Source organism: Marinomonas polaris DSM 16579, assembly GCF_900129155.1.
Taxonomy (GTDB): domain Bacteria; phylum Pseudomonadota; class Gammaproteobacteria; order Pseudomonadales; family Marinomonadaceae; genus Marinomonas; species Marinomonas polaris.
Genome location: NZ_FQVF01000011.1, coordinates 57672 through 115342 on the forward strand (window position 1 = coordinate 57672; position 57671 = coordinate 115342).

Sequence of the window (57671 nt, forward strand, 5' to 3'; positions counted from 1 at the left end):
TAGCGAAGTAATCATTGGCAGTCCCAACTTCATACTATAGATAGGAACCCGTAATGAAACGTCCAAAAACAAAAACATCACTAATAACCTTAGCTGGCGCAACCTCGATACTCGCTTTTAGCAGTACATCCGTTCAGGCAAGTGGCGAGGTTAATATTTACTCTGCTCGCAGCGAAGCACTTATCGCACCTTTGTTAGATATCTATTCAAAAGAAAACAATGTCAAAGTAAACCTAATTACCGGTAGCGCGGATGCCCTATTGAGCCGCCTACAATCAGAAGGTGACGCTAGCCCAGCCGATGTATTCATTACTGTTGATGCAGGACGTTTATACCGAGCAAAAGAAGCAGGCGTGCTTCAGCCGTTTGAAACTGACAATCTAAACAAAGTCGTGCCTGAGCACCTAAAAGACCGCGAAGGTTACTGGTACGGCCTTTCTCAACGTGCTCGTGTTATCCTTTATAATCCAGAGACTGTATCCGCTGCCGATCTATCAACTTACGAAGATCTAGCTGACCCTAAATGGAAAGGCAAAATTTGCATCCGCTCTTCTAACAACATATACAACCAATCTTTGGTTGCTTCGATGATAGATGCAAACGGTGAAAAGCAAACTCTTGAGTGGATTAAAGGTTTAGTAGCCAACTTTGCTCGTCCACCAGCGGGTGGCGACACTGACCAGCTAAAAGCCGCAGCAGCGGGAGTTTGTGACATCGCCGTGGCGAATACTTATTACTTTGGGCGTTTAGGTTTAAGCGATAAAGCAGATGAGCGTGCAGTTTTTGATAAATTAAAAATGTTCTGGCCTAACCAAGCTGACAACGAACGTGGCGCTCATGTGAATGTCAGCGGTATTGGCATCACCGCATCCGCGAAAAACAAAGAAAACGCGCAACGGCTCATTGACTTCTTAACCAATAAGCAAAGCCAAGAATGGTACGCCAACGTGAACAACGAATACGCAGTGATCGAAGGCGTGGCGCCACCTAAAAGCTTAGCAACGTTTGGTGAGTTCAAAGCCGATAAAGTGTCTTTGAGTGTATTAGGTGAAAACAACCGTCAAGCGGTTAAATTAATGGACCAAGGTGGTTGGAAGTAAATTAAGCTTTCCACCTCACGCAGCAAAAAAAGAGAAGAGGCGCTACGGCGTCTCTTCTTCCATTAAATTCCAAAACGCTTCTACCAGCGGGTTCTTCAAGCTTTTGCTCACTAACGATTAAGAAATCTTTCAAACTGCTGATTCAATTCATCCAGCTCGTCTTGCCATAACTTTTGCTTAGCAGGCTTTTGACGCTTGGCTTTACGAGCTAAATCATCTGCCAGCAATTGCTCCAGCTCACAAATGCGTTCTAGTATTCGCTCATCATCCATCATGGCTTCTATCTTTATCGACTCACCTTGAGACGTATTGGATTGAGCTGCTTCTTGCTGCCCGCTTCTGGATTCGCTGCCTAGTTCACCACCCTGCGAGGCGAAATACACATCACTGTCGTGCAGCTCCACCAGCTGGCCATCGTGAATCCACCAAAACCGCGTGGCGATATTTTGGATAAAGCATTGGTCATGGGAAGTAAACAACAAAGACACGCCCTCTTGCGTCAGATCGGACTCCAACTCTTCTTTGCCTTGCAAATCAATGTGGTTGGTCGGTTCATCCATGATCAGCAAGTTCGGTTGATCTAGCAGAAACGTTAGCAACAAAATACGCGCTCGTTCGCCACCGCTGAGCACATTGACGCGCCGACCATGATCAAGATAAGGAAAGCCCCATTGAATCAAGACTCGACGAATCTCTTCTTGGCTGGCGGTGCAGTTTTGTCGAATCCAATCGGCTATCCCTAGCTCAACATTAAACTGCTCTAGTTCTTGGTCAAAATAGCCAATGCGCACATTAGGATTGAATCGAGTCGCGTTCTGCTCACCAATCTCTTGTTGATACACGGCCATTAAATGTTCAATACAGCTGGATTTACCACTGCCATTCACACCCAGTAACGCAATGCGATCTCCTGGCCGAAAGTTCAAATCAGCAATGCTAAATAGCGGCCGTCCGTCAGGGCTAGTAATGGTTTCGTTTTCAAAAATAAAGACTTGCTTGGTTTTTAAAAACTCACTGTCGACTTTTAACGACAAGCCCGAACCACGAGTCACAAAGGTTTTATTGACTTCCAGTTTATCAATGCGTTTTTCCATCGACTTGGCCTTGCGCGCTAAATCTTCGTTATCGTAAACCTTGCCCCATGTTGCCAGTCGTTTGGCACCGACTTTTAACTTGTCGATTTCTTTCTCTTCCGCTTCCCGTGTTTTTCGAGCAGCGTCGTCTAAATCCGCCAGCGCCACTTTGGCTTGTGAATAGGGAAGATTAAAGGCGTAACAACGCTCATCGCGTAACCATAAGGTCCGTTGCGTCACCGAGTCCAATAGATCACGATCATGGGAAATCATCAGAAACGAGGGCACAGCCGGTAAGCTCAAGTAACGTTTTAAGAAATACATGGCTTTACCGTCCATATGGTTGCCCGGTTCATCTAGCAACAATAATTCAGGTTCTAGAATGACCGCTCGAGCGAATAATACGAGGTTTTTCTGGCCACCACTGAGGGTATTTAATGGTCGTTGCAAAGTGGCTTCGTCAAAACCAAGCTGTTGCAGTAGGGTATCGACTTGATAACCTCGAATGACTTGTTCCTCTAGGGGAATAGTATCCAGCACCACTTGATGGGCGGAAATCGCTTCTAACTCTGGGGATAGAAATTGCTCGACCAAACCAATTTTAAGACCACGTTGTCGATGTAACTGACCGCTATCTAATGTGAGTTCGCCAAGAAGGAGTTTTAATAGAGTGGATTTGCCGCAACCATTGTGGCCGACAAGGCCAATACGATCGCCAGATTCAATAGAAAAAGACAAGGACTCAAACAGGTGCTTACTACCCGCTTGATAAGATAATTCAATAACAGAAATTAAAGACATAAGTCACCTATGCGCAAAATATCAAAAAGATATGCACAGATGAGCACTGACAATATTCAGACGTTTTGTATCAGTTCAGAAAAGTAATATCAGCGAAATCTGTGCGTTAACAACAAATTTGCGCTGTGCGTAGATCACCAAGATGAAATGCGAAATCTAATTCACATTGATATGCAATTACTTGCATGGGTGGCCTCCTTTATTATGTTGGTGAATTGGAGATAAAAGTATATACCTGAGCAAGTCAGAATATCAACGAGGGGAATGTGTTTAAAATATCATTCATCCCCCTTCTTCCATCAAATTCCAAAACGCTTCTACCAGCGGGTTCTTCAAGCTTTTCTTCAGAGCAAACAAACCAATATCATATGGCTCCAATTCAGGTTGTACATCTAGCACCTTAATTCGGTCTACCAATGGGCTGTTATCCAATACAATTTTTGGCACCACGCCGATACCAAAACCCAAACTCACCATACTCACGATCGCCTCGTTACCGGTGACTTGCGCATAAATCCGTGGCGCGATGTCGTGCTGGCGAAACCATTCATCGACACGCGTTCGAGACACGCCACTTTCTGAAAGAATCATTGGAATATTCGCCCACTCTTCCGGCGTAGTTGGCGTGTTTGTTGGCACATTCGGCACTTGCTGCTCAAGGGGAGCAATAAACAACAAAGGCGAGATAGCGATAGGTTTAAAGGCTAATCCACGAGGCAAGTTAGTTGGACGTGCAGCAAGACTAATGTCTTCTTTACCATCGAGAACATGGGCTATAGCGTGTTCTGGATCACCCGTGCGCAGTTTGATTTCAATAGCAGGATAGGCAATACGAAAACGCCGCAGCAACTCATACAAAAAACTGTAACTCGCTGTTACTGAGCCATAAAGGCTGATTTCACCGCTAAGCTGGTCGGAATTATCCGTCAGTTCATGACGAATTAAGTTCCATTGTCGGCTGGTATCACGCGCATACTTGAGAAATTTCTGCCCTTCTTGGGTCAATGCCACGGTGCGATTGTCGCGGTTGAACAGCGCTACACCTAGCTCATCCTCTAAGTGCCGAATGTTACGCGACATGGCAGAAATACTGATATGGCATTCGTCACTGGCGCGTCCGAAGTTCAATGTTTCCGCCAAGGCGAGGAACTGTTTAAGCGTCTTAATATTCATCATGAAACCTTCGCACGATTACTGTCCGTTCATCATAAAACATGTTTGCAAAAAATGGGACACTATATTGCGAATATATCAATTTACGAAAAGGTTCTACTACGTTAGATTAGCTCTACTCGCAGGACGTCATAAAAAGCATGGCTTGGCGACTGTGTAATCCATTTTTAATATCAGCGTGTTTTTATCGTTGATACATTAATCAAATCTATAGGATGTGTATAACATGGCTAACTACTTCAATACTTTGCCGCTACGCGAGCAACTAGCTCAATTAGCAAAATGTCGCTTCATGGACAGCTCTGAATTTGCAGATGGCGTAGAAGCGCTTAAAGGCAAAAAAATGGTTGTTATCGGTTGTGGTGCACAAGGTCTTAACCAAGGCTTGAACCTACGTGATTCTGGTCTAGACGTTTCTTACGCTTTGCGTCCTGAAGCGATTGCACAAAAACGTCAGTCTTGGAAAAACGCGACTGAAAACGGTTTTGTTGTTGGCACTTACGAAGATTTGATCCCAACTGCCGATGTAGTTTTGAACCTAACACCAGATAAGCAACACACTCCAGTTGTTACTGCTGTTATGCCTCTTATGAAGAAAGACGCTTGCCTATCTTACTCTCACGGTTTCAACATCGTAGAAGAAGGCATGAAAATCCGCGAAGACTTAACAGTAATCATGGTTGCTCCTAAGTGCCCAGGTTCTGAAGTTCGTGCTGAATACGTTCGTGGTTTCGGTGTTCCAACACTGATCGCAGTTCACGAAGACAACGATCCTAAAGGTGAAGGTCTTGCGCTAGCAAAAGCGTACGCGGTAGGTACCGGCGGTCACAAAGCAGGCGTTTTGATGTCTTCTTTCATCGCTGAAGTTAAATCTGACCTTATGGGTGAGCAAACTATCCTTTGTGGTATGTTGCAAACTGGCTCTATCCTTTGCTTCGACAAAATGGTTGAAGAAGGCATCGACGCTGGCTACGCATCTCGCTTGATCCAATTCGGTTGGGAAACTATCACTGAAGCATTGAAATACGGCGGCGTGACCAACATGCTAGATCGTCTTTCTAACCCAGCTAAGATCAAAGCATTCGATCTTTCTGAAGAACTAAAAGTGATCATGCGTCCTTTGTACAACAAGCACCAAGACGACATCATCAGTGGTCACTTCTCTCAAACTATGATGGAAGACTGGGCGAACGATGATAAAAATCTTCTTCAATGGCGTGCAGACACGGCTGAAACTAACTTCGAAAAAACACCTGCTGGCGATGTAGAAATTTCTGAGCAAGAATTCTTCGACAACGGTATCTTGATGGTTGCTATGGTTAAAGCTGGCGTTGAGCTTGCTTTCGAAACTATGACAGCAGCTGGCATCATTGCTGAATCTGCTTACTACGAGTCTCTACACGAAACGCCACTAATCGCGAACACAATCGCTCGTAAGAAATTGTACGAAATGAACGCGACAATCTCTGATACAGCGGAATACGGTTGCTACCTATACAATCACGCTTGTGTTCCACTATTGGCTGACTTCATGAAAGACATCAAAACCGACGTTATCGGTAAAGGTCTTTCTCTAGAAGATACTGGCGTTGATAACAAGCGCTTAATCGAAGTAAACACAGCGCTTCGTTCACATCCAGTAGAAGCAGTTGGCTCAGTATTGCGCGGTCACATGGCTGACATGAAGAAGATCGTTTAATTTCAACTAGAGTTTAAACGTTAAAAAAAGCCGAGTGACTCATTGAGTACTCGGCTTTTTTGTCGCTTCTTGATATCAACAACACATTAGGAAATACCATGGACAGCATCCGCTTAGACAATATCCTCCTCAACAAAGTAACAGTGAACTTTGATGATCGCTTTACCCTAAGCGAGATCGACTGGACCATTGAGCCAAACCAGCATTGGGTCATTACTGGCACAAACGGTGCGGGCAAATCGGCCTTGGCGGCTGTGCTGGCAGGCGTGGGGGAAATTGAAAATGGCACAATCACCGGTCTGCCAAAAAATGTGGGATTGGTATCTTTTGAGGCCCAAGCGGAGCTGATTGCCAAAGAGCTGAAAAAAGACGATGCCGACATTATGGACGTGATTTCCCTCGGCACGCCTGTACATGAAATGATCTTCGACAACTGCCAAGATCCAGAACTGGCTCACTCTTTAGTAGAAAAGTTCGGCCTAAGCAAACTACTTGATCGCGCATTTCGTAAACTTTCCACAGGCGAAACTCGTAAGGTGATGCTGATACGCGCTTTGTCTAACAAGCCAGACTTGCTTATCTTAGACGAACCCTTCGATGGCTTAGACGTCGACACTCTTGCCATGCTGCAAGCGCATCTCGCTTCCATTGTCGAAACAACGCCGATGATCGTGGTGCTAAATCGATTTGATGAAATGCCGGATTTTATTACTCATGTGGCTTATGTTGATAAGGGACGAGTGGAACTGACAGTAGATAAAAAAGAAGAAAACGCTTTCAACGAGCTGTACCAATTACTGCATTTGAAAACCACGGATCTAGACATCCCAGAGGCAGATCCGGTCAATAAACTGCCCGCACTCGACCCGAGCCAGCCACTGGTGAAACTGAACCAAGCCACCATCAAATACGGCGATACTGTCATTGTCGATAAACTGGATTGGATCATTGAACGCGGACAACATTGGCAACTCAGTGGCCCCAACGGCAGCGGCAAAACCTGCGTATTGTCTTTGATCACTGGCGATCATCCACAATGCTACACCAACGATATTTTCGTCTTCGGATTCCAACGAGGCAACGGCGAAAGCATCTGGCAGATCAAACAATTTATTGGCTATGTTTCAACGTCGCTGCAATGGGAATATCGCGTCAGCACCAGCTGCAAAAACGTGATCATTTCTGGCTTCTACGACAGTATCGGCATGTACACCAAATCCACCGATAACCAGAAGAAAATCGCCGACCAATGGCTTGCACTACTCGGCATGGCAGACCGCGGCGACCAGCCATTTAACAAGCTCTCCTACGGCGACCAACGTTTACTGCTCATCGCCCGCGCCATGGTGAAACATCCGCCACTCTTGATCCTAGATGAACCTTGCCTCGGCCTAGACGACATGAACCGCCAGCTCGTCCTCGCGCTGATCGAGAAAATATGCCAAGGCAAAGAAACCACCGTTCTCTACGTTAACCACCACGCAGAAGATAAGATCAAAGGGATAGAGAACTACTTGGGATTGAAGAAGAACAGCTAGGATTTACATCTTCCAGAAACACAAAAGCCAACTCATTGAGTTGGCTTTTGTGTTTTTAGCAAAATTTAAACTAAGCGGATTTCTAACTTCTTCCCCAATGCGGAAGCGAACTTCTCTAACGTCGACAATTTCACGTCTTCAGAGTGATTTTCAATTCGTGATATCGCGCTCTTTTGGGTGTGTAATTTATCCGCAAGATCAAGCTGAGTCAGACCTGCATTAATACGCGCTTCTTTCAGTAACACACCGAACTTAAAGACCTGATAACCCTCATCATAGTTATCGGCAAAATTGGCGTCGCTCTCTTTTCTTTTCGCTATGTATTTTTGAAGATCACTCATAAGGGTTTCCTCTGTAAATAATTTTTATTATAAATTTCAATGACCCGAGGTTAACTTACAAGTGAACTTTGTCAATATTTACTGCCACTGCCGTCCTTTATAAAAAGTAAATACGCTTACTCTGCCCTTCATTCAAATCAAACCAAGATGATAGCAAGCCGTATTTTTTAGCGATAGAATGAGAAAATCACTACTAATGAAACCTATAAGGAACACTATGAACCATACCTTACGAACCATGACTATTGTGCTGGCTTGTGTCGCCAGTCTATCTGCTAACGCAGACCCAAAAACACCTGGCACTCATAAAGGCTATTCCACCATTGATATGACCACTGCGGGCATGCCAACGGATGTGAAGATGATTTCTGTTGCAGATATCCAGAAAGAGCTGCAAGGCAAGGCGCCTTTTGCGGTTGGTTTTGATATCGATGATACGACCTTGTTTAGCACGCCGGTTTTTTATCGTGGCCAACAAGAATTCTCGCCAAACGGTTATTCTTACCTAACGAATCAAGACTTTTGGGATAAAGCAAACTGTGGCTGGGACGCATTCAGCATGCCGAAGAATATTGCCAAAGAGTTGATTGCGATGCACCAAGAACGTGGTGATAGCATTTATTTCATCACAGGTCGTACCAGTTCTGATTGTAATTTCACTACTGAGTATTTGAAAAAGACTTTTGATATCAAAGATATGCACGATGTTATTTTTGCAGGATCAAGCCGTACTGAATACACGAAAACTAAGTATATTAAAAACAATGACATCAAAATTTATTACGGCGATGCGGATGGTGACATTATTTCTGCCCGTGACGCGGGCGCAGAGGGAATTCGTGTGATGCGCGCGGCAAACTCTAGCTACACGCCGATTCCAAAAAATGGTATCTATGGCGAACGAGTATTAAAAGACTCTCAATACTGATCTTCCTATCGATTAGTATCAGAAAACAAAAAGCCGAAAATATGATTTTCGGCTTTTTGTTTTTCTACTATTAGGCTAATTCAAGACAGCGGACTCTATCTATGAAAATACTGGCCAACCAATTTTTGCACTAGATTCCAGATTCTTTTTGAGCCCGCGCTAATCACTGACCCATAACGCTGCTTAACTTGTTCATGGCTGACATTACCTTCGATCCATGAACCGCCGTTGGTAGCCACGTTGTGAATCAATGGTTGTAGTCGGTCTAGAGATTTCGCAAATACGGCGTCATTTGTTTCAGCGGCTTCAAATTCGTACCAAAGGGCTTTGAGTTCTTCACCTTGCGACGTTGGTAATAAACCAAAGAGACGATCCGCAGCCTTTTGCTCTGCCTCTTCTTGAGTTTTGTTATCTACCGTTTCATGTATCGGGTGATCACCCGCGTCGATTTCAACAATGTCATGGATCAAGAGCATTTTGATCACGCGCTCAATATTAATTTCCTTGTCGGAACTGTCTTTTAGAATTAAGGCATACATGGCCAAATGCCACGAATGTTCGGCAGAGTTCTCTCTTCGTGATTTATCAATCAATGGCGATTTACGGATAACAGATTTTAGTTGGTCTATCTCACGTAAAAAGGCGAACTGTTTATCGAGAGTTTGGTCGTTTAGTTGCTCTGGCATGAAATACCTTAATCTGTCTTATTAGAGTTTGATCAAGAGTAACCAAGAAGCTATGAGAATTCGACCCTAAGTTTAAGGCTAACCTACAGATAGCAAACAGGCTTTAATAAATAGCCAACTAAAAAGACATAACACAATAAGAGTTATATTCATTTCATCTAATGTGATGTAGCGCACAATCTTAATCGGAATAAGCTTCTATGATGGAACTAAGAATTGATCCGCGGAGTGTCCGCGAGGTTGAGTCTTAGGTCGTATCGCTGGCAAGGCTTAGGCGACACGGTTTTTTACCTATTTAAGGAGATCCGTATGTTTAAGCAATTCGCTTTACTATCTATTATTGCTGGAGCATCCATTATGATGGCCAGCAATCCGATTTTTGCCGCTGATCAGGACAAAACTCAAGACAAGGATCAAATCCAACGTGAAGACATGGAGATGGTTTATGGTTCTCAACTCATGACCCAGCAAGAGCGGTTACAATATCATCAGCAATATTTTGCATTAAAAACAGAACAAGAACGCGAGAAATTCCGTGACTTGCACCACGACCAAATGCTAATTCGTGCTCGTGAACAAGGCGTCACTTTGCCTTCTTGGTCTAGTGATATGGGAATGAATGGTGGTGGTATGGGAAGTAATCGTAACGGTGTAGGAAGTAATGGCGGCAAAGGTAACGGTGGTTCAGGTTCACCATCGAATTAGTCAATTCTAAATGGGCCAACTATCCAATGAGTTTATCTGGTAGTGGGCCCATCTCTTTAGCTTCCAAAATCTAAAAGATCTAATAGCCTGTCTGTTTGGTTAATTTAAGTGTACCTAAACCATTAGCCACACTTATTTTTTGTAAACTAGCCACTCATTCCGCTGTTACATTGTTCGATAGCGACATCATGCTTCTGCCAAATTTGTCGCTGCCTCCTCTGATTGCAGGCACAATCTCTCAATTGTTGTATTTTTAGCCAGTGCTGGAAAACCGCCAATAGCCTGAGCAATCCATTCTTCAGCATTAGGAATGATCTCTACCAGTTGAGGAAGATCGTTAACACATAGAAACTTGATTTCAGGCTCTGTCGCTCTGGTCAACAGCGCTAGGGTGTCGGCAGGAGGTTGCCCTTTTCCATGTCCGCTTGAGATATGAAGATGGTCATCTGTCGTGCTAACCTTGGCCTCTTTATCCCTTATACAAGCGTGATTGTGCAGTCCCTGCGGGAAAAATTGATCCAAATTCCGAAATCTATATTTAATGTTATTGAGAAACTTATCGGGATACCGGGCAAACAATTCGGCCATCTTTGAACGTCGAAAAGGATGCACAACATGAGCAGCAGAAAACAGTTCTGTAGCAGGAAAACCAATAATTTGGGCTGCATTTATTTGCATGAAATAGTGAAATTTCGCAGGGTCATTCCGTATTTCGGTACTGATAAGTAGACCGCTGTAGTCAACCCATTTGCCTCGCAAAATAGGAGTAAGCCCGTCAAAAATGTCGGTCGGATTTAGAGGCGCGGTCAAGAACACATCATCATTAAAGTACATGAAGCGCTCGCTCAGCCCGTCAATGCGCCACAGCATGCTCTCAATCGCCAAAGAGTTGAATGTGGGCAACACCTGCGTGAATCCGTTAAAGATTTCTGCATGATAGGCAAGATGCACCTTGGCTCTAATGCTTTCTGAGAGGCTTGATAAATCAGGGCCTTCTTCATCAACAACAATCCAGATTTTACCTATCCACGGCGCATGGTTTTCGATCGATTGAATGCAGTATAAGATTTCATCGTTACACATCCATCTATGAGGGTTCGACGCATTCTCATGCAGTGGTAGAGACTCCATTGCCATATATCTTTGTCGTTTCTGGCGGTGTTTCACAGCACTTCCATCGACCCAAGTGATAACAGCATCAATCGGTTCAAGCTGGTGTTCGGTTGTATTACTTTGCATTTCAATATCCGTGCATGATGATCTCTTAGCTGATACAAATAGCGGCTCAGGCTGATCACCGGACGAGTCAATTCTAGGTGGGTCAACTCTTCAATGAGTTGATTTGATAGTGAATCTATCGATTATTTTCTATCCATTCAAAAAGAAAAAAGGACTGTCTTACATTACTTTTCTAATGATACCTCATACTTGTTAAGAAGAGCCTGCTCTTTTTTGCCTTTCATCGCCAAGCGTCCTTCATTCCAAATATTGATCAATTCTTGCCTTTTGTCGGTGGGGATTTTTTTTGAAAAGATGGGCATTTCAACTAATTTTTTTTCTAAACCGGGACGCACAATTCTAAGGTCATCATTTAAATCTAATTGGTTTAAAACATATTGAAGAACAAGGTCGTTATCGGCGTATAAGTCGACGCGATCCTCTTTAATCATATGGAAGATACGATCAACTACGTCATCATAACCCGCGATTACTTCAACAAAATTCGAGTTCGCAGGATCATCAATATAATGTTGATAGCCAGCACTCATCGAGCTGTAATCCCACCCCGGCCCCGTGGCGATACGTTTACCGTTTAAGGATTGAATGCCTTGATAGCGCCAAGAGTCACTTTTTCTGACAACAAAAGCGGTAGCGTATGAAAATGTTGCCTCACTGGCATAGACAAAGACATTGTCTGAATTCTTCGAATAGAGATATTCTGGCAGCATGTCACAAAGCCCTTCAGCTACCATGTCTAATCCCCTTGCTAGCGGCACTTCAAAGTATTCGAGGGTGAAACCTTCTGAAGAATAGATTTGTTCCACCATATCGATGACGACACCGCGCTCAGGCTCGTCTTTTGTTGGGAACATGGTCATCGGCGGCCATTGGTCGTAACACACTTTTAATGTCGTCGCGTAGCTAATACTTGAAACGCACGCCCCCCAAAAAAACATAAGAAAAGATAGAATTCTTAACTTGTTATCTCTCAACGCGATCTCTCCCCTTACCTTTCGCTCCGTACAACTTCAAATCGACACGCTTAAACAGTTCATCAATTAATTGATCTTCGGGACCAGATGACTCAACACCAAGGCTTACAGTATAAGTGACCGTCTTACCTTCCACTTCTAACGCGGCATCACTTATAGTTTGACGTATTTTATCAGCAAGCTGGCAAGCAGCATCTAATCCGGTATCAGGAAGAAATATGGCGAACTCTTCGCCGCCCACTCTGCCAAGAAGGTCTGACTTTCTTAAAAAGCCCTGAAGTGTTTGGGTAAAGTGGATCAGTACTTTGTCCCCGATAAAATGACCATAAGTATCATTGATACGCTTAAAAAAATCTAAATCCATCAGGATAAAAGACGCTGTCGATTTTTGACGCTGGGAAAGAACCAGCAACTGTTGTGCTGTTTCAAAAAAGCTTCCTCGATTTAAGACGTCAGTCAAAGAATCTCTTGTTGCGAGGTGTTTGAGTTTTTCATTGAGAATTTGTAGGTCTTCGGTGCGCTTTGCCACAGCATCTTCTAACCAATCTCGCCGGGCTTGCTCGCCTTCAAGCAGTCGCTCTCGATCTGTCGACATGGCACTGAGCATATTATTCATATGTTCTTGAAGCTGACTAAGTTCATTATTTTCAGTGTTCGATAAATTAATTCGCTTACTAATGCTTGGGCTTAATTGCACCTCATTCACCTGCGACATTAGCTGCCTTAAAGGAGTTGCTAAATAGCGGTCAAAGGCCCAAATAAACAGCCAGAATAAGACAGTTAACTTGATGAATGCGGTAATAGCAATCAAAGCAAAGCCGAACCAAACTCGTTCTAGCACCACACCTGAGGATGAATAAAGTACCAGCGTACCAAGAGGTATGCTTTCGCCATTTAGAGACCAGCTTAATTCTGATGTCGAATCAAAAATAGACAATGGAACAGAGGTAGGATCGTAAAATCTTTTCGATATTATACTTTGCGAATTTTGATCGAAAACATCCACACCTTCAATAATTGGCATTTGAATAAGCCCCGAGGTGAGCGAATCTAACTGATTGTGGTTGTACTGCCACAAGCTAGTCGAAATAGGACCTCGAACGGTTGCATCCAATTGCTGTAATTCACTGACAATAGCATCCTGCGTTTTCAGATATTCACTCAAAAACTGCAAACTTGTGATTAGAAGGGTAACAACCAAATAAATGGAAAAAATCACACGCATCATTTTTTGGGAGAGATTGTTTGGACGCAGGAACCTTACAAACATTAAAAATGGACCTTTCCAGCAAACTTTAAGCTAAAGTTTACCTTAGATGATTCCCGTGCTAAATGAAATCTACTTATCTACAACAAAGAAAAACCTCTGCTTACATATTTTGTATTTTTCGCAGCTATTTTATTCTTGTATTTTTCTCAAAACGAAAAAGCCAACTCGTCGAATCAAATCCCTCAACAAGCCAGCTTTTTAAACGCTAATATTCTTTAAAACTAACTAAATGCATCCCATTCAGGGGCAAAATCTGGGTTGGCCTGTCGATCATTACAATCCAATTCGGCAATTCGATCCATGTCTGCATCGCTTAGAGTAATACTTACTTTCTCAAAGTTTGAAGCAAGGTTCTTACGTTTAGTAGACGACGGAATAGTGACAATATCGCGCTGAGCCAGCCATTGAATAACTAGTTGCGCAGTACTTATTTGGTGTTTTTCAGCAATAGCTTTTAGCGTTTCATCAGCCAATACTTTGCCATAGGCAAACGGCATATAACCTGTCACTGCAACCTTATTAGTTTGGCAAAAATTCACTAGCTTGTCGTTTTGCAAATATGGATGCACTTCGATCTGGTTCGTGAATAGCTCGTCTTCACCCAGAATGTCTAGCGCTTGTTGAGTTTGCGCTATGGTGAAGTTAGAAATACCGATTTCGAGTGCTAACCCCATATCTTTCGACTTTTTCAATTCGTTTAGATACAACACCATATCGACTTCATCTTGCGGCGACGGCCAGTGAATCAAAAGTAAATCCACATAATCGGTTTTCAACTTAGTAAGGCTTTTTTTCACACTATCGATGAATTTGTCCTCGCTAAAAGCTTCGAACCAAACTTTTGTCGTAATGAACAATTCGTCTCTTGGGATACCGCTATCTGCAATGGCTTGCCCTACTTCGGCTTCATTCCCGTAGATTTGAGCAGTGTCAATATGGCGATAGCCTTCTTCTAACGCCATTTTCACAGAGTCATAAGCGACTTTATCTTGAAGTCGAAAAGTGCCCATTCCCAGCGTAAAGTTGGTATTTTTCATAATATTTTTCCTGTTAAAGGTTATTTAATTGAACCGTAAAGCGGTCTTTCTTATCTAAGTAGCCGCTAAAGCGTGTCAGAACCAGCGCCACCAAAACAATGACCGCACCAACCCAAGCCGTATCTATTAAGCGATATTGATCAACAATGTGTCCGCCTATAAGCGCTCCTAACGCAATGCCTACATTGAACGCAGCGATGTTTAAACCCGAGGCAACGTCTACTGCGTGGGGCGTTTCTCGTTCCGCAATTTGCACTACATAAACCTGCAAGCCTGGTACATTACCAAAAGCGAAAGCGCCCCAAAGCAATACGGTTATCAAGGCCAGCCATGGATAGGGCGCGGTGAAGTAAAAGAGAACAAGCACCGCAGCCAAAGCCAAGAAAATATAAGACAAAGCACTAATCGGACCAATTCGGTCAGCCATTTTTCCGCCCCAAATATTACCAATCGCTACCGATACACCGTACACCAGCATGATCAAACCAATGGCGGAAGATGGGAAACCGCTCACAGATTCAAGAATAGAGGCGAGAAAAGTAAAGGCCACGAACGTTCCGCCGTAACCCACTGCTGTCATGGCATACACCAAAAGCAAACGTGGCTTAACCAATACAGACATTTGTTTTACCAAACTGGCGCTAGGGGATTGTTTAAGATTATTTGGCACTAGAATAGCGCTGCCAATCATGGCGATTAATCCCAATGCTGAGACCACCAAGAAAGTCGCACGCCAGCCGAAATGCTGTCCAATCCAAGTTCCTAACGGAACACCAGTAACAAGAGCAACGGTCAAACCAGTAAACATCAGCGCAATCGCGCTGGCCTCTTTTTCTTTCGACACCAAACGTGTCGCTATCGTCGAACCGATCGAAAAAAATACTCCGTGAGCCAATCCGGTTAAGATACGAGCAACAATGAGCGAGTTATAACCCGGTGCCGCCCAAGCCAGCATGTTGCCAAGAATGAACAAACTCATTAAGCCAATGAGCAGCCATTTACGATTGAGCTTGCCCGTCAAAGCCGTTAGCACTGGTGCGCCAACCGCAACACCTAACGCATACAAACTGACGAGCAAGCCTGCACTGGGTAAACTGACGGATAAATCATTCGCTATCGTCGGTATCAAACCTACGATAACAAACTCTGTGGTTCCTATTGCAAAGGCACTGAGAGTCAGCGCCCAAAGAGCAAGTGGCATAATCATGCACTCCTATATTGAAGAAACATTCCATTAAAGAAAGCTACCTTTAAAAGAGACATTTCAAGTTTTGTTGGAGTGGAGTATGAAGCTTGCTAATATTTACAAAAACAGCATAAGTAACAAATTACTTTATCAATAACAGCAATAATAATGTGATGGAATAAGCAATGAACGGCATTCGATCAAAAACAGAAGACTTAGAAATATTGCTTGCGGTTGCCGATCATGGCGGCTTCTCTGCAGCAGCCAATGCATTAGACATTCAAGTGGCGAAAGTATCTCGTGCCATAACTCGCTTAGAGCAAGAACACGCATGCAGTTTGTTTACCCGCACGACACGAAAAGTCAGCCTAACACAGGAAGGCGAACGCTTTATCATGGCGATTCGCAGTGCAATGGAACAGATTGCTGGTGCGGAGTTTGCGCTTACTGCCCAAAAAACCAGACCTTCTGGGCGATTACGCATCGATGCAGCTAGTCCTTTTGTACTTCATCAACTCGTTCCTCTTATTAAACCCTTTAGAGCGGCTTATCCAGATATTGAACTTGAGCTAGTATCGAACGACAGCATTATTGACTTAATTGAAAAACGCACCGATCTTGCTATTCGTATTGGAGGATTAAGTGATTCAGGATTACATGCCACCTTGCTTGGAAGAAGCATACTTCATTTGGTTGCTTCGCCAGATTATCTGGCAATAAACGGCATACCAAAGACAGTCGAGGAGCTAGCACTGCACGATATTATCGGCTTTTCCGATATTGCCAATTTAAACAAACTGCCAACAATACCACCTATTCAACTGTCAATTGACATCAAAGCAAGTAGCGGCGAAACCGTTCGTCAATTGTGTTTAGCAGGTAATGGCATTGCCTTACTCTCTAACTTTATGGTGAGTGAAGATATCAAAGCAGGACGCTTGATCAGCCTACTAATCGAATCCATACAAACACACAATCCCAGAGAGCAAGTTAATGCGGTCTACTACAAACACACAGCTCTAGCATCTCGTATTGAAGCTTTTTTAAACTTCATCAAAACGCGCCTTATTTTGTAGTCAGGAAGCCCTGTCAACACACTCCAATTACAAATGTGATGCAATTCCTTACAGTCTTGATATTGTTTCTTATCCGCATAAAGCCGATTATTTTGCAGTACTCGTGATATTAATAAATTTAAAAGGCAGTCCTAAATGAAAAGAAATTTACATCCTGCGGATAGAATAATTCGAGGCGTTGTAGGAATTGTATTTACTGGTTTTGCTCTTTTCAACGGCGACTATTTAGAAGAGCCTGTATTAGAAGTATTAATAGGCGTATTCGGTGCACTCAACTTAATATCCCTATTGTCAGGATGGTGCCCCGTTTATCATGTCGCAGGGATTAGTACCTATAAAGTTAAAAAATAAGAAGCCTTCCACCTACTCAAGGTTTTTATGACAGCACTGTTAGAGTTACAAAGAGACAAATCCTTCCGCTTAAAGCTGATACTGATATGTCTTACTGTTGCGTTATCTGTCGCCTCTATTTATACGGTCGTATCTTATCGCCTTGCGGCTGATCTGGGTCTAAAAACAGCGCTAGACTCACTACATAGGCAAGCCATGTTGATCCATGGTGAACTTCTCATTACTAACAAGAAAGCTCCTGAAGAACACCTCGCAGAACTTATTAAGTTGGTCTACTTTAATGGTCATTTAGAGGAATCAGAGCTTTATATAAAAATCACTGGACCAAATCTAGAATGGTCTATTGATCATAAAATGAACCCTATTGAGATTGATCTCTTATTATCTAAACTCATGTTGTTGACAAGCACGTCTTTATCTACCGTTGATATGCCAAATGGCCAAGAAACAATGAGTGGAAAGCAATTTCTTTGGCAGGTGGTAAGAGGGGATAAATACCAAGTCATCATTATCAAGACATCAGAATATATTGATAATACACTCACATTTGTGATGAAACGCCTCATCATTACCTCAATTATCGTCTTCTGGTTAGCAACTTGGTTCGCACTGACTCTATCATCATGGATGAATAAACGCGTTCAGGATAAAAACGATTCACTAGCTCATCTGGCGACTCATGATTCATTAACAGGATTACCCAACCGCCTGTTTCTGGCTAACATGATGCACCCCATCATTATCGATCACTCGGATCCAACGTATAAAAAATACGAAGAATTTTATAGCCATCACCCTAAACAAGGTTGTCTTTTTGTCATCGATTTAGACAAATTCAAAGAAGTAAACGACACATTTGGGCATGCAGCAGGCGATACTCTTTTAATAAAAGTGGCTAAAAAACTGAATCAAGTATTAGATGCTACTCAAACACTTGTTCGCTTTGGTGGTGACAAATTTATCATTTGGGCACCAGAAGTAGATATTGAACAAGCTAAAAATCTTGTACAGAGACTAATCATTACCTGTAATGAGCCGGTAATGATCAATAAACTCGCGATTAGTACAGGTGCCAGCATTGGCCTTTCACATTATCCAAGCCAGGCCACAGACCCAGAGTCGTTGATACTTTATGCTGATACGGCCATGTATGAAGCGAAACAAAATCGCAGTGGCTGGAGTATGTTTAGTGAAAGAAACATACAGTGCGGTCGCCAGCGCTTAAAACTTCGCGCCGATTTAGATGATGCATTATCTGAAAGGCAAATTAAGCTTCATTATCAACCTAAAGTGTCACTTAAAGATGGTCATATTATTGGTGTTGAAGCATTAGCTCGTTGGTATCATCCAACAGATGGGCTTCTACCCCCAGCCCATTTTATTGAGTTGATAGAGCAAAGTGGTCGTGTTCAAGAATTTGGCCGCTACGTTATTGCAAACGCAATTGAACAGCTTGACCTTTGGCACCAGCAAGGGCTGTTTACACCCATCGCACTTAACCTATCGCCTTACAATTTACTCGACCCAAGTTTATTAGACTTCACTCTTAGGCTCCTTAAAAATCATAAAATTGAAGCCAATAAACTGGAGATAGAGTTAATCGAATCTGCAACCAGCGTCAACATAGAATACATATCTCAAAGTCTAAATAACTTTAAAGAAGCCGGAATTAAATTAGCTATAGACGATTTTGGCACAGGCATGAGCTCTTTGTCTTACATCAGCAATCTCAATGTAAACCATATAAAAATTGACCGATCGTTTATTGATGGCATTGAACAAGATATTAGAAAACAAGCAGTAGTGTCTTCTGTGATCATGCTGGCAAATTCTTTTGAATGCGAAGTCATCGCGGAAGGTATAGAAAATAAATCACAATCAGAAAGGTTAATCGAAATGGGCTGCCTTTACGGGCAAGGCTATTATTACGCCAAACCAATGACAGCAGAAAACATGCAAGCCATGTTACAGGCTGATGCTGCTCTGCCGCTTTAACTTGCTCCCATTTTTTAGTTTCCATAAATTCTAAAACCACACTGGCCTGTCTTACGCAATTGTTCTAATAAAAAACCTCGCCACAACGGGCAATGTAGCAGCGAGTCATGCGAAAAGCGCTACACTACACCTTTTTAATAGCTCTTTCCTTCAAATGCGAGAATCAGGATAAATTCAACCTACCACTAACGACTAGAGCAATTGGCGGATTAAGCATAGGCCGAATTTTGAAAAGACAATCCCTTCAAAAGACCATACTGACACTCTCTCGAATAGACTTGTTGTAATAACGTATTAACGGCACCACTTTTCTCAAAGAAATCAGGCAATAACTTATCAATAAGAGCCTGATCATCGACGCTTTTTGCGTTTAACATCATTTTTGCTAATTCATAGCTGCGGTTATACTGTGTATTTAGCTCATCGTACATATCGACATCGACACTGCGGATAATTTCCAGCAAGAACTTCCCTGTTGGGGCATATTCTGCTTCAAATGGTACGATTCTGTTGGTACTTGTCATGTACAAGGAAGAATGTACTTTCCTCACCCATTCAATATAGTCAATCATCGCCTTGTAGATATAACCATGGAGAAAGGTTGACCATACGTGCTTTTCATTTATAAATTCGATAAAAGACGATAGTGCTAATGGCCTGCTGATATAATAGCCTTGTACATGCTCGCATCCGATCCCCATCAAATACCCTATAATATCTGGGTTTTCTACACCTTCAGCAATAGAGTCCATGTTAAGTTGATGTGCTAGTTTCACACTGTGGTCCAAAAGAGTCAGTCCATCTGGCGTTGCCATAGCGTTGCTTGTAATACTAAAATCTATTTTTAACGCTGTGAAAGGTAGGTTTCTCAATTGTGCGAACGTGGCATAACCCGTACCAAAATCGTCAATTGCTAATCCTATATTGTTGGCTTTTAATTCAGCTATTTGTTGTAAACCAGTATTGCTAAGAGATAAAACAGAACTCTCTGTCAATTCAATTTTTATCTTTGAATGTTTCACACCAGAATCATGGATAAGATGAAATAATGTGGGCAGGAAGGTATTGTCACTTAGATCTTTAGCAGAAATATTCAGCGATGAAACAATCGAATTATCCGTCTCAAAAATCTTTTTTTGATCCGCTAAAAAACGCGGAATCATGGCTTTGGTTATCTCAGTTATAAAACCTGTTTCTTCAGCAAAAGGAATAAAATCGCCAGCGGAAACAAGCTCTCCATTGCTTCTTTGCCATCGAATAAGCGCCTCTGCACCATCTATTTTTCCAGATCTTAACGAAAGGATTGGCTGATAATGAAAGATAAACTCATTGTTCTTTAACGCATCAGATAAACATTTAACCGTTAATTCATCGCTAACCATACAATAATCCTTGATATTCCATCAGCCTAATACTTTAAGTGCACACATACCTGAACATATTCAATCGCTGCGCATTGTCACCAAAGCAGAGCCGATGAAACTCCATCACCAAACATCTTAGAATCCTTTTTCATTTTTAACCAGAACAAAAAGCAACCTAGATTGTATTGCCTATAAACTCAGTAATCGGACTCAATGGGCTTCTGTAATTGTTCTTACTTAAGACATCGACCAAACCACGAGAATAACTAATACGATAAAGAGAGAAATTGACACGTTAAAGCTAAAAACTCATATTAAGAGCAAAAAAAAGAGCCTCATGATAAGACTCTTTTTGTTCAATACGCCTTTGTTATCGAATCAAATTCGGTTCAATAGATCCGTTTTCTTAGTGTTGTATTCATTGTCTGAAATAGCCCCCATATCACGTAACTTCGCTAATTTTTCAATCAACTGAATAACTTCATCGACCGATGCTGTATTCGTCAAGTTCTGAGGCGTTTGCATTGCAGGAGCCTGCGTAAACGCCATTGGTGCAGGCGGAGCCACAAAATTATTTTGTGGAGATGGATTTTGTGCTGTTTGATTGTTCGTATTTGAGTTAGACGAACCAGATCCAGAAACAATAGGTAAGGTATTCACTGGAATCGTGCCGTATTGGCTGGAAAAAGTCAGTGATGAATTACCGCCCTGCTGCTGGCTTATGCCACCAATATTATTGTCTAACGTATCGTAAACCGTCACATTGCCATTCACTTCAACCGCTAAGCGATTCGGAAAAATAGCGTAACGCGTGCTATTTTGCGCACCGCTGCTAAAAGGCTGACCAAGATCACCCGGCCACCATTGATTACTGGATTTTGAGCCCTTTGGTAATGGCATGAACACTTGCATATTAGCCAGGCCGTTAGCCAATTCATTACACAGGTTATCCACTGTCGATTTCAAACCATAGTTGAACATGTCACCCACCATGGTCATGCCGCCGCGCATCCACTGACCACCACCACCCAGCTCAGGGCAGTTGAACTGTGCCATCGAACCATTGCCATTATTGACGGCAATCAACATGTGCATCACAGCATCAAAGCTTAGGTTGTAGCGACGGGAAAGGGAGTTAACTAGGTTTTGTCCATCTTGCGTTAAATTTTGCATGGTAAAGCTCTCTAAATGAGACGTAGAGCTGTTCTCTTTTATCTAGCCGCTGCAAAAAAAGGCAAACATCGCCTAGTACATGGACACAAACAAAGAGTAGGTTGCAGCATCATGCTGGCCAACAGATTTCGTAGGCCTCAATTCTAACACAGACACGTCTTACAAAATGGTGACAAGCCACAGAATAAACACAAATATCTGTTTATTTTTTGAACTCTTCTTATTTATTGCCAATAAAAAAGAGACAAGCCATTTTATGCCTTGTCTCTTTATAAAAATGCACCATTTCAGCTCTATTTTTTACTAGATAAGGCCGTCGAAATCCGCTGCATCATGGCGCTCTTGAAGCTTAGCTCCATCACCAAAAGCCTTATTAACAATGCGACCGCGCTGTACCGCTGGACGCTGCTCAATCACTTTAGCCCAACGCAATACGTTTTTATAGCTAGTCACATCAAGGAATTCCGCTGCGCTGTATAAATTACCTAGCACCAAATTGCCGTACCAAGGCCAAATCGCGATATCAGCAATAGAATATTCCTCGCCCGCCATATAAGTATTATTCGCTAACTGCTTATCCAATACATCTAACTGACGTTTGGTTTCCATAGAAAAGCGATCAATTGGATATTGCATTTTCGTTGGAGCATAGGCGTAAAAATGACCAAAGCCACCGCCTAAATAAGGCGCAGAGCCCATTTGCCAGAACAACCAGTTACGACATTCTGTTTTAGCAGCTAGATCTTTTGGTACCAAGGCATCAAACTTTTCAGCTAGGTATTGCAGGATAGAACCAGACTCAAATACACGAGTTGGTGGCGTGGTACTATGATCCATCAAGGCAGGGATTTTGGAGTTAGGGTTGATCTCAACAAAGCCTGAACCAAACTGATCACCTTCACCAATGTTAATCAAATACGCATCGTATTCAGCTTCGTTGATTCCCAAAGCTAAAAGCTCTTCCAGCATGATAGTGACTTTTTGGCCATTCGGTGTCGCTAAAGAATGAAGTTGAAGTGAATGCTTACCGACTGGCAGGACTTTTTCGTGCGTTGCCCCTGCTATTGGACGGTTGGTACTGGCAAATTTACCGCCATTTTCTGTATTCCATGTCCAAACCTTTGGAGGAACATAATCTTGATTCGATTTTGTATCAGAACTCATAACATCTCCTAAATTTTTTATCAGCGAGAAAGTCGTTCTCGCTGTTAATGTTCGACAAAAGCTCGCTCAATGACATAATCCCCTGGCACACCGATTTTTGGTGATTCTTTAAAGCCAAGTTCATCTAGCAAAGCGGATGTATCTTTAAGCATACTTGGGCTACCACAAATCATGGCTCTGTCATGAGCAGGGTTCACCTGAGGCAAACCAATATCTTCCGCTAATTTACCACTGCGAATCAAATCGGTCAGACGACCTTGATTGCGGAACGGTTCTCGCGTCACAGTTGGATAATAGATTAGTTTGTCTCTTACTTGCTCGCCGAAGAATTCGTTTTCAGGCAATTCTTTTTCGATGAAGTCTGCGTAAGCCAACTCACTAACGTGGCGAACACCGTGAATCAAAACAATTTTTTCGTATTGTTCATAAGCGTCAAAATCTTGAATAACACTTAAGAAAGGCGCCAAGCCTGTGCCAGTAGATAACAAATACAAGTTTTTACCTGGGTGTAAATCGCGAGTCACCAAGGTACCAGTCGGTTTGCGGCTGACCAAAACATCATCACCGACCTTTAAATGCTGCAAACGTGAAGTTAACGGCCCATTGGGCACTTTGATGCTAAAAAACTCCAAGTGCTCTTCATAGTTAGGGCTAGCAATACTGTAAGCACGCATCAAAGGACGAGTTTCCGTTTCCAAGCCAATCATCACAAATTGACCATTATCGAAACGTAAGCTTGGATTACGTGTGGTTTTGAAGCTAAATAAATTTTCATCCCAGTGGTGAACGCTTAATACACGTTCGGTAACAAATGCACTCATGACTACCCCATTAAAATTTGTACAAAGAATATTTCTTTTCAAACCTCAAACAACACAGCGGTAAAACTGGCTTACCTATAAGTGCGAATTAACAGTGATCGTATCCATGAACAGATGAGAGTTGAATTGACTGTTAAACATACTATAAGACAATCCTATATTTGTTTAATTGATTATTTAGATGTCTTTAATATGCTCAGCATATATACAGCCAAATAACGGCTCCCTTTAGAACCGCATCTAGTGTGCCATGCAAATGTACAAAAAATAGGTCATTAAGTAGGAAGATAACGTATTAAACTTGCTTACAGCTTATCTAGCATTCGAGATGTCAATTTCCTCCTACTGTTTATATCTACTATATAAGTGTAAGGAAAAATAGATGTAAGAAAAGCATTCCCCATAACGTCAAAGAGCTAGATGACATATTTCTTATGATTTAAAGGACACACAAAATGAGCATAAAACATATATTTAACAGTGTTTTAGGGTTGCTGCTTCTTACTGGAGTAACGACTTTTAGTAGCGTGTCACAAGCCGCACCACAAACCATGATAGTCGCAGGCGGTTGTTTCTGGTGTGTAGAATCTGATTTTGAATTGGTTCAAGGTGTCAGTGATGTTGTCTCTGGCTATACAGGAGGTCACACTGAAAACCCAACGTACAGCAAGGTATCTGCCAAAAATACCGGCCACTTTGAAGCCGTTGTCATTTATTTTGATGATGACATCGTTTCTTTAAAGACATTGGCTGACTATTACTGGAAAACAATTGACCCAACCGATGCCGAAGGCCAATTCTGTGACAAAGGCTCTCCTTACAAGACCGCGATGTTTTACCAAGATGACCAACAAAAAGCAGTTTTTGAAGCGTCTTTAGCTAAGGTCAAAAAAACGAAGCCTTTTAAAGAGGATATTGTGACCGAGATTCTTCCAGCCAAAAAGTTCTACCCGGCTGAGGAATATCATCAGAGCTACTATACGAAAAATCCCATTCGTTATGCTTTTTACCGTGCAAGCTGCGGCCGAGACAATCGTATTGAAAGCTTATGGGGAGAAGTGGCTAGTCATCAATATCATTGAATAAAAACAATTAATAAATACATAAAGGTGCCAGTGTAACTTCGAAGCTCTGGCACCTTTATGTAATTCTTTTACTATCTTCAACCTAATTTTCTCCGCTCAATCCCTCTCTATAAAGTATCAGCAAAGCGTTTCTTACCTAGGTTTAACGCATAGAAAATGAAGCAAATAGGTAAAAGCCTTCGGAAAACTAGCCATTCAAAAATTCATGTCCCAGAGTAGTAACTCAACTCGCAAAGTTCTCAATTAAGTAACTAAAAGGAGTTATACAATGAAAAAATTTATTCCAGTAATCGCAGGTAGCATCGCTATAGCCTCATTCAGTGCCGCAGTGAAAGCGGAAGATATGGCTGAAAACAACAGTGGGTTTTATGTTGGCGGTAATTACGGTTATCTTAAAGTGGAAAGCGATGATGACTTTGATGACGATAACGATGTAGTACAAGGTATTGTCGGTTACCGTTTCAACTCTTTCCTTGCCTTAGAAGGTAGTTACATTGACTTTGGCAGCTACGGCAACAGTGCCGCAAATGCAGAAACAACTGGTTACACAGCTGCGTTAAAAGGAACAATCCCTATCACTCAAACGGTTGAGCTCTTTGCAAAGGCTGGTCAGCTTTGGCATGAAACCGACTATAACATCGCCTCGGTTAAAGGCAGTTCAGACGATAGAAGCTTATTTGCAGGCGCAGGTGTTAACTTCAAAGTAACAGAAAACTTACTAGTTAACGCTCAATATACATGGTACGACGTTGATCTAAACGCAGATAACGTTGATTCTAATTCAGACTTTGACTCTGATTTTAAACAAGCTAGTGTCGGTGCTGAATACCGATTCTAAACAAATATTTCACCTGTACATAGAAAGACTTACCCATTTGGGTAAGTCTTTCCTCTATTTATACTTCTTTATTCACAAGAAGCACTTTGACCCATCACCACTAAGCCTCTAGTATCTATGCATCTCATTTTCAAAAGATGTCGACTATGAACCCAATTCTTCAAGCTCAGTCAAATCATAAATCTATTCGTCAATACACAGACAAAGCCATTGATGAAGTTTTACTCAAGCAACTTATCCAGTGCGCACAAGGCGCGGCCTCTTCAAGTTTTATTCAGGCCTATTCCCTTGTTCAAGTATCTAACAAAGAAAATCGCCAGAAAATTGCAACGCTGGCAGGCGGTCAAAAATGGGTCGAATCTGCAGCAGAATTCTTTGTCATCTGTGCAGACCTTACTCGCGTTGAGTATTGCAGCTTAGAGCAAGGCTTAGGTGAGTTAGAAGGCAACACAGAACACTTTATTGCAGCGACAACCGATGCGACATTTTTTGCACAAAACCTAATGCTTGGCGCAGAATCGGTTGGTCTTGGCGCCGTGTTTATCGGTGGTATTCGCAACGATCCAGAACAAGTTGCTGAAGTATTAAATCTTCCTGATCAAGTTTACCCAATCTTTGGTCTTTGCCTTGGCTACCCAGACGCACAACCTGATTTAAAACCACGTCTACCAGTCGATGTCATCCTTCATAAAGACAGCTATGACAGCAGCCGTTGTGCAGAAGATGTTAAAGCCTATGATGCGCAAATGCAGGAGTATTACCAAAGCCGTGGTGATAATCAGAAAAGCAGTAATTGGTCTGAGCAAACTGCGGCCGCTGTACAGAAAAAGAAACGCGAACATATGCTAAGCTTCTTGCAGAAACGAGGTTTCTTAAATCGCTAATACGTAAATTCAAATTATTAATACGCAAAAAAAGGAAAGAAAATGATTACTAATGTACCTAATGTTGTCTTTAAAACACGTGTTCGTAATGAAGCGTTAGAAGGATCGAACCCATTTGAATGGAAAGACGTCACTACTGCTGATTTGTTTAACAACAAAAAAGTCGTTGTTTTTTCTTTGCCAGGTGCATTCACTCCAACTTGTTCAACATCTCACCTACCACGCTACGAAGAACTATACGAAGAATTCAAAGCGCAAGGTGTTGATGCTGTCATTTGTATTTCTGTGAACGATGCGTTTGTTATGTTCCAGTGGGGCAAAAGCCAAAACGCGAAAAACGTTTTCCTTTTACCTGACGGCAACGGTGACTTCACTCGCCAAATGGGTATGCTTGTCAAAAAAGACAACCTAGGTTTTGGTATGCGCAGCTGGCGCTATTCTATGCTCGTAGAAAACGGCGAGATCAAGAAAATGTTCTCTGAAGCTGGCTTCCAAGACGATGCACCAAGCGATCCGTTCGAAGTATCTGATGCAGACACTATGTTGAACTACTTGAAAAGCAACTAATTCAAGGCGTTAATGAATTGGTCAATAAAAAGCAGACGTTTTCACAAACGTCTGCTTTTTTGTTTTTTCTTTTCTTTTCTTTTCTTTTCTTTAGATGGATTACAAACGATTTATTGGCGCAAGCGCTTCTAGTAACTCATTACACTCACCTTCTATTGCTTGAATCAACAACTCTGACGTAGTTGGCCCAAGCGTAAAACCTTGATGCCCATGACCAAAGTGAAACCACAAACCCTTATGATTTGGCGCGTCACCGACAAGTGGCAACATGTCAGGCATACAAGGGCGAGTTCCCATCCATTGAGGTTCTTCTACTTGTTCGCCCAAGTCGATGATTTCATTTAATGCGATAGCTCCGCGTTTAAGCTGGCTAGTATCAATAGCTGAATTAAGCGGTACCAAAGCCGCGCCAGTTGTCACTCTTAACCCTTTTACCATCGGTGCAGCCAACACGCCATTTGCCACATCTAAAAATGGCCGTTGCAGTGTTTTTGGCGCGTTAAAATGCCCATGATAACCTCGCTTATAAACCATAGGAATCTGATAGCCAAAACGCCTTAATAGCTCTGGCGACCAAGGCCCAAGCGCTACCACCACTTGCTCGACCTTCAGCTCGCCATCACTGGTGAGAATCTGCCAACCCGAAACAGTATGTTGCAAAGTACTGGCGTCACCAGTGACAAAGCGACCACCTCGTTTGACGAATAAATCACAATAGGCCTTAGTTAAACCTCCCGGAGAAGAACAACTCCAACTTTGCGTGTAATGCACAGCACCCGCTGGCGTTTTCTTTAATGCAGGTTCTTTTTCCTGGTAGCTTTTGCCATCAAAAATATCAGACGTGACGCCATATTCTTTCATGAGAAATTCGGCTTTTTTCGAGGCTTTCTGAAACTCTCTTTCGTCCCTATGTAACATGACAAGACCACAATGAGTAATCAAATGCTCAGATTCAGAGTCGCGAATCAACGGCTCATGATCAGCAGTAGACCGAAAAGTTAGTTGAGAATGAACACGAGAAATCTTAGCGTGTTTTTCGGGCGACGAATTGCAAAAATACGACCACAAAGCAGGCGCCATTTGTAGCGCACCGTTCATCTTCCAAGTCACATCATTGCTAATTTCAAGCGCGTATTTAAACAATGTTGCCATATCTCTTGGCAACGCATAGGGCTCAGCAGCCTCGACTTGAATCATACCCGCATTGCCATAACTGGTTTCAAGACCCGCACCAGTACGATCAACGATTGTTACCTGATGACCACGAGCTTGCAGCGCCAACGCACTGCTCACACCAACCATTCCTGCACCTAAAACAAGAAACTCCGCCATATCCCTACCTCGACATCATTCCAATAGAAAAATATTTAGTCTCATCACTATAGCAACTCACGTGACATTTTGATCAACTGAATTAAACCATTTATATCAATATCAACAAGTGAATGCTTTTTATAAACCAAGCCAATTTCACGCTGTATATTATGATCTCCAAGCTTTAACGCTTTGACTGACTTAGGCCAAATTCGATGCTCTTCTGTTTGTGGCACAATAGCGACACCAGCACCTAACTCCACCAGCTTCACAATCGCACCTATCTCATCGACTTCACACTTTTCATCAAGATCAAAAGGCAGCTGCTGTAGCAACTTATCCACTTGCCGCCCACCAAAAGACGTTCGATCATAACGAATAAAAGGACATTGTTTGAGAGCAATTTTCCAATCATTTACGTCATAACTACGTGGGACGATTAAGACAAACGGCTCCTCTATCAAGGCTTCCCAAACCAAATCAGAATGCACCACGAAAGTAGGTCTAATCATTACAGCAAGGTCCAGCTCTCCTGAATCCACCTGATCCAACAACGCCATCGAAACACCTGGAAATATTCGTGTTCGACAATGAGTATGTTGCTGATGAAATTGCGCCAAAACAGTAGGTAAAAGCGTTCTTTGTATAGAGGTAATCGCACCAACATTAATAAGCTTAACGCCTTCCGATGCTTGTGGCGTCATACCTAATTGGCGACAACGTTCAACAATATCTTTCGCCTGCTCCAACACAGTCAATCCAGGATGATTAAGATGAGCGGAACGTCCAACTCGATCAAACAAAACTAGACCTAATTCATTTTCCAATCGTTGTATTTGAGCACTAACCGCCGCTTGCGTTAGGCCAATTTTATTACCCGCTGCTGCGAACGTCCCTTCCTCTGCCACGGCAATCAGTGTTTTGAGTTCTTTAATCATTGATCAATTTTTCTTATCAATTACAAAAATATTCATTGATATTATTGTTCTATTGATCGATTTACAATCTCTAAAGTCAGTCATCTGCAGGAGATAAAAAATGAGCTTACAACCTTTCCACCTTGCCATTCCGGTTTTCGACGTTCCGCTAGCACGTGCATTTTATCGTGATGTTTTCGGTTTAGAAGAAGGACGATCCGCCGAGACTTGGGTAGACTTCAATTTTTTCGGTCATCAGTTGGTGATTCATCATCACCCAAAAATGCCATATCAGGAACATGCCAACACAAACTCAGTGGATGGACATAATGTGCCAGTTCCGCATTTTGGAGTGGTATTAACTTGGGAGCAATGGGAAGCATTAGCGGCGCGACTCAAGGCCGAGGAAACAGATTTTATTATTGAGCCTTATATTCGCTTCAAGGGCCAAGTGGGTGAACAAGCCACAATGTTTTTCCTCGACCCTTGCGGTAACGCTCTGGAATTCAAAGCCTTTAAAGATATGGGGCAGCTATTCGCGAAATGAAACAAAATAGACTGAATGAAAAACAAATCACTTTCACTCAGTCTATTAACACGCTTTTTTCTATAATACCTTGCTCGACTAATTGAGTTAACAGTGCCTTGGTGCGCTCTCGAAACATATCTCGCAAGAGGCGCACTGTTGGCGTGATGGATTGACGACTCGGACTAATTAACCAAAGCTCACCTTGGGGAATTTTATAATCCGGCATCAAAGAAACAACATGACCTGCAAGCAAGTCATTGGCAATATCCAGCGAGGACTTTATTGCCAAGCCTTTCCCTGCCACGCACCAACGCCTAACCAAGTCACCATCGTTCGCTGCACAATAGGCTTTGGGCTTAATTTTATAAGAGCGCTCTGCACCAGGCTTTTCACATGAGAAGTGCCAAGTATCGTTCAAGATATTTTGTAGCTGATAAAACAAACCTTGATGATTGAGCAAGTCTTTAGGATGTTCTGGCGTGCCATGCAATTCAAGATAGCTTGGACTAGCCACTAATAATCGAGGCACATTGCAAATTTTAAAACCGTATAGATTCGAATCCGCAGGCGCGCCATAACGCAGAGCAATATCCAACGCATCACGATAAAAATCGATATTGCTGTCGCTAACATGCGCTCTCAAGGTTACTTGTGGATACTGCTCCATGAAATCATCCACCCAAGGAATCGCGATATTTCGCCCCAAATCAGACGAAACAGCTAAACGGATTTCACCGCTAATGATATCCAAATCATTGTGAATAGTTTGTTTGGCTTGATCCAACATAGACATGGCGGCAATACATTGTGGCAAATAGCGCTCACCAGCACTGGAAAGACGCAAGTGGCGCGTGGTTCGCACAAACAGCTCAACACCAAGCGCGGCCTCTATTCGCTTAACGGCCGCACTTGCCGTCGCCATTTGCATATCTAAATGTGTTGCAGCAGCCGTGATGCTACGAAACTCTGCGACTTTCAGAACGACTCGAAGATCTTCAAGTTGCATGGTTTAGTCCTTATTAGCAAAGAAAATTACCATCTATTATCAAATAATATTTGATAATAATTCAATAAAAACCCTGTTCTTCATTTAATAAAGTCTCGTTACTATAGCGCCATTAATTTTAGCGCTGCTAGTTTTCAGAGCGCTAAACACTTTTGCTTATTGTGGAGATAGAACATGTCACACCAGATTATTGCCGACTTAGAAAAACGTCATACAGCAAAGCAATACGACGCTTCGAAGAAAATTTCTCAGGCAGATTTAGAGGTTATTTATGAAGCAATGCGCCTATCGCCTTCTTCTATTAACTCTCAACCGTGGAAATTTATCGTGATTGAAAGTGATGAAGCGAAACAACGCTTTCACGATACGTTTGCAAACAAGTTTCAGTTCAACCAAAAGCACGCCAAAGATGCATCACACATCATCTTATTTGCTCACAAAACCCATTACAAACGTGAGGACTACGCAAAAGTTGTAGACAAAGGCATAGAAGACGGCCGTACTAAACCTGAAAACAGGGAACAGGCCTTCGGCGGTTTTGCTTTCGCAGAAATGAACATGGATGATAACGGTAACAACGCGGCGTGGACAAAGTCTCAGGTCTACATAGCCCTTGGCAATGTCATGCACACCGCAGCTCGTCTTGGTATTGACTCCACACCAATGGAAGGTGTTGATCCAGAACTGATTGGTGAAATCTTCCAAGCACAACTTGAAGGCTACCAATGCGACGTAGCACTCGCTATCGGTTATCACCACAAAGACGAAGACTACAACGCAACGCTACCAAAATCGCGCTTAGCTATAGAAGACGTAGTAACCGTGCTTTAAGGTTAGCCAAGTTTCTATAGACAAAAAAGAGCAAGCCATGAAAGTAGCTTGCTCTTTTTTATTGGAATACTTTTACTTAGCAGAAGCCTGCTCATCCGTCTAAGTTGCTGCTATCTTGACGCCAAAGATTAATAAAATCCGCTTCAAAAGCGTCAAAGTGTGTGGCGAATAAAACTCTTTTTATTAGAGAATCAATAAATCTTAAATGCTTCATCAATATTAATTTAATCAAGCTGCAAATTTATCTCAAAATATTTGAATTAATTCGCTATTCAACGACAGTACAGTTCCGCCCCTGATTCTTTGCTTGATAGAGCAGCCTATCAACCCGTTTTAAAAATTGATCTTGGCTTTCATCTGGCTTTACTTCAGCCAACCCTGAACTGAAAGTAACAGGACCATTTAACAGTTTCATCTTTGCAAATCGATCATGTAATATCTGTATATGTTGATAAGCTTCGTTGAGTGTGCATGGCATCATCAACATAAATTCTTCTCCTCCCGTACGAAAGGCCAAAGATCCTGTGTCCTTGGACATTTCAGACAATTGAGTAGAACTATTTATAAGTACCTCGTCACCATAGTAATGGCCCCACTGATCATTAATTTTTTTGAAAAAATCGAGATCAACTGCCGCAATAGTCAGGCATTCTTTAGTCTCTTTCCACTCAGTAAAACTACTTTCAAAAGCACGCCGATTTAGCAACCCTGTCAATGAATCTCGTTCAGATAATTGACGTAACTGTTCTGATAGTTGTTCTACTTTTGAATGCCTTAAATGGAATTTTTTAGTTAGATTTTCCATCATTAACAACATAAAAATGCTAGTCACAACAGAAGTTGAAGCTAGATCAATTAAGCGCGTTTCATTATTAGGATAAGTCGAAATCCATTCGGGATGGTAATATTCAATCATTACTAATGGGATAGGTACTAAGGCAGCAAAACTTTGGCCAAAATAGCGATAATAAGGGTTTTTTCGAAATGCGACCGAGATGTACATGAAAACACAAATGTTTAAGAAAAAAGTCGGACCGAAAGAACCACCATTCAAGAACCAATTAATCGGTAATGTAATCGTAGTAATCATGACCATAAAAGTGATGGCCATACGTTGATATTCGTTATGCCAGCGAGAACGATACCAAATACCTAATGTGCTAATGGACATAGCTAACTGTATACAGATATTAATATAACCAGAAGCTGAGGTTACATAATTGATAGCCGCAGCGTACAAAAATGCAACAAAGACAATTAACTGAACCGCATGCTGCGTGTATTGCTGTGGATTATCTCTACTTCCAAGTAACCAACTCCTTGTTTTTTCAATCATGTTTCTTCAATCCATTGTTAGGAAATAAAAAAATATAGCACTAGACCATTGTTAGTTTTTCTACTTCAGGGGTCAAATAAACTGAATACAAAACCATCAAGTTTCCTAACTCGTTCCTCTATATGATTTGAAAGTTCTTCAGGCAGTTGAAACATAAACGGTGAACCTGAGCCATTATGTTGATGAAACTAACTAAGGGTAACTGTTGCGGGGAATATGCTTTCAAAATCACTGGGGATATACAGTGACCAGTTAAACCAAATTTCACCAGTCACATCACCAGCCGAATATTCATGGCGTTGACGATCATTTTTGCAGTCACTCCACCCCGCTCCATTATGACCGCAATCTCAATCTCGTACTTCAAACCGAAAGGCACTATCACCGGTACGGACTGGCTTCTATCGGATACACTTACCGTTGCGACACCATAAGGCTTAAATCCAACAGATAAACTCTTTTTAACCGATAAATTGGTATTGGAATCCAAGGTAGAGCAAGCACTCAGAAATAAAAAGCAGCTTAAAAATAGTAATATTTTAATCCGGATTATCAATTTACCCATGAAAATAAAGCGTTTTATCAATCTAATACACTAGCCTTTTTTCAGACCAATTTATTATTGATCAAAAAACACTCTTTACATTATAAAAATGAACACTGGATAAAAAATCAATACATAAAAAGAGAGCTATGAGAATTAGAAACTAGAATTTGGCCCAGCCAAAAAAGCTAATTCCTCAGGGGTAGATGTTCGGCCTAAAATGGCATTTCTATGTGGATAACGTCCGAAACGATCCACAATTTTTTTGTGCTTTAACTCAAAATCTAAATTATTAACAATACCCAAGTCTCTAAATAGATTTACTGCTTCCTCGTGAATCACGGCGGATTCACTGTGCATAAACGGCATGTATAAAAAGCTTCTCTCTGACAGAGATAATTTTTGATCAAAACCCTTATGAATTGCCACCTGAGCCAGCGCTAACGCCATAGGGTCAGCTGCAAAAGATTCAGGTTGATCGCGGTAAATATTACGTGAGAATTGGTCCAGTATGATTATTTCAGCCAAGGCGCTTTTAGGAGAATGACGCCAAACGGACAACTCGCCCTGAACTGCTTGTTGATGAAGTTTGCTAAATTTAGTGATGATTTTATTATCGAAGTCGATGTCTTTTTTAAACCATGATTCCGGCTCAATATCATTAAACCAAAAATCCAAAACGTCTTGATACATAACGTCAGCCTCACATTTAAGATGTAGCTAAAAATATAGTGCTTAGAATCGTTATATTCCAATCACTATATTTTATACCTCGCAGGCAGACTACAACCTAATCGCCATTAAAGCCTCAATCACGTCTTTAAGTTGTTGTGTAATCACTGGCTGTTTCTTTTCATCCAATTGATATTCAGACTGTTTTGCCAATTCATCATTTAAGTACGTTGCTTGAGAAAGTTCGAGCTGAATGGCGTGAATACCATTGCTTGGTTGGCCAAAATGGCGTGTGATGTAGCCGCCTTTAAAACGCCCATTGAGCACTTGCGTGTAGAGTGGTCGCAGTATTTGCGTGACAGCGTTGGCGATTGTTTCGTTACAGGCTTTGCCTTCATTCGTGCCCCAGTTAAAGTCTGGCAAGGTGCCGTCAAACAACATGGGTACTTGGGCGGCGATGCTGTGTGCGTCGAACAAGATTGCGTAGCCAAACTTGGCTTTTAATCGTGCCAGTTCTTGCTCAATCGTACCGTGATATGGTTTCCAGATGTGTTCTTTGCAAAAAGCTTTATGTTCGTCCGTTGGCGCTTTGCCATCGACAAAAACCGGACTATCTTCGAATAAAATATCAGGAAACAAGCCTGTGGTTTTGGTCGCATAAAGGGGTTTGTCGTCATAAGGACGATTTAGGTCGATGACGTAACGAGAGTAGTTTGCCTTAATGAAACCCACACCCAATGATTCTAAAAACTCATAAAGCTCAGGAATAAACCAATCGGTATCAGGCAATTTTTTAGCTTGATCTGTCAATCCAGCTTGCACCTCAGCAGTCAGATTCAAACCCGAATGTGGCATGCTTATCAACAAAGGCGAATCACTCTGAACAAAGTCAAATGCAGGTACGGTTAATGAGTTATGCGTCGTCATTATGCTTTTTCCTCTTGGCTATTTTTTGCCTTTATACATATGGCCTTCATACTTTCTACCTTCATAGACTCTTGCTTTCACTAGGTCACCACCTAGCCAATAGCTGAGCTCACCCGGACTTTCTACATCCCAGCAAACAAAGTCCGCGACTTTACCGACCTCTAAGCTACCATGAGTATCAGCCATTCCCAATGCTTTTGCGGCATGAATGGTCGCACCTGCCAAAGCTTCTTCTGGCGTCAGTGCAAACAAGGTACAGGCCATGTTCATCATGAGTCGAAGCGATAAAGCTGGAGAGGTTCCGGGGTTAGCATCCGTGGCAATCGCCATCGGTACGCCATATTGACGCAACAAAGCAATCGGTGGACGCTGAGTTTCTTTTAGAGTGAAAAACGCTCCCGGTAATAACACAGCAACCGTGCCGGACACTGCCATAGCTTGCACATCGGATTCTTCAATAAATTCAATATGATCCGCCGACAACGCCTTGAACGACGATGCCATACGAGTACCGCCTAATGAAGACAATTGCTCCGCATGGATTTTCACCGGCAAACCTAACGACTCAGCCGTTTTAAAGTAACGCGCCACTTGCTCGGTGCTAAAGGCAATGCCTTCACAAAAGGCATCCACGGCATCGGCCATTCCCAATTCCGCGACTTTAGGCAAAACAGTATTACAGAGATATTCGATATAAGCGTCTTTGTCGTCAAATTCTAGCGGCATGGCGTGTGCAGCCAAACAAGTACGTTTCACCGTCACGGGAAATAGCTTTCCTAGTTCCGTCGCTACGCTCAGCATTTTTAGCTCAGAATCGAGTGACAAACCATAGCCAGATTTGATCTCAACTGTGGTTACACCATCGGCCATCAAACTTTGCAGACGACGTGATGCGCTGGCAATTAACTCTGCCTCTCTCGCGTAACGAGTTGCTTTTACTGAAGATGCGATACCGCCGCCCTGCTTGGCAATATCTTGATAACTCACACCATTTAAGCGCTGTTCGAATTCGCCCGCGCGATTACCGCCAAACACAAGGTGCGTGTGGCAATCGATCAAGCCTGGTGTAATCCAACCGCCGTCCAAATCATGTTCGCTTTGAGTCTCATAGTCTGGCAGATCTTGCACTTCGCCAATCCAAACGATACGGCCGCCAATGACGCCTATCGCTGCGTTTTCAATCACGCTATACAGGCCATCTTTCATGGTGGCGATATGAGCGCCACGCCATAAGCTGTCTAACTTCATTGGAGTATCGTTTGTCATAGCTGTCCTTTTAAATATTTACTTTTCGCTTTGCTTATAAGCTTGGCTATTTATACGCTAGGTTACTTATAAACTAGGCAAGAGCCCTTTAGGCATAGTCTCGTTATGCACGGCTTCCAATAGTAATTCATTGGCTTTTTCAATGTCTGGCGCGAAGTAACGGTCTTTATCGTAGAAAGGCACGCGAGCACGTAACGTTGCACGAGCATTTTCTAGACGTTTGCTGGATTTCAAAGGCGCACGGAAGTCTAAACCTTGTACCGCAGACAAAATCTCAACAGCCAAAATACCGCGAGTATTTTCCGCCATATCTTTCAAGCGACGTGCCGCAAAGGTCGCCATGGAAACATGGTCTTCTTGGTTAGCCGAGGTTGGTAAGCTATCTACAGACGCAGGATGCGCATAGCTTTTATTCTCACTCGCAAGGGCTGCAGCCGTTACTTGAGCAATCATAAAACCAGAGTTCACACCGCCGTTATCCACCAAGAATGGTGGTAATTTACTTAGATTGCTGTCGATCAACAACGCCATACGGCGTTCTGATAAACTACCGATTTCAGCAATCGCCAAGGCAAGATTATCCGCCGCCATAGCAACAGGTTCAGCGTGGAAGTTACCACCAGAAATGATGTCGCCTTCAGCAGCAAACACTAATGGGTTGTCTGATACTGAGTTAGCTTCCACGCACAAGACTTTAGACGTGCTGCGGATTTGCTCAAGGCACGCACCCATAACCTGTGGCTGACAGCGCAATGAATAAGGGTCTTGTACCTTTTCACAATTTTGATGTGAGTCGCCCAGCTCACTGGTTTCACCTAATAGATGACGATACGCAGCGGCTGCATCGATTTGTGTTTGATGACCACGCACTTCATGGATACGCGCATCAAATGGGCTACGGCTACCTAACGCAGCTTCTACAGACAAAGAACCACAAACAATGGCAGAGGCGAATAAATCTTCCGCTTCAAACAAACCTTCCAAGGCAAATGCGGTAGACGCTTGCGTGCCGTTTAGTAGAGCCAAACCTTCTTTTGGTGCCAAGGTAATAGGTTCTAATCCAGCGATAGACAACGCCGCATGACCTGAAATCACTTCGCCACGGTAACGGGCTTTGCCTTCGCCTAATAAAACAGTACTCATGTGAGCCAATGGCGCTAAATCGCCAGATGCGCCAACAGAGCCTTTTTTCGGAATACATGGATACACTTCTTTGTTAATCAAAGTAAGCAGTGCTTGAATCACTTCCAAACGAATACCAGAGAAACCACGCGCTAGGCTGTTTACCTTCAACGCCATGATCAGTTTGACGGTTTTGTCTTCCATCAAAGCACCGATACCTGCAGCGTGAGATAGTACGATACTGCGTTGTAACTCATCCAAATCTTCTGGGGCAATACGCGTATTCGCCAACAAACCAAAGCCTGTGTTAATACCGTACACCGTACGATTTTCCGCTATTACATCGTTAACCACTTGCGTGCTGGCGTGAATACCAGGGAAAGCGCTTTCGTCTAACGTCAATTTAACGTGACGACGACTAATTTGACGCAATTCGTTTAGAGTCAATTGACCTGGTTTTATGGTTAATTCAAACATAGTACTCTCCAATCTTGATGTCATATTCTGCCATCAAATAATTTTTATAATATTGTTTTACGCCCTTGTGAGGCTTCTTCTATAAGCAGTACGCAACACTTAAAACAAATAATATTTAAGTGTTGCGTCGTATATTAAGATCTTGTAGCTGTCTGTTACTTTCCGGTAATCATAGGCAGATTTAACCCCTGCTCTTTCGCGCAATCGATAGCAATCTCATAACCCGCATCGGCATGACGCATCACGCCTGTCGCTGGATCATTATGAAGAACTCGAGCAATACGTGCTGCCGCATCATCACTGCCGTCACACACAATCACCATGCCAGAATGCTGAGAGAAGCCCATGCCTACGCCACCGCCGTGGTGCAAAGACACCCAAGTCGCACCAGACGCTGTGTTTAACAAAGCGTTCAATAACGGCCAATCAGAGACTGCATCAGAGCCGTCTTTCATACCTTCGGTTTCACGGTTCGGGCTGGATACAGAACCAGAGTCCAGATGGTCACGACCAATAACAATTGGCGCAGACAATTCACCGCTGCGAACCATTTCATTAAAGGCTAGGCCAAGTTTGGCACGTTGACCAAGACCGACCCAACAAATACGCGCTGGCAAACCTTGGAATTGAATACGCTCACGCGCCATGTCTAACCAACGATGCAAATGCTCATCATCCGCGATCAATTCTTTTACTTTGGCATCCGTTTTATAAATATCTTCTGGATCACCAGACAAGGCAGCCCAACGGAAAGGACCGATACCGCGACAGAACAAAGGACGAATATAAGCTGGTACAAAGCCTGGAAAATCAAAGGCGTTTTCCACGCCTTCTTCCATCGCCATTTGACGAATGTTGTTACCGTAATCAAACGTCGGCACACCCATTTTTTGGAAATCCAACATAGCTTGAACGTGTTTCGCCATGGATTTTTTCGCGGCGGTTACGATTTCTTTTGGCTGAGTTTGTGCTTTCTCGCGGTACTCTTCCCAGCTCATGTCTAATGGCAAGTAGCCGTTTAATGGATCATGAGCCGATGTTTGGTCTGTCACCATATCTGGGTGAATACCACGTTTTACCATTTCAGGTAGAATTTCTGCAGCATTACCGCAAAGCGCGATAGAAACCGCTTTGCCTTCTGCGGTGTATTTCTTAATGCGAGCCATGGCATCGTCTAGGTCAGTCGCTTGCTCATCCACATAACGAGTACGTAGACGGAAATCGATGCGGCTTTGCTGACATTCGATATTCAACGAACACGCGCCAGCCAAGGTTGCTGCTAGAGGTTGTGCGCCACCCATGCCACCAAGCCCCGCCGTTAATACCCAACGACCTGCCAAGTTACCATCGTAATGCTGACGACCCGCTTCAACGAAAGTTTCGTAAGTGCCTTGCACAATGCCTTGGCTACCAATGTAGATCCAAGAACCCGCTGTCATTTGGCCGTACATCGCCAAGCCTTTGGCATCTAGCTCGTTAAAGTGTTCCCAGTTGGCCCAATGTGGCACTAAGTTTGAGTTGGCAATAAGTACACGCGGTGCGTTGCTGTGGGTTTTAAATACACCCACTGGCTTGCCAGATTGCACCAATAAAGTTTCGTCTTCTTCTAGTTCTTTTAGGGATTCAACGATCTTGTCATAACATTCCCAATCACGCGCCGCACGCCCAATACCACCGTAAACCACCAATTCTTCTGGGTTTTCTGCCACATCCGGATCTAGGTTGTTCATTAGCATACGCATTGGCGCTTCAGTAAACCAAGATTTTGCGGTAAGAGTCGTTCCAGTTGCCGCTTTCACCACACCTGCGCGGTAACGTTTTTGAGCGAGTGTTTGCTTAGTCATTTTTTCACCTATCAAAGAATGTCTTTTTATTCTGATTAAAAGGAAGATTTAACGAACATGTATATACAATTAATCTAAAGATAAAATCTAATTTTTCTGGATGCAAGCCATTTTTTAAAATTAATCGCCTTTTCATCTTTAAAAATAGAGAAAAAAACCATCAACACAACAAAAAAACCTTAATAAACAGTCACTAAATAAACGAGTAAATAGATAACTAATAAACCCATTAAAAACATACTTGTATATACATTATATTTTCTATTACACTCAGAGCATCAATATTTATTAGGGAATGACTTGTGACGGGCCATAACTCAACTCATTGCGATAGCACTCAATACTATTTTTCTGAACGAGCTTTGCTCTCTTCTGGCTGGTCGAATAATGTGCTTTTCTCAGTAAAAGACGGACAATTTCATTCTTTTAAAGCAGACAGCACACCGATAACAGACTGCCATGTATTATCTGGCCCAGTCTTGCCAACGCTTGCCAACGTTCATTCTCATGCCTTTCAGCGAGTGATGGCTGGTGCTGCAGAAGTCAGCTTAAATCCAAACGATAGTTTTTGGAGTTGGCGCGATTTGATGTACAAGATCGTGCAAAAACTTACGCCAGACGATGCTCGTATTATTGCCAAACAACTTTATATCGACATGCTAAAAGCCGGTTATACACAAGTCGGAGAATTCCACTATCTGCACCACGATATTGGCGGAAAGCATTATGGCCAGTTTGGTGAGATGTCGAATCAGATCATCGCTGCAGCAGACGACTCTGGAATGGGCTTAACTTTGCTACCTGTGCTGTATTCTCACTCTGGTTTTGGAGGGCAAGCACCGAACGCCGGACAAGCGCGCTTTATCAATTCCACAGATTCCTATTTGTCATTACATCAAGCCTGTGAGAAAGCGTTAGCGAATCATGCGCGTCATAGGCTAGGCATTTGCTTTCACTCATTGCGCGCGGTGACCAAACCGCAAATTGAAACCGTATTACAATCTCTCACTAAAGATTGTCCGGTTCACATTCATATAGCGGAGCAACAAAAGGAAGTGCAAGACAGCCTAGCCTTCAGCGGACAACGTCCAGTGGAATGGCTACATAATGAAATAGGGTTGGATGAGCGCTGGTGCTTAGTTCACGCCACTCACCTAACCGATGCAGAACGCCAAGCCATTGCGAAGAGCAAAGCCGTTGCAGGATTATGCCCAACTACCGAAGCAAATCTAGGCGACGGCATTTTCCCTGCGGTGGAATTCGAGAAAGAAAATGGCCGTTGGGGAATTGGCTCCGACAGCCATGTTAGCTTGTCGATTGTTGAAGAGCTAAGAACACTGGAATATGGACAACGTTTGCGCGATCAACAGCGCAACCGTTTATACCGTGCGGACCAAACCAGCGTCGGCGACAACCTATACCAACAAGCCTTATTGGGTGGTAATCAAGCTTGCGACGTGTCATTGGGATTAAGCCAAGGTAACCGAGCTGACTTTATGGTGCTCGACGAGTCTCACCCTTTTATCGCCGCAAGCGAATCAAAGGACTTACTCAACCGTTGGCTATTTGCCACCAATGAAAATCTCGTTAAAGACGTTTTTGTCGCTGGCAAACACACAATAAAAGATTTCCACCACCAGCAAGAAGAAAGCAGCCGCCAGGCTTTTATTCAAGTGATTAAAAAGGTGATGTATGACGTTTAATACTTCGTTGCCATACCAGATCATTGCGCAAAGTGATTACCAACGCATGCCTTGGAAAAACGGCCTTGGCGAAACTCTAGAGATTCAACGTCATGAAGATGAAAGCGGCCTGCGTTTTCGTATCAGCCAAGCATCTGTGGTTGAAGACGGCGTATTTTCAGACTTCAGCGGATTGCATCGCACCTTAGTCTTGTTGTCTGGCGAAGGAATGACACTCGAACATGCAGTCAAAAACAAAAACAGCAGCCACACAAACAAGTTAAGTAATGCATTGGATATAGCGCGCTTTTCAGGCGGAGATGAAACTTACGCCACACTGAAAAGTGGCAAGATTGAAGACCTTAATATCATGGTGCGAGAAACCGACACTCAGGCCAATGTTCAAGCCTTCACAGCACCTTGCTCGCTCTTATTTTCAAATAACAGCACCTTGTTTTCAAATAACAGCACCTTGTTTTCAAATGACGACTTCTTGTTCTGTGGTTTTTATGTTTGCGAGGATGGAGTGCTAGAAATTGAAAATACTGTCTTGACGATAAGTGCACACAGCATGGTGATTTTCTCGCAAAACGCCAATGCAAAATTAACTAAAGGCAGTGGCGTTTTTATTAACATTACTGAGTTAGATTAACGACCAAAATGCCCAAAAAGTTGGAAACGAGAACCAGGATGCAATAAACGCGCAGCGGTGACAATGTCATCGCCCGCCCAAGTACGGCGTTTTATTTGCAAACACGGCTCTGATGCTTGAATTTGTAAGCGTTCACATTCGACTGCATTAGGTAAAATAGCTTCCACCAAATGCTCGCCTTCTGTCATCGGTGCAGCACTCATTAAATATTCGTAAGACGTATGCTTTGCAAAATCCTGTTTATCGTATTCTGGTGCTAACGTCGCATTCACAACACGTTCTTCAATTTGAATTGGCAAATCATTTTCGAAATGCAAAACCACCGAACGGAAAATGCCATGATTGGTACGAACACCTAACGTCATCGCTTCTTCCATTGTCGCTTTGGCAGATTCCAAGACTAATAATTCAGAGCGATGTTTATGACCGCGAGCAGCAACCTCTTCTGCGATGTTATGAACATCAAACAGTGCTGAATGAGCCTTTTTCTCGGCAACAAAAGTGCCTAATCCTTGGTGACGAACAAGAAAACCTTCAGCAGTTAATTCGCGCAATGCGCGGTTGACCGTCATACGGCTCACACCCAAAGCTTTCACGACTTCAGATTCCGAAGGTATGCGCTGATTTGTCTGCCATTCTCCTGATGAAATTTTCAACGAAATCGCCTGCTTTAACTTGGCATATATCGGCAAAGGGGCATCCGGTAAATCATCGAATAAATTCGCTAAATTGGGAGCAGTTACGTCAGACACTAAGGATTCCATATGTTCGTGAATTTAAGAAAGAATTATATCGTGACTCGATAAGAACAAACAATCAACTTGTCTATACATCTAAAAAAACAAGTCTTTTTAGATAGGCGCCAGCCATAGTGCTGCCAACCAGGAAAGCCCCATCAACAAAGAAAATATCACGCCCCAGCGGGGCGTCTTCACTTCAACAGAAGCCACTTCAACCGATGTCATTGTATGATGTTTTTTACGTCCGAGAATCATGGCTTCAATAAGACGCTCTTTAAGACATAACTCATGATAAAACACAGCTAGCACGTGCATGGCAACTAAACCAAGTAATACGTTAGGTAAGAAATGATGAATCGACGCCAACTGGCTAGCCAAATCTTCTGAAATAAGAGAATAAAAAGGCCCAAACCAAAACACTTCATCACTAGTAAATAAGCCTGTTCCCCACTGTACTGAAAGCGCGAGCAATAAAACTACCACCATTAATGCACCAACAGGGTTATGACCCAAGTACTTTTTTGGACGACCAGAAAACAGCGACATAGCAAAGCGAAAAGCGACCTTTGGCCCCTTAACAAACTGACTAAAACGCGCGTAATAAGAACCATAGAAACCATAAAGCACACGAGCAATAACCACCGCAGACAAACCATAGCCCATGTAAAAATGGTACTGAATATAATCGCCTTCTGATTTACCCGTAATAATCAAACCAGTAAATAAAAGCACAATCAGCCAGTGGCTAATTCGCACAGGCCAATCCCACACCAGTGTTGATTTCATCTTAACTATCCTCTCGTGCTCTCATTAAAGTGTTCTTTCATAGAAACCTATGTAGGCTGCTCAAAAAACGCTCGCTTGCAAAATAGTGACATTAAACACTATGCTGTGAAAAGCAAGATTCTGATTGCCTATTTTCAGCACTTAACCGATAAACGCTTCTTTGAATCTATTATAAGGATGAGATATGTATGCTTGTCACGTTATTCCTGATCATGCTTTTCAGCGCTGTATTATTAGCGTATCTATTTTTATTTAGAGGTCGTTTCTTTAGTCGACAAAATGCAGTTATTGATGCGCCGATTGATGCAATTACTGAAGATCTAAGCGACCTTACTAATTGGCAAGTCTGGCTACCTTGGCTCATTTATGAACCTAAGTCCTATGTAGACTTTGAATACTTAAACTCAGGTATTCATTCAGTTTTTCCTTCCTGCTTAGTTTGGCAAGGCAAGCTGATTAAAGATGGGCATATTACTTTAAAGCCGGCACGCTCCGGCGCTCATTATTTTCATACGTTATTAGAAGCGCCAGCGTTTTACCCAAACGACGTACACTTCAACATTGACCTTACTAAACAGAAAGAACGCACTTTAATCACAATTCAAATAACCGGTAAGCTGCCTTTTCTTACCCGTTGGAAACAAAAAAATTACAGCATTCGCTCGGATAAAGACGCCGAACTCGCACTACTAAAACTATTGGCTTATCTAAACAAATACAGCAAAGCATCTAGCCATGAATACAACGCGCCAACCTTTGAATGGCTTAACAAGACCAAGCTAGACAATGTTGATGCGGTGACTCGACCTTTCGTGGTGAGCAACCAACCTATGTCGCAAAAAATGGATCAAGGCTTCCACGATTTGATTACCGAACTTGGTCCAGAAAATCCACCTGCTGGCCCAAGTTTCGCTTTATACAAAAAAGCCGACATCGCTCATCATTATTTTTCTGGTAGATTAGGTATTCCCGTACAAAATCTTGTGCCTTGTGAACTCTGCCCTGAACGTATTGTCTTACGAGGTAACTATTTGCATTTACGCTATATCGGTTGCTACCAAAACTTATCTTTAGCTTGGCATGTGTTGTACAGTTTTATGAGACTACACAACTTAAAACCCCATCGGCGACACTATGGTGTGGAAGTTTTTGAAGCCGGGCCAATGCAAAAAAATAGCTCAAAAGACTTCATCACCTCAGTATATTTGCCTATCAAATAATGGGCTTAGCTGTTTTCATGGGAAAAATTTATTTAAGCGATTTCTTTTAAGGATATTCAAACCTATGGTCACCTCACCCAAAGTTATGCAATTAGTAGAGAGTCTTTTGCGTATCATTTTAACCATTGTTTTTTTCTACGCTTTAAAAGAGTTACTTGATGTGGAAAATGACTTACTACTGGCGTTCTTTTCTGTACTTTGTGCATTTGTCTTATTTAGAGGATTAGTGCTTGGCTTCAATAAAATTACAGCCAAAAAATAGTGAGAGCCCCCTTAAAATTTAGCGTATCCTAATAGTTTATCCCCCTGAATACACAATGCAGATTTAATGGATACAAGTCTGCATTCTAGCTAACACTTGCAGATAAATATGAGTCCTTCTATGACGACACTATATCAAGAACATCTTGCCGTTCTCATCAATCGATATGAAAATGCCATGACGCATTTTGGCCTAGATGCCATTGTTTTAGCCTCAGGGGGAAAAAGTTATTACTTTCAGGATGATCATACCCATCCTTTTCATGCCTATTCTGGCGCGCAACAATGGTTACCTTTTACCTTAGGTGCAGAAACTTATGTTGTGCTAAAAATGGGCGAAAAGCCGACGTTAGTTTGGCCTGTTCGTGACGATTTCTGGCACGCTCCAAATCCTGTTCCTAGCGGCGATTGGCAACAAAACTGGAACATTGTTACGGCGAAAAAAACAGACAAATGGTTCGCTGATTTACCCAATAAAACCGCTTGGCTTGGTCCACAAGCCATGCCTTTCGCTGTCGCTTGTGATGGTTTAAAAGCCTATGTCGATTTTGCTAAGGCCGTGAAAACAGACTTCGAAATTCAAGCCATGCGCCAAGCCAGCATGCGCGGTGCTGCTGGTCATCTCGCGGCGAAAGAAGCGTTTCTTGCAGGAATGAGCGAACTGGAAATCCATCTCGCCTTTTTAAAAGCCAGCCAACAAAGTGCTTTCCAAGAACCTTATCCGGGCATTGTCGGTTTAGACGAGCATGCAGCTGTTTTGCATTATGAACATAAATCTATAGAACAAGTCGCCAACTCTCGTACTCTACTGATTGATGCTGGTGCCAACGAACATGGCTATGCCAGTGACATTACCCGTACTTTTACCCGTCACGATGATGACTTTAACGCCTTGATCAATGACCTTGATGTAATGGAACAAAAGCTTTGCCGTAGCGCCATATCTGGTGTTGCCTTCCGCGATTTACATCAAAACACGCTAGCAGGTATTGCGGCATTACTGCTTGAACATAAGATTTGTGCTTTAAGCGTTGAAGAGCAATTAGCAAAACGCATTCCACAAATTTTCTTTCCTCACGGCTTGGGTCATTTGCTTGGATTGCAGGTTCACGATGTGGGCGGCCATCAAATTGATCAAGCGGGCACCTTAAGCATGCCAGACGAGCACGCTCCTTTTTTACGCCTCACCAGAACATTAGAACAGAATATGGTGATCACCATTGAACCCGGCTTGTATTTCATTCCAATGCTAATAGATAAGATGCAGGCAGAAGTATCAAATCACGGTTGCGATATGGCACGCATTAAATACTTCATGCCCTATGGTGGCATTCGTATTGAAGACAATGTGGTGGTGAAAACTGACCAGACTGAAAACCTTACCCGCATCGCTTTTTCAACCACGCTATAAAAACATCGCTTACTTTTACCTATTAATATCAATAAGTTGATATTAATAGGTTCTTTCACTCGTTCTGTTTCGTCTCTCAGATAAATAATAAATTACATATTTTAACCAAGCTATCTATAACTAAAAGGCAATAAAATGAGTAACATATGGAATCGATACAGCCTTTATCAACAATCATCGATCAGCTAAGGTTATAGCGGTTGCGAAATACTCACTCAAGGATTGATCAGGTATCTATCGCTAATAATAAAAACACTAACAAAGCCAAAACCATCAAAAGATGGACGCTACAGAGGCCCCTAATGAAAAAAACAACAATAGCGTTACTAGCAGCACTATCCCTTTCTTCCTCTCTAACTTTCGCAGATTATCCAACTAAAGATATACAAGGCATTATCCAATGGGGAGCGGGCGGCTCAACCGATACGGTTATGCGTTCTATTGCCCCTCACGTTGAAAAAGAGCTTGGCGGAGACATTATCCTAACCAACAAAACTGGCGGTGTTGGTGCTATTGCAACTAAGTATGTTAATGCGAAAGCTGCCGACGGTTACACGCTTTTGATGGGGGCTGAAAACCCTCAGATGTACAAAATTTTAGGGCTTTCTGATATTGATTACAGCGATATGATCGCGATCAATGTGCTAGCTCGTGGTACGCCAATTATTGTGGCAAACAACGACGCACCATTTAACACGATGCAAGAACTGATTGAGTATACAAAAGCCCATCCAGGCGAAGTGAAATTTGGTTCTACAGGCCCTGGCGGGTTAACTTCTATTGTTACAGCTATGCTGGATTCTCAAGTCAAACTAGACTACACCAGCATTCCGTATAATGGTGATGGCCCAGCACTGACGGCTCTTCAAGGTGGTGCTATTGATGTAATGCCAGCCGTACTAGGTGCTACTATCGAACAAATCAAAGCTGGCCGCATGAAAGCCATCAGTATTGTTGATGTTGAAGCCAATAAACTTTTGCCTAACCTTGCACCTATCACTGATGCACTACCAGGCATGAAGTCTTACCTACCATGGGGGCCTTTCTTTGGCGTGTTCGTGAAAAAAGGCACACCTGATGAAGCGGTAGAAAAATTGCAAGCAGCCTTCCAAAAAGCCGCTTTCAACAAAGACTTTGTTGATCTAATGCAAAAGCGCGGTTTCACCATCATGAATATTTCAGGTGAAGAAGCCGATTACTTCCTAGAAGCATACCGTTCAACATCTTCTTGGTTAGTGCATGATGCAGGCTTTAGTAAGTTTTCACCAGAAGAGTTTGGTATCCGTAAACCATAAGGTTATCGTTCCATTTTGATCCCTAGACGCGACTTAACTGACAATAAGTCGCGTCTCCTCTTTTTGCTTTATCTGGAGTTACCATGTCCAGTCAATCTCCTATGATCAAAACCCGTAAACCTGGTGAACGCATATTCTGTTTTCTATTGGTTTTAGGAAGTGTTTATCTATTTTGGCAAGCTTATAATATTTCAGGATTCAGCTCGTTAAGCTCTCCTGGCGCGTTTCCACTTGCCGCTTCTGCTGCCATGATATTGGCATCTTGTGTGACTTTTTTGAACACGTTGAAAGTACCTGCAGCAAAGGATGTTCGTTTCGTTTATCACTGTTTCCCGCCAGTTATTGCAACCATTATGGCATTGATTTTGATCTACTCAGTGGTGCTGGAAAGCTTAGGATTCATTCTTACTAGTTTTGCTTTCCTATTCATTTCCATCCAATTTTTATATCGACGCAGTCCGCTCATAACACTCGCTATTACGCTGTTCGCACTGATTGTTGTATACATTATTTTCCGCCTCGTTTTTCAAGTCGTGCTTCCAGAAGGCATCGTACCTGAGCGCGAAATCCTATCCTCAATAAAGTCTTTGTGGAGATAGTCACCTTATGGATGCTTTTAATTATTTCGCCATGTCTTGGTTGTCCCCTGAATTACTAGGCTTAACAGCACTAGGAACTTTCTTGGGCATTTACGTCGGCGCTATTCCCGGTTTATCGGTCACTATGGCCGTTTCTATCTTGATCTCATTTACCTTCTCATGGGATGTAAATTACGCACTGTGTCTTATGGTTGGTGTCTACATGGGTGGGGTATATGGAGGCTCTCGTACCGCTATATTGCTTAATATCCCAGGTGCTCCTTCTGCTATTGCTACGGCTCTAGATGGTTATCCTTTGGCGAAAAAAGGTTTAGCTGGGGAAGCCATTGGTTTATCTACAATTATGTCTGTGGTCGGTGGCTTTGTCGGCATTATCGTCTTGGCTATTGCCGCACCAACGGTGAGTGAATTTGCTATTACCTTTCAACCGCGCGATTACATGATGTTGGGCGTGCTTGGAATTATGCTAGTAGGCTCTTTGTCTGGCAGCAGTTTGGCTCGAGGCATTTTTGCTGGCGCTCTTGGACTATTGATCGGTACCGTTGGACTAGACCCAATGACAGCCGAAGAGCGCTTTACGTTTGGCGTTGTCGAGCTTTGGGATGGTATTAACCCTGTTGCGGTAATGATTGGTATGTTTGGTATTTCTGAAGCCTTGCACCAGTTACACCACATGAACAAGGCCGTAGTGAAGCAGAAGATATCTCGCATCATTCCAAAATGGTCAGACATTAAAAAGTACATGCCGCTGAGCTTACAAACGTCTTTCATTGGCGTCATTGTAGGAGCGTTACCCGGAACCGGTGGTGATATTGCCGCGCTGATGGCTTACGACCATGCTAAACGCGTAACTAAGAATCCAAAAGTTCCATTTGGTGAAGGTGCTAAAGAAGGCTTGATCGCACCAGAATCGGCGAATAACGCTGCTGTCGGTGGTGCTTATATTCCAATGTTAACCTTGGGTATCCCTGGGGACGCAGTAACAGCAGTGTTTATCGGCGCCTTATTTATTCATGGTTTAAACCCAGGTCCTTTGTTGCTTATCGAACAGCCTCATATGTTCTGGTTTACCGTCGGTAACCTCACTCTAGCGAACATTTTCGTACTGATCTTTGGCTTAACTGGCATTAGACTTTTCTCGAAAATTGTCGAATGCCCTAAAGGCATTTTGATTCCGTTAATTTTCCTTTTGTCTATTGTTGGTGCTTATGCGATTAACAATGCCATTACGGATATTTGGTGGATGCTCGCCTTTGGTGTATTTGGCTACTTTATGCGTCTATACGGTTTTCCCGTTGGCCCAGTAATCTTAGGTGTTATTTTGAGTTCCTTGACTGACGAGAACTGGCGTCGTGCTATTCTGTCTGAACGTGGCAGTGTTGGGGACTTATTTATTAACCTATTCCACAGCCCACTTTCAACAGTGCTATTTAGTGTGATTGTTTTAATTCTATTTACGCAATCGCCTATTTGGACAAAATGGCTGAAGCGGAAACTTTTCCGTTAATTCATTTAATTGTTGCTTAGCAAACACTGACTACCAATTTTATAGATGAGGTAGTCAGTGTTTTTTACTTTATCACCACCAAAAAGATTCATTCTCTATTCCTACTCAAAACTTAACTAAAAACTAAAAACTAAAAACGTCAAAAAATTATCTTTTATCGCCAAAAAGAACCAACAGAGAGCAATAAAAAAACAAATACACCAATTTGGTGCAACTTTAAAAATCCGCCATTAAATAAAACACTGTTTTACTCTTCATATTCAGTCGAATGATAAGGTATTTTTATAAGTTAGCAGTGCATCAAACTAAAGTTTTATATTGAAAAAACAATGGCAAAAAAATTGCTTTTTATAAGCTCCCCCTAAGCGCATGCAACGAAGTAGTGCTTAACGCAACGGAGCAATATAGATATGAGTTTGAAAAGCAATCAGATGTTACTTTCAGCAAAAGAACGTCGTTGGTTACCTTGGTTTGGCAATACCGGACGACTCTCTCTCTTTTGGTCATGCTACTTAAATAAAGACACTTACCCCAATATTGAAAAAACCTTTGAAAGCATCGCCAACACAAGGGTAAAACTACTCAATACTTGGGTGAATAATCAATGGTCACAATTAGAAGTTTTATTAGAAATAATAACTAGCTCATTCCCTCATATTGAACAAGAAGCGCTAGAAGAACGTCTAAGTATAGTGCCTGACGTGTCTGAATACTTCGTGATTGATACGCAAGGCAAAGTGCTCAATTCCACCACAAAAGACCGTGTCAATAAGACAGACTTACAAGCTAAAGCAGTAGAAGCTGGCTTAAATCATCAGTTCCTCCATGGACCATACGTGGACCAAAACACGCTAAGCATCGGCGCTTCCAGCTCAAAATTCCATGATGCAGTGACCCTGATGTTTTACCTGCCAATTAAACAAAACGGCATCAGCGTTGGTGCTATTTGCGCTCGCGTTCCCAATGATGTAGTTGGCGATCTAATCCAGCGCGAAGCGGGACACATTTATAAAGAATCCGGCGACAACTATTTGTTCATGGTGAAGTCTGAGTTCGACAAATCCCTATTACCCGGAACAGCACTTTCCCGCTCACGTTTTGAAGATAACACCTTCAGCCATGGCGAAAACCTAAAAAGCGGAATAACCACAAACTGGGGAACAGTTAAAGTTCAACAACACACAGAGTTTGAAATCCGCTTTACTGACCCAGCCACAAAAGAGCTGCACCCTGGCGTAAGAGAAACCATCAAGAACGGCCAGAATCTTTTTGTGACTTACCCCGGTTATTCTGACTATCGACATATTCCTGTTATCGGCAAAGGCGTTACCTTTCAGTTAAAAGGCAGCCCAGACACTTGGGGGATGATGTGTGAAGGCGATTTGGAAGAAGTCTATCGTCGTCGCTCTATCAATCTAAAATTAATGAAAAGCTACCTATTGGCTTCCAGCGTGCCTCTTATCGTCAGCACTTCATTACAGGCTTACACCAACTTATCCATTGTCTTGACCAGCTTGGCGGCTTTCGCCAGCTTAACCGTCGCAGGGCTGCTATTTAATAGACTCAGCACCAAAAAAATAAGCAGCAGCATGAGCCAAATGACGGAAGTAATTCAAACCATCGCAGAGGGTGAAGGCAACCTTAAGCAGCGCCTTGACGACGATCTTGCCAACGACGAAACCGGCGATATGGGACGCTGGATGAACAGCTTTATAGATAATCTTGATACCACTATGGGACAAGTTATCTCTGCCAGCACCAACGTCAAAAAGTCTAATGACTTTATGGTTCGCACTAATGAAGAAGCAAGCCAAGCCTCGCACTATCTCGAATCTACGGTTGAAAGCATGCTGACAGTGTTTCAGCAACAAATAGACGAAGTGCAAAACGCATCGAAAACCGCGGATGATTTGAAGCAAGCGATGAATCAAGTGGCAGCAGAAACACAATCTCGCTTGCTAGACGCCAAAACAGGCACACAAGAAATACGCGATGTAGTGCGAGCCACAGCTGAATCGGTAAAGTCACTAGATCAAAAAACCAATGAAGTTGCCGGTATCATTACCACCATTTCGGACATCACCAACCAAACTAATTTATTGGCATTAAACGCCGCTATTGAGGCCGCAAGAGCGGGCGAACATGGACGTGGATTTTCCGTCGTGGCCGATGAAGTACGCAGTCTAGCATCCAAAACAGCCGCCGCTGCAGAAGAAATACAAGCCATGCTAGAAGGTATTCAGGAAGAAACTCGCAGTGCGGTGAGTTTTATGGAAAAAGGCGCAGAAAATGTCGATAAAAATCTCATGGCAAACGAACAAACCAACACTGGCGACAGTGCTTTATACGCCTTAGTCGACACCATGTTTGAGGCTATTTTATTGCTCAACGAAAGCAACAAAGAAAATGCGAAAACCGCACATGAAATGGGTGCAGCGACAGAACAAATGCAACGCTCGATTGCTGCACTACAAAGACGTTCGTCCCGCGTTGGATTGTCTGCCTTGAAGCTCAACTCGCTGGTTGGTCAGTTCCAAGTAACCGCCAAATAACAAAAAGACGCAGCTGTCTTTTCCACTTTTTAAAGCAAAAAAAACCGGAGGAAGTTTCCTTCCTCCGGCATAATTTCCTCACAAATGAATACGCCTAAAATAAATCATTCCCCGCAATGACAATGATTTATTTTTTCTCTTGGCGCGCCTGTGAGGCAAGACGGACAAATGCATTCGCTTCGCCATAACGGCTGTAATCACCAACTCGTTGTACAACTTCAAAAAAGACGCCATGTACTTCTTCTGTATAGAAATGGAAGAATTCACCTTCGTCATTTTGGTCATACATGATGTTGTGTGACTGTAATTTTTTAATCATCTCTGCAGGCAAACCAAAGCGCGCTTCAATATCACGATAATAGTTGTGTGGAATCGGTAACTGCTTCTCGCTATCAATGTTTTTTGCCGCAGCAAAAATATCGTCACAAGCAAAAGCAATTTGATGCACACCAGAGCCTTTTGATTTCTGAATAAAACGCTGCGCCGACGCGCCACGAGCGTTGGTCATATTCAATGGAATACGCACACGTTTGTCTTTGCTTAGCGCCGTACGACTCACCACCAATCCATGAATATCAGGCAAGTCTTGGCTGGCATCGATATCGAAACCAAACAACGATTTATAAAAGAAAGTCGCTGATAAAAAGTCCGTATTGGAAACCGTTTGGCCAATGTGATCAAATCGCGTTAAGCCAACACCAGACTCGCCTTGAATACCCTGAATTGGTTTGAAATCCACTTCGAAAAAACGTACTGCGGCGTCTGCTGAAACAAGGTACACCAAGCTATCGCCAATACCGCGAAGTGCTGGAATATTTAATTCACCTGGACCGGCCTGATTATCAAAACGCTCAACTCGATAACGCTCAGCAAGAGACAAAGTAGCTTTGACGTTTTCAGAGGCAAACGCCATCGCACAAACCGATACTCCGTGCTTTTGGAAATGCTCGTGGGCTTGGCTTTTCGGCTCGCGGTTGAGGATTAGGTTAATATTGCCCTGACGCATCAAGCTAACGTTTTTAGAGCGATGTTTATGTGTTTCATGGAAACCCAACTGAGCCAAAGTATTGGTCAGCGCTTCTCCGCTTTCGCCTTCAATCGCAAATTCAATAAATTCCACATCGCTAATTTGTGGAGCCACAATAGGGGCGGTTTTTTCTTCACGCTTACTCACTGTTTGGTCATCAAGCCAAATCAATGAACGCATGCCATCAATGGCTTTTTCTAGTGGTGAAGAAGAACGAAATTCGTCGTTGAAAATTTCATGGGACAAATAGTCATCAAACCCTTTGTCTTTCAAAACTTGTAAAAACTCGACCACCGGCATGTCGCCTTGGCCAGGGAAACAACGGAAATGTCGACTGTATTGCAACACGTCCATTTGTAGACTTGGCGCATCGGCCACTTGCACCAGCGCAATCTTGTTTAGCGGAATTTCATCACGCAGAACATCTAGCGTATTACCACGGGAAAACATGTGGAAGGTATCTAAAATAATACCCAAGTTCGGGTGATCAACACGTTTAACCAGATCCCATGCTTCATGATAATCGGCAATATGGTAACCCCAAGCTAGGGCTTCATAACCCAGCATGATGCCTTCTTTCTTGGCTATTTCAGCAAGAGCAAATAAGTCCGCCGCGCAAACATCACGATCTGCAGAAGAGTAAGGCTGCACGTTACTGCAAAACAACAAACGATTCGTACCCAATTCATGAGCAACATCGATTTTGTGCTGCAGCATCTTGGCCTTTTGCGAGCGCATTGGCTCAGGCATACCTTCCATATCTCGGAATGGTTGCAAAGCAATAATTTCCAAGCCTAGATCTTGCGCCATACGACGCACATCTTTTGGCGTACCATCGAACTGAGTTAAGTCATTTTCGAAGATTTCCACGCCTTGGAAACCGGCTTTTGCCGCCGCTTCGAATTTCTCTCTCAGCGTGCCAGATATGGTAACGGTTGCGAGTGCTGTCTTCATTCTTACGCCCTGACTGTCTACATTTCATAACGAAAACGATATATGAGAAACAAACCTGATTTTTGCTTCTATATTTACTAATATTGATGCTAGCACAAGATTTTTATATTGAGAGTCATATTAAGAATGAAATAAAGCGCTAAAAATATATCGAAAAAGGAATACATAGCTCCTTTCCAAAAACGTGATATAGGAGTGTAATATAGAAAAATCATTCCCTTATTAGCGCTTATAATGAGCCTGATTCCTTAGTGTTTCTTACTTAGTGGCTGACTACCTAATAGCCAATTAGCAGCGACTGAAACCATGAGAGTACGATGGGAGACTTTTTATGTTAGAAAACCGTATTAAATATCGCCACCTTCAATGCTTTTTAGAAGTCACTCGCCAAGGCAGCGTTGTTCGCGCTGCTGATGTACTGGCTCTGACCCAACCCGCCGTATCGAAAAAACTCAAAGAACTAGAAGACATTCTGGGCGTTAGACTATTAGAGCGCAGTAAAAAAGGCGTTGAACTTACTCCATTCGGCAATGTGTTTCTAGAACACGCCAGCACCAGCGTCGCCGCATTACGAGAAGGCACCGAACGTGTTGCACAAGCGCAACAAAAAGGCATCAGCCGTATTAGTATTGGTGTATTGCCTACTGTTGCGACTAGTATTTTGCCAGAATCCGTGAAGCGCTTTCGTACTGGCGGAATTGATGTACGCCTGCATTTAGTCTCTGGCCAAAATGCTTTATTAATGAGTCAGTTACGCGTTGGGGAATTGGATTTAGTCGTTGGACGCTTAGGCGTTCCAGAAGCTATGTCGGGCTTGTCGTTCCAACATTTGTACTCAGAGCAAGTGGCTTTTACTGTTCGCCCAAATCACCCATTGCTGACAAAAGAAAACTTCCAGATCAGCGATATTGCCAATTACACTGTACTTTATCCACCAAAAGGTTCTATTACCGCGCCCTATGTAGACCGTTTTTTATTGTCCCAAGGCGTTAGTACTCTGACCGATAGAATCGATACTGTATCAGACTCATTTGGTAAGGAGTTTATTCGTAATAACGATGCGGTGTGGATCATTTCGCGTGGTGTAGTAGCACGCGAAATTTCTGATGGTGAACTGGATGAATTGCCTATCGACACAAAAGAAACGCTAGGAGCAGTTGGCTTAACAACACGAGCGGACTCGGTTCCCTCTATGGCGCTTAAACTCTTTATGAATGCGATTCGAGATACTGCACAAACCTTAGACAGCTATTACAAACCAATTGATCATCATAGAGATGAACCCGCAATTTAAACCGCCCATACAGGAACCATAGATGCTGACCATTATTGCGATCACAACCCCGATTTTTATCATGATAATGTTGGGGTACTTTGCGGTTCGCGTTAAATTGGTTCCTGGTGACACCATTGCGGGCATGGCAAAAATCGTCATGTATTTCACGCTTCCTGCATTGATTTTTAGTACCTTGGCCAGAATGGAATTTGATGAGGTCATTGTTCCAACCTATCTCGCCACTTACGCCATCGGCTCCTTATTAACCATGCTAATCGGCGTATTGATCAGCTTAAAAATAATGAACCGTTCTTTAATCGAGAGCACATTAAAAGGCGTGGGGATGGCAAATTCAAACTCTGCGTTCTTTGCCTATCCTGTGATGTTGCTGGCATTCAGTAATCCCCCAACGGCGGCGTTTGCCATGTCGTTAATCATTGAGAACATTTTGGTTCTACCCATCACTTTTGTGATTTTAGAAATCAGCTCATCCAGAGGCCAAGGTCTTAAGCCCACCTACATGTTCTATACTGTGGTAAAAAGGTTGATCAAAAATCCGTTAATTCTAGCCGTCACTGGCGGGGTATTAGCATCGACTTTTCACCTAGAACTGCCTGCAGTAATTGATCGAGTATTAGTCATGTTATCCGGCGCATCCGCGACTCTCGCACTCATTGTGCTTGGAGGTTCATTAGTCGGAACCAGCCTAACAGGCAATGCCAAAGACATTTGTTTTGTCACCACAGGAAAACTAGTACTACATCCGTTGATGATTGCTGTCGTGGCGCTCTTTATGCCGGAAATGGACCGTAACCTTTTACTCGGCGGCATCTTGATTGCGGCAGTTCCTATGATGAGTATTTATCCAATTATTGGTAGCCAGTATGGTTTTCGCTCTCTTTGTGCAAGTATTTTATTGGTCACCACATTAGTGTCATTCGTTACACTCGCTGTTATTTTGTCATTTATGGGAGTGAGTTAATGCCTTGTTTGTCTATTAGACGTTTAGTTTATTCGATTTTAGCAACCTGCACTCTAGCCCCAGTTTGAGCTGCTTTAACAATACAATCCACCACCATGAGATTCTGTAAGCCATCTTGAACGCTAACGCGCGGCTCAGTTTCGCCACGAATTACTCGACAAAAATGATCTATCTGCCCAACTAATGGATCATCTCGTCGTGGAGTTTCTACGGAACAATCAAACGGTTTCCACCAAGATCTGTCTTCAGTTTTAAGGTAGCGTTTAATACGCATGGTAGGAATAGACAGCGAACCTTCCGTTCCAGCAATATGATAACAATCTTCATCCTCATAGCTGGAATAGGCTTTATTTTCTTGTGAGGTCTGTTCCCAACTTCTGGCACTCGCCGCTGTATCAGACAATAAAAAGGTCCCTAATACCCCATTTTCAAACTGTAAAGTAATGGCACTTGTATCTTCCACTTCATGACCACGCACTGTGTTCGAACTCATAGCTTGGACTGCGGCAACCTCACCTAATAAGTAGCGTAAATTACCAATTTCATGAATCAAATTTAGCAATATTGGCCCACCGCCTTTTTGCGTACGCCACATACCCTCCAAAAAATAGCTATCTGGTTTATAAAATAGCGCACTGCCCATCACGGCAACAGGACGGCCAATAACGCCTGATTTAATTAAATTTCGGGCTTTTTCCATGATGCTACTATATGCACGATGATGACCCACTAGTACCTTATTACCTGTTTTTTTTACTTCATCTAATAGCACTTTGCCTTCTTCAATAGATTGAGAAACTGGCTTTTCAATCAACACTGGAACATTATGTTTAATACACTCCAACGCTTGTTCAACATGTAATTGATTTGGCGT

General features: G+C 42.7%; 50 protein-coding genes (1 of these 50 only partly in view). 24 read left to right on the forward strand and 26 right to left on the reverse strand.

The genetic code is table 11. From position 1 onward, the window contains the following. The first annotated feature begins 53 nt into the window (after positions 1-53). On the forward strand, positions 54-1100 hold the full coding sequence (locus tag BUA59_RS12820) for a Fe(3+) ABC transporter substrate-binding protein (protein WP_072840097.1): 1047 nt from the start codon (positions 54-56) through the stop codon (positions 1098-1100). Between the two features lie 110 nt (positions 1101-1210). Here BUA59_RS12820 and BUA59_RS12825 read toward each other — a convergent pair whose 3' ends face one another. Together BUA59_RS12825 and ilvY are read right to left on the reverse strand one after the other, a co-directional pair. Next, positions 1211-2974 carry an ATP-binding cassette domain-containing protein gene (locus tag BUA59_RS12825; protein WP_072840098.1) on the reverse strand — a complete coding sequence of 588 codons (1764 nt, stop codon included), beginning with the start codon at positions 2972-2974 and terminating at the stop codon, positions 1211-1213. Positions 2975-3256: 282 nt separating this feature from the next. After that, positions 3257-4147, reverse strand: a complete 891-nt coding sequence (gene ilvY, locus BUA59_RS12830; RefSeq protein WP_072840099.1) for an HTH-type transcriptional activator IlvY — start codon at positions 4145-4147, stop codon at positions 3257-3259. 226 nt (positions 4148-4373) lie between these two features. Between ilvY and ilvC the strand changes: the two genes are divergently transcribed. Both ilvC and modF read left to right on the forward strand, forming a co-directional pair. Beyond that, entirely contained in the window at positions 4374-5846 is a 1473-nt protein-coding gene (gene ilvC / locus BUA59_RS12835; RefSeq protein ID WP_072840100.1) for a ketol-acid reductoisomerase, read from the forward strand. Positions 5847-5944: 98 nt separating this feature from the next. Beyond that, a complete protein-coding gene (gene modF, locus BUA59_RS12840) occupies positions 5945-7384 on the forward strand; it encodes a molybdate ABC transporter ATP-binding protein ModF (RefSeq protein ID WP_072840101.1) in 1440 nt (479 codons plus the stop codon). A 65-nt stretch (positions 7385-7449) separates the two neighbouring features. On the opposite strand, the gene BUA59_RS12845 is transcribed toward modF, so the two are convergent. Beyond that, the gene (locus BUA59_RS12845) at positions 7450-7725 is read right to left on the reverse strand and encodes a helix-turn-helix domain-containing protein (RefSeq protein WP_072840102.1); all 276 of its coding nucleotides are present in this window, start codon (positions 7723-7725) and stop codon (positions 7450-7452) included. A gap of 217 nt (positions 7726-7942) precedes the next feature. On the opposite strand from BUA59_RS12845, the gene aphA reads away from it, so the two are divergent. Continuing rightward, on the forward strand, positions 7943-8653 hold the full coding sequence (gene aphA, locus BUA59_RS12850; RefSeq protein WP_072840103.1) for an acid phosphatase AphA: 711 nt from the start codon (positions 7943-7945) through the stop codon (positions 8651-8653). A gap of 95 nt (positions 8654-8748) precedes the next feature. Here aphA and BUA59_RS12855 read toward each other — a convergent pair whose 3' ends face one another. Next, the gene (locus BUA59_RS12855) at positions 8749-9339 is read right to left on the reverse strand and encodes an HD domain-containing protein (protein ID WP_072840104.1); all 591 of its coding nucleotides are present in this window, start codon (positions 9337-9339) and stop codon (positions 8749-8751) included. A 309-nt stretch (positions 9340-9648) separates the two neighbouring features. Here BUA59_RS12855 and BUA59_RS12860 point away from each other — a divergent pair, with 309 nt between their 5' ends. After that, complete coding sequence (locus BUA59_RS12860; RefSeq protein ID WP_072840105.1) at positions 9649-10044, forward strand: hypothetical protein; 396 nt, start codon at positions 9649-9651, stop codon at positions 10042-10044. A 186-nt stretch (positions 10045-10230) separates the two neighbouring features. On the opposite strand, the gene BUA59_RS12865 is transcribed toward BUA59_RS12860, so the two are convergent. The 5 genes from BUA59_RS12865 to BUA59_RS12885 all read right to left on the reverse strand — a co-directional run bounded on the left by BUA59_RS12865 (position 10231) and on the right by BUA59_RS12885 (position 15765). Then, a complete protein-coding gene (locus BUA59_RS12865; protein WP_072840106.1) occupies positions 10231-11283 on the reverse strand; it encodes a Stealth CR1 domain-containing protein in 1053 nt (350 codons plus the stop codon). A 164-nt stretch (positions 11284-11447) separates the two neighbouring features. Continuing rightward, a complete protein-coding gene (locus tag BUA59_RS12870) occupies positions 11448-12257 on the reverse strand; it encodes a substrate-binding periplasmic protein (protein WP_245813148.1) in 810 nt (269 codons plus the stop codon). Then, positions 12247-13422 (reverse strand): sensor domain-containing diguanylate cyclase, encoded by a 1176-nt coding sequence (locus BUA59_RS12875; RefSeq protein ID WP_245813149.1) that lies wholly within the window; start codon positions 13420-13422, stop codon positions 12247-12249. The genes BUA59_RS12870 and BUA59_RS12875 overlap by 11 nt, the downstream gene beginning before the upstream one ends. Positions 13423-13748: 326 nt before the next feature. Then, the gene (dkgB, locus tag BUA59_RS12880) at positions 13749-14564 is read right to left on the reverse strand and encodes a 2,5-didehydrogluconate reductase DkgB (protein ID WP_072840108.1); all 816 of its coding nucleotides are present in this window, start codon (positions 14562-14564) and stop codon (positions 13749-13751) included. 13 nt (positions 14565-14577) lie between these two features. Beyond that, positions 14578-15765 (reverse strand): MFS transporter, encoded by a 1188-nt coding sequence (locus BUA59_RS12885; protein WP_072840109.1) that lies wholly within the window; start codon positions 15763-15765, stop codon positions 14578-14580. A 170-nt stretch (positions 15766-15935) separates the two neighbouring features. On the opposite strand from BUA59_RS12885, the gene BUA59_RS12890 reads away from it, so the two are divergent. The 3 genes from BUA59_RS12890 (at position 15936) to BUA59_RS12900 (ending at position 19172) form a co-directional block, all read left to right on the forward strand. After that, complete coding sequence (locus BUA59_RS12890; protein WP_072840110.1) at positions 15936-16826, forward strand: LysR family transcriptional regulator; 891 nt, start codon at positions 15936-15938, stop codon at positions 16824-16826. A 135-nt stretch (positions 16827-16961) separates the two neighbouring features. Then, the gene (locus BUA59_RS12895) at positions 16962-17177 is read left to right on the forward strand and encodes a YgaP family membrane protein (RefSeq protein ID WP_072840111.1); all 216 of its coding nucleotides are present in this window, start codon (positions 16962-16964) and stop codon (positions 17175-17177) included. Positions 17178-17204: 27 nt separating this feature from the next. Then, entirely contained in the window at positions 17205-19172 is a 1968-nt protein-coding gene (locus BUA59_RS12900; protein WP_072840112.1) for a putative bifunctional diguanylate cyclase/phosphodiesterase, read from the forward strand. A 209-nt stretch (positions 19173-19381) separates the two neighbouring features. On the opposite strand, the gene BUA59_RS12905 is transcribed toward BUA59_RS12900, so the two are convergent. The 4 genes from BUA59_RS12905 to BUA59_RS12920 all read right to left on the reverse strand — a co-directional run bounded on the left by BUA59_RS12905 (position 19382) and on the right by BUA59_RS12920 (position 23694). Beyond that, positions 19382-20554, reverse strand: coding sequence for an EAL domain-containing protein (locus BUA59_RS12905; RefSeq protein WP_072840113.1), 1173 nt, complete (start codon positions 20552-20554; stop codon positions 19382-19384). Positions 20555-20914: 360 nt separating this feature from the next. After that, complete coding sequence (locus BUA59_RS12910) at positions 20915-21709, reverse strand: SHOCT domain-containing protein (RefSeq protein WP_072840114.1); 795 nt, start codon at positions 21707-21709, stop codon at positions 20915-20917. Positions 21710-22012: 303 nt separating this feature from the next. Next, positions 22013-22873 (reverse strand): glutathione-dependent disulfide-bond oxidoreductase, encoded by an 861-nt coding sequence (gene yghU / locus BUA59_RS12915; RefSeq protein WP_072840115.1) that lies wholly within the window; start codon positions 22871-22873, stop codon positions 22013-22015. 44 nt (positions 22874-22917) lie between these two features. Continuing rightward, positions 22918-23694, reverse strand: a complete 777-nt coding sequence (locus tag BUA59_RS12920) for a ferredoxin--NADP reductase (RefSeq protein WP_072840116.1) — start codon at positions 23692-23694, stop codon at positions 22918-22920. A gap of 455 nt (positions 23695-24149) precedes the next feature. Here BUA59_RS12920 and msrA point away from each other — a divergent pair, with 455 nt between their 5' ends. The 4 genes from msrA to BUA59_RS12940 all read left to right on the forward strand — a co-directional run bounded on the left by msrA (position 24150) and on the right by BUA59_RS12940 (position 27068). Beyond that, complete coding sequence (gene msrA, locus BUA59_RS12925) at positions 24150-24776, forward strand: peptide-methionine (S)-S-oxide reductase MsrA (RefSeq protein ID WP_072840117.1); 627 nt, start codon at positions 24150-24152, stop codon at positions 24774-24776. Between the two features lie 271 nt (positions 24777-25047). Beyond that, on the forward strand, positions 25048-25617 hold the full coding sequence (locus BUA59_RS12930; protein ID WP_072840118.1) for a porin family protein: 570 nt from the start codon (positions 25048-25050) through the stop codon (positions 25615-25617). A gap of 146 nt (positions 25618-25763) precedes the next feature. Beyond that, positions 25764-26501, forward strand: coding sequence for an oxygen-insensitive NADPH nitroreductase (gene nfsA, locus BUA59_RS12935; RefSeq protein ID WP_175550777.1), 738 nt, complete (start codon positions 25764-25766; stop codon positions 26499-26501). A gap of 42 nt (positions 26502-26543) precedes the next feature. Continuing rightward, on the forward strand, positions 26544-27068 hold the full coding sequence (locus BUA59_RS12940; RefSeq protein ID WP_072840120.1) for a peroxiredoxin: 525 nt from the start codon (positions 26544-26546) through the stop codon (positions 27066-27068). A 99-nt stretch (positions 27069-27167) separates the two neighbouring features. Here BUA59_RS12940 and BUA59_RS12945 read toward each other — a convergent pair whose 3' ends face one another. Beyond that, positions 27168-28400, reverse strand: a complete 1233-nt coding sequence (locus tag BUA59_RS12945; RefSeq protein WP_072840121.1) for an NAD(P)/FAD-dependent oxidoreductase — start codon at positions 28398-28400, stop codon at positions 27168-27170. 47 nt (positions 28401-28447) lie between these two features. Beyond that, the gene (locus BUA59_RS12950; protein WP_072840122.1) at positions 28448-29320 is read right to left on the reverse strand and encodes a LysR substrate-binding domain-containing protein; all 873 of its coding nucleotides are present in this window, start codon (positions 29318-29320) and stop codon (positions 28448-28450) included. A gap of 100 nt (positions 29321-29420) precedes the next feature. Between BUA59_RS12950 and BUA59_RS12955 the strand changes: the two genes are divergently transcribed. Continuing rightward, positions 29421-29846 (forward strand): VOC family protein, encoded by a 426-nt coding sequence (locus tag BUA59_RS12955; RefSeq protein WP_072840123.1) that lies wholly within the window; start codon positions 29421-29423, stop codon positions 29844-29846. Positions 29847-29883: 37 nt separating this feature from the next. Here BUA59_RS12955 and BUA59_RS12960 read toward each other — a convergent pair whose 3' ends face one another. After that, positions 29884-30834 (reverse strand): LysR family transcriptional regulator, encoded by a 951-nt coding sequence (locus BUA59_RS12960; RefSeq protein WP_072840124.1) that lies wholly within the window; start codon positions 30832-30834, stop codon positions 29884-29886. A 174-nt stretch (positions 30835-31008) separates the two neighbouring features. Between BUA59_RS12960 and BUA59_RS12965 the strand changes: the two genes are divergently transcribed. Next, a complete protein-coding gene (locus BUA59_RS12965; protein ID WP_072840125.1) occupies positions 31009-31665 on the forward strand; it encodes an NAD(P)H-dependent oxidoreductase in 657 nt (218 codons plus the stop codon). 268 nt (positions 31666-31933) lie between these two features. On the opposite strand, the gene BUA59_RS12970 is transcribed toward BUA59_RS12965, so the two are convergent. From BUA59_RS12970 to hutU, 6 genes are all read right to left on the reverse strand, one after another. Beyond that, on the reverse strand, positions 31934-33001 hold the full coding sequence (locus tag BUA59_RS12970) for a GGDEF domain-containing protein (protein WP_072840126.1): 1068 nt from the start codon (positions 32999-33001) through the stop codon (positions 31934-31936). 700 nt (positions 33002-33701) lie between these two features. After that, complete coding sequence (locus BUA59_RS12980; protein WP_072840128.1) at positions 33702-34238, reverse strand: DUF924 family protein; 537 nt, start codon at positions 34236-34238, stop codon at positions 33702-33704. A 90-nt stretch (positions 34239-34328) separates the two neighbouring features. Further along, positions 34329-35144, reverse strand: a complete 816-nt coding sequence (gene hutG / locus BUA59_RS12985) for an N-formylglutamate deformylase (RefSeq protein ID WP_072840129.1) — start codon at positions 35142-35144, stop codon at positions 34329-34331. A gap of 18 nt (positions 35145-35162) precedes the next feature. Then, complete coding sequence (gene hutI, locus BUA59_RS12990) at positions 35163-36410, reverse strand: imidazolonepropionase (protein ID WP_084122432.1); 1248 nt, start codon at positions 36408-36410, stop codon at positions 35163-35165. 66 nt (positions 36411-36476) lie between these two features. Next, positions 36477-38009: a histidine ammonia-lyase gene (hutH, locus tag BUA59_RS12995; protein ID WP_072840130.1), complete on the reverse strand. Its 1533-nt coding sequence runs from the start codon at positions 38007-38009 to the stop codon at positions 36477-36479. 155 nt (positions 38010-38164) lie between these two features. Then, a complete protein-coding gene (gene hutU, locus BUA59_RS13000; RefSeq protein WP_072840131.1) occupies positions 38165-39853 on the reverse strand; it encodes a urocanate hydratase in 1689 nt (562 codons plus the stop codon). A 302-nt stretch (positions 39854-40155) separates the two neighbouring features. On the opposite strand from hutU, the gene BUA59_RS13005 reads away from it, so the two are divergent. After that, positions 40156-41556 (forward strand): formimidoylglutamate deiminase, encoded by a 1401-nt coding sequence (locus BUA59_RS13005; protein WP_072840132.1) that lies wholly within the window; start codon positions 40156-40158, stop codon positions 41554-41556. After that, entirely contained in the window at positions 41546-42187 is a 642-nt protein-coding gene (locus tag BUA59_RS13010) for a HutD/Ves family protein (RefSeq protein ID WP_072840133.1), read from the forward strand. Before BUA59_RS13005 ends, BUA59_RS13010 begins: the two co-directional genes overlap by 11 nt. On the opposite strand, the gene hutC is transcribed toward BUA59_RS13010, so the two are convergent. Both hutC and BUA59_RS13020 read right to left on the reverse strand, forming a co-directional pair. Continuing rightward, entirely contained in the window at positions 42184-42939 is a 756-nt protein-coding gene (gene hutC / locus BUA59_RS13015; protein ID WP_232617082.1) for a histidine utilization transcriptional repressor HutC, read from the reverse strand. The two genes, BUA59_RS13010 and hutC, sit on opposite strands and share 4 nt — an antisense overlap. Before the next feature lie 99 nt (positions 42940-43038). Continuing rightward, positions 43039-43713, reverse strand: coding sequence for a cytochrome b/b6 domain-containing protein (locus tag BUA59_RS13020; RefSeq protein WP_072840134.1), 675 nt, complete (start codon positions 43711-43713; stop codon positions 43039-43041). Positions 43714-43901: 188 nt separating this feature from the next. On the opposite strand from BUA59_RS13020, the gene BUA59_RS13025 reads away from it, so the two are divergent. From BUA59_RS13025 to BUA59_RS13055, 6 genes are all read left to right on the forward strand, one after another. Continuing rightward, the gene (locus BUA59_RS13025) at positions 43902-44933 is read left to right on the forward strand and encodes an SRPBCC family protein (protein ID WP_072840135.1); all 1032 of its coding nucleotides are present in this window, start codon (positions 43902-43904) and stop codon (positions 44931-44933) included. Positions 44934-45315: 382 nt separating this feature from the next. Next, the gene (gene pepQ / locus BUA59_RS13035) at positions 45316-46605 is read left to right on the forward strand and encodes a Xaa-Pro dipeptidase (protein ID WP_245813150.1); all 1290 of its coding nucleotides are present in this window, start codon (positions 45316-45318) and stop codon (positions 46603-46605) included. 302 nt (positions 46606-46907) lie between these two features. Continuing rightward, complete coding sequence (locus tag BUA59_RS13040; RefSeq protein ID WP_072840138.1) at positions 46908-47900, forward strand: tripartite tricarboxylate transporter substrate binding protein; 993 nt, start codon at positions 46908-46910, stop codon at positions 47898-47900. 83 nt (positions 47901-47983) lie between these two features. Next, the gene (locus tag BUA59_RS13045; RefSeq protein WP_072840139.1) at positions 47984-48499 is read left to right on the forward strand and encodes a tripartite tricarboxylate transporter TctB family protein; all 516 of its coding nucleotides are present in this window, start codon (positions 47984-47986) and stop codon (positions 48497-48499) included. 7 nt (positions 48500-48506) lie between these two features. Further along, positions 48507-50006 (forward strand): tripartite tricarboxylate transporter permease, encoded by a 1500-nt coding sequence (locus tag BUA59_RS13050; RefSeq protein ID WP_072840140.1) that lies wholly within the window; start codon positions 48507-48509, stop codon positions 50004-50006. A gap of 410 nt (positions 50007-50416) precedes the next feature. Beyond that, a complete protein-coding gene (locus tag BUA59_RS13055; protein WP_072840141.1) occupies positions 50417-52558 on the forward strand; it encodes a methyl-accepting chemotaxis protein in 2142 nt (713 codons plus the stop codon). 127 nt (positions 52559-52685) lie between these two features. Here BUA59_RS13055 and BUA59_RS13060 read toward each other — a convergent pair whose 3' ends face one another. After that, a complete protein-coding gene (locus tag BUA59_RS13060; protein WP_072840142.1) occupies positions 52686-54539 on the reverse strand; it encodes a bifunctional sugar phosphate isomerase/epimerase/4-hydroxyphenylpyruvate dioxygenase family protein in 1854 nt (617 codons plus the stop codon). Positions 54540-54870: 331 nt separating this feature from the next. Here BUA59_RS13060 and pcaQ point away from each other — a divergent pair, with 331 nt between their 5' ends. Further along, the gene (pcaQ, locus tag BUA59_RS13065; RefSeq protein WP_072840143.1) at positions 54871-55833 is read left to right on the forward strand and encodes a pca operon transcription factor PcaQ; all 963 of its coding nucleotides are present in this window, start codon (positions 54871-54873) and stop codon (positions 55831-55833) included. Between the two features lie 22 nt (positions 55834-55855). Further along, the gene (locus tag BUA59_RS13070; RefSeq protein WP_072840144.1) at positions 55856-56797 is read left to right on the forward strand and encodes an AEC family transporter; all 942 of its coding nucleotides are present in this window, start codon (positions 55856-55858) and stop codon (positions 56795-56797) included. A gap of 28 nt (positions 56798-56825) precedes the next feature. Here the strand turns inward: BUA59_RS13070 and BUA59_RS13075 are convergent, their stop codons facing one another. Further along, positions 56826-57671, reverse strand: the 3' portion of a protein-coding gene (locus BUA59_RS13075) for a Gfo/Idh/MocA family protein (protein WP_072840145.1). Its footprint extends 210 nt past the window's final position; only the last 846 of its 1056 coding nucleotides appear in the window; its start codon lies off the right edge, out of view; the stop codon is at positions 56826-56828.

Coding starts and splice junctions, on each gene's coding strand:
- BUA59_RS12820 (WP_072840097.1), top strand. CDS start 54: ATGAAACGTCCAAAAACAAAAACATCACTAATAACCTTAGCTGGCGCA.
- BUA59_RS12825 (WP_072840098.1), bottom strand. CDS start 2,974: ATGTCTTTAATTTCTGTTATTGAATTATCTTATCAAGCGGGTAGTAAG.
- ilvY (WP_072840099.1), bottom strand. CDS start 4,147: ATGAATATTAAGACGCTTAAACAGTTCCTCGCCTTGGCGGAAACATTG.
- ilvC (WP_072840100.1), top strand. CDS start 4,374: ATGGCTAACTACTTCAATACTTTGCCGCTACGCGAGCAACTAGCTCAA.
- modF (WP_072840101.1), top strand. CDS start 5,945: ATGGACAGCATCCGCTTAGACAATATCCTCCTCAACAAAGTAACAGTG.
- BUA59_RS12845 (WP_072840102.1), bottom strand. CDS start 7,725: ATGAGTGATCTTCAAAAATACATAGCGAAAAGAAAAGAGAGCGACGCC.
- aphA (WP_072840103.1), top strand. CDS start 7,943: ATGAACCATACCTTACGAACCATGACTATTGTGCTGGCTTGTGTCGCC.
- BUA59_RS12855 (WP_072840104.1), bottom strand. CDS start 9,339: ATGCCAGAGCAACTAAACGACCAAACTCTCGATAAACAGTTCGCCTTT.
- BUA59_RS12860 (WP_072840105.1), top strand. CDS start 9,649: ATGTTTAAGCAATTCGCTTTACTATCTATTATTGCTGGAGCATCCATT.
- BUA59_RS12865 (WP_072840106.1), bottom strand. CDS start 11,283: ATGCAAAGTAATACAACCGAACACCAGCTTGAACCGATTGATGCTGTT.
- dkgB (WP_072840108.1), bottom strand. CDS start 14,564: ATGAAAAATACCAACTTTACGCTGGGAATGGGCACTTTTCGACTTCAA.
- BUA59_RS12885 (WP_072840109.1), bottom strand. CDS start 15,765: ATGCCACTTGCTCTTTGGGCGCTGACTCTCAGTGCCTTTGCAATAGGA.
- BUA59_RS12890 (WP_072840110.1), top strand. CDS start 15,936: ATGAACGGCATTCGATCAAAAACAGAAGACTTAGAAATATTGCTTGCG.
- BUA59_RS12895 (WP_072840111.1), top strand. CDS start 16,962: ATGAAAAGAAATTTACATCCTGCGGATAGAATAATTCGAGGCGTTGTA.
- BUA59_RS12900 (WP_072840112.1), top strand. CDS start 17,205: ATGACAGCACTGTTAGAGTTACAAAGAGACAAATCCTTCCGCTTAAAG.
- BUA59_RS12905 (WP_072840113.1), bottom strand. CDS start 20,554: ATGGTTAGCGATGAATTAACGGTTAAATGTTTATCTGATGCGTTAAAG.
- BUA59_RS12910 (WP_072840114.1), bottom strand. CDS start 21,709: ATGCAAAATTTAACGCAAGATGGACAAAACCTAGTTAACTCCCTTTCC.
- yghU (WP_072840115.1), bottom strand. CDS start 22,873: ATGAGTTCTGATACAAAATCGAATCAAGATTATGTTCCTCCAAAGGTT.
- BUA59_RS12920 (WP_072840116.1), bottom strand. CDS start 23,694: ATGAGTGCATTTGTTACCGAACGTGTATTAAGCGTTCACCACTGGGAT.
- msrA (WP_072840117.1), top strand. CDS start 24,150: ATGAGCATAAAACATATATTTAACAGTGTTTTAGGGTTGCTGCTTCTT.
- BUA59_RS12930 (WP_072840118.1), top strand. CDS start 25,048: ATGAAAAAATTTATTCCAGTAATCGCAGGTAGCATCGCTATAGCCTCA.
- nfsA (WP_175550777.1), top strand. CDS start 25,764: ATGAACCCAATTCTTCAAGCTCAGTCAAATCATAAATCTATTCGTCAA.
- BUA59_RS12940 (WP_072840120.1), top strand. CDS start 26,544: ATGATTACTAATGTACCTAATGTTGTCTTTAAAACACGTGTTCGTAAT.
- BUA59_RS12945 (WP_072840121.1), bottom strand. CDS start 28,400: ATGGCGGAGTTTCTTGTTTTAGGTGCAGGAATGGTTGGTGTGAGCAGT.
- BUA59_RS12950 (WP_072840122.1), bottom strand. CDS start 29,320: ATGATTAAAGAACTCAAAACACTGATTGCCGTGGCAGAGGAAGGGACG.
- BUA59_RS12955 (WP_072840123.1), top strand. CDS start 29,421: ATGAGCTTACAACCTTTCCACCTTGCCATTCCGGTTTTCGACGTTCCG.
- BUA59_RS12960 (WP_072840124.1), bottom strand. CDS start 30,834: ATGCAACTTGAAGATCTTCGAGTCGTTCTGAAAGTCGCAGAGTTTCGT.
- BUA59_RS12965 (WP_072840125.1), top strand. CDS start 31,009: ATGTCACACCAGATTATTGCCGACTTAGAAAAACGTCATACAGCAAAG.
- BUA59_RS12970 (WP_072840126.1), bottom strand. CDS start 33,001: ATGATTGAAAAAACAAGGAGTTGGTTACTTGGAAGTAGAGATAATCCA.
- BUA59_RS12980 (WP_072840128.1), bottom strand. CDS start 34,238: ATGTATCAAGACGTTTTGGATTTTTGGTTTAATGATATTGAGCCGGAA.
- hutG (WP_072840129.1), bottom strand. CDS start 35,144: ATGACGACGCATAACTCATTAACCGTACCTGCATTTGACTTTGTTCAG.
- hutI (WP_084122432.1), bottom strand. CDS start 36,410: ATGACAAACGATACTCCAATGAAGTTAGACAGCTTATGGCGTGGCGCT.
- hutH (WP_072840130.1), bottom strand. CDS start 38,009: ATGTTTGAATTAACCATAAAACCAGGTCAATTGACTCTAAACGAATTG.
- hutU (WP_072840131.1), bottom strand. CDS start 39,853: ATGACTAAGCAAACACTCGCTCAAAAACGTTACCGCGCAGGTGTGGTG.
- BUA59_RS13010 (WP_072840133.1), top strand. CDS start 41,546: ATGACGTTTAATACTTCGTTGCCATACCAGATCATTGCGCAAAGTGAT.
- BUA59_RS13020 (WP_072840134.1), bottom strand. CDS start 43,713: ATGAAATCAACACTGGTGTGGGATTGGCCTGTGCGAATTAGCCACTGG.
- BUA59_RS13025 (WP_072840135.1), top strand. CDS start 43,902: ATGCTTGTCACGTTATTCCTGATCATGCTTTTCAGCGCTGTATTATTA.
- pepQ (WP_245813150.1), top strand. CDS start 45,316: ATGACGACACTATATCAAGAACATCTTGCCGTTCTCATCAATCGATAT.
- BUA59_RS13040 (WP_072840138.1), top strand. CDS start 46,908: ATGAAAAAAACAACAATAGCGTTACTAGCAGCACTATCCCTTTCTTCC.
- BUA59_RS13045 (WP_072840139.1), top strand. CDS start 47,984: ATGTCCAGTCAATCTCCTATGATCAAAACCCGTAAACCTGGTGAACGC.
- BUA59_RS13050 (WP_072840140.1), top strand. CDS start 48,507: ATGGATGCTTTTAATTATTTCGCCATGTCTTGGTTGTCCCCTGAATTA.
- BUA59_RS13055 (WP_072840141.1), top strand. CDS start 50,417: ATGAGTTTGAAAAGCAATCAGATGTTACTTTCAGCAAAAGAACGTCGT.
- BUA59_RS13060 (WP_072840142.1), bottom strand. CDS start 54,539: ATGAAGACAGCACTCGCAACCGTTACCATATCTGGCACGCTGAGAGAG.
- pcaQ (WP_072840143.1), top strand. CDS start 54,871: ATGTTAGAAAACCGTATTAAATATCGCCACCTTCAATGCTTTTTAGAA.
- BUA59_RS13070 (WP_072840144.1), top strand. CDS start 55,856: ATGCTGACCATTATTGCGATCACAACCCCGATTTTTATCATGATAATG.